The organism is Haloferula sp. A504, assembly GCF_044385805.1.
Lineage (GTDB): Bacteria > Verrucomicrobiota > Verrucomicrobiia > Verrucomicrobiales > Akkermansiaceae > Haloferula.
The window spans coordinates 1-57,671 of sequence record NZ_JBISBU010000024.1; the positions used below are offsets into that span (position 1 = coordinate 1).

Annotated in this window: 47 protein-coding genes (1 of these 47 running past the window's edge); 18 read left to right on the forward strand and 29 right to left on the reverse strand. The window is 64.6% G+C overall.

Annotation, left to right across the window (positions count from 1 at the left end; genetic code table 11):
* Positions 1–53 precede the first annotated feature (53 nt).
* On the reverse strand, positions 54–1,151 hold the full coding sequence (locus ACG2LG_RS12550; RefSeq protein ID WP_396259474.1) for a PfkB family carbohydrate kinase: 1,098 nt from the start codon (positions 1,149–1,151) through the stop codon (positions 54–56).
* Between the two features lie 12 nt (positions 1,152–1,163).
* Positions 1,164–2,204 (reverse strand): phosphoglycerate dehydrogenase, encoded by a 1,041-nt coding sequence (locus tag ACG2LG_RS12555; RefSeq protein ID WP_396259475.1) that lies wholly within the window; start codon positions 2,202–2,204, stop codon positions 1,164–1,166.
* A 247-nt stretch (positions 2,205–2,451) separates the two neighbouring features.
* Between ACG2LG_RS12555 and ACG2LG_RS12560 the strand changes: the two genes are divergently transcribed.
* The gene (locus ACG2LG_RS12560) at positions 2,452–3,249 is read left to right on the forward strand and encodes an HAD-IIA family hydrolase (RefSeq protein ID WP_396259477.1); all 798 of its coding nucleotides are present in this window, start codon (positions 2,452–2,454) and stop codon (positions 3,247–3,249) included.
* An 83-nt stretch (positions 3,250–3,332) separates the two neighbouring features.
* Positions 3,333–4,643 (forward strand): hypothetical protein, encoded by a 1,311-nt coding sequence (locus ACG2LG_RS12565; RefSeq protein WP_396259478.1) that lies wholly within the window; start codon positions 3,333–3,335, stop codon positions 4,641–4,643.
* Positions 4,644–4,712: 69 nt separating this feature from the next.
* On the opposite strand, the gene ACG2LG_RS12570 is transcribed toward ACG2LG_RS12565, so the two are convergent.
* Complete coding sequence (locus ACG2LG_RS12570; protein WP_396259480.1) at positions 4,713–7,178, reverse strand: hypothetical protein; 2,466 nt, start codon at positions 7,176–7,178, stop codon at positions 4,713–4,715.
* A 208-nt stretch (positions 7,179–7,386) separates the two neighbouring features.
* Between ACG2LG_RS12570 and ACG2LG_RS12575 the strand changes: the two genes are divergently transcribed.
* Both ACG2LG_RS12575 and ACG2LG_RS12580 read left to right on the forward strand, forming a co-directional pair.
* Entirely contained in the window at positions 7,387–7,638 is a 252-nt protein-coding gene (locus ACG2LG_RS12575; protein ID WP_396259482.1) for a hypothetical protein, read from the forward strand.
* The gene (locus tag ACG2LG_RS12580) at positions 7,635–9,077 is read left to right on the forward strand and encodes a uroporphyrinogen decarboxylase family protein (RefSeq protein ID WP_396259484.1); all 1,443 of its coding nucleotides are present in this window, start codon (positions 7,635–7,637) and stop codon (positions 9,075–9,077) included. Before ACG2LG_RS12575 ends, ACG2LG_RS12580 begins: the two co-directional genes overlap by 4 nt.
* 75 nt (positions 9,078–9,152) lie before the next feature.
* Here ACG2LG_RS12580 and ACG2LG_RS12585 read toward each other — a convergent pair whose 3' ends face one another.
* Together ACG2LG_RS12585 and ACG2LG_RS12590 are read right to left on the reverse strand one after the other, a co-directional pair.
* A complete protein-coding gene (locus ACG2LG_RS12585) occupies positions 9,153–9,605 on the reverse strand; it encodes a hypothetical protein (protein ID WP_396259486.1) in 453 nt (150 codons plus the stop codon).
* Positions 9,606–9,609: 4 nt separating this feature from the next.
* Positions 9,610–10,050: a hypothetical protein gene (locus ACG2LG_RS12590; RefSeq protein WP_396259488.1), complete on the reverse strand. Its 441-nt coding sequence runs from the start codon at positions 10,048–10,050 to the stop codon at positions 9,610–9,612.
* A gap of 79 nt (positions 10,051–10,129) precedes the next feature.
* Here ACG2LG_RS12590 and ACG2LG_RS12595 point away from each other — a divergent pair, with 79 nt between their 5' ends.
* Together ACG2LG_RS12595 and ACG2LG_RS12600 are read left to right on the forward strand one after the other, a co-directional pair.
* Positions 10,130–11,137 (forward strand): NAD(P)-dependent alcohol dehydrogenase, encoded by a 1,008-nt coding sequence (locus tag ACG2LG_RS12595; protein ID WP_396259490.1) that lies wholly within the window; start codon positions 10,130–10,132, stop codon positions 11,135–11,137.
* A gap of 7 nt (positions 11,138–11,144) precedes the next feature.
* Positions 11,145–12,044, forward strand: a complete 900-nt coding sequence (locus tag ACG2LG_RS12600) for a YceI family protein (protein ID WP_396259492.1) — start codon at positions 11,145–11,147, stop codon at positions 12,042–12,044.
* A gap of 9 nt (positions 12,045–12,053) precedes the next feature.
* Here the strand turns inward: ACG2LG_RS12600 and ACG2LG_RS12605 are convergent, their stop codons facing one another.
* Positions 12,054–13,361 carry a hypothetical protein gene (locus ACG2LG_RS12605; RefSeq protein WP_396259494.1) on the reverse strand — a complete coding sequence of 436 codons (1,308 nt, stop codon included), beginning with the start codon at positions 13,359–13,361 and terminating at the stop codon, positions 12,054–12,056.
* A 124-nt stretch (positions 13,362–13,485) separates the two neighbouring features.
* On the opposite strand from ACG2LG_RS12605, the gene metH reads away from it, so the two are divergent.
* Positions 13,486–17,331 (forward strand): methionine synthase, encoded by a 3,846-nt coding sequence (gene metH / locus ACG2LG_RS12610; protein ID WP_396259496.1) that lies wholly within the window; start codon positions 13,486–13,488, stop codon positions 17,329–17,331.
* Here metH and ACG2LG_RS12615 read toward each other — a convergent pair.
* From ACG2LG_RS12615 to ACG2LG_RS12655, 9 genes are all read right to left on the reverse strand, one after another.
* A complete protein-coding gene (locus ACG2LG_RS12615) occupies positions 17,319–18,389 on the reverse strand; it encodes a response regulator transcription factor (protein ID WP_396259498.1) in 1,071 nt (356 codons plus the stop codon). The genes metH and ACG2LG_RS12615 overlap by 13 nt on opposite strands.
* Before the next feature lie 191 nt (positions 18,390–18,580).
* Positions 18,581–20,176: a cell division protein FtsZ gene (locus ACG2LG_RS12620; RefSeq protein ID WP_396259499.1), complete on the reverse strand. Its 1,596-nt coding sequence runs from the start codon at positions 20,174–20,176 to the stop codon at positions 18,581–18,583.
* A 73-nt stretch (positions 20,177–20,249) separates the two neighbouring features.
* Complete coding sequence (gene ftsA, locus ACG2LG_RS12625) at positions 20,250–21,449, reverse strand: cell division protein FtsA (RefSeq protein ID WP_396259502.1); 1,200 nt, start codon at positions 21,447–21,449, stop codon at positions 20,250–20,252.
* Between the two features lie 10 nt (positions 21,450–21,459).
* On the reverse strand, positions 21,460–22,422 hold the full coding sequence (locus ACG2LG_RS12630; RefSeq protein WP_396259504.1) for a cell division protein FtsQ/DivIB: 963 nt from the start codon (positions 22,420–22,422) through the stop codon (positions 21,460–21,462).
* Between the two features lie 5 nt (positions 22,423–22,427).
* Complete coding sequence (locus tag ACG2LG_RS12635; protein WP_396259505.1) at positions 22,428–23,348, reverse strand: D-alanine--D-alanine ligase; 921 nt, start codon at positions 23,346–23,348, stop codon at positions 22,428–22,430.
* A 4-nt stretch (positions 23,349–23,352) separates the two neighbouring features.
* A complete protein-coding gene (gene murC, locus ACG2LG_RS12640) occupies positions 23,353–25,650 on the reverse strand; it encodes a UDP-N-acetylmuramate--L-alanine ligase (protein ID WP_396259507.1) in 2,298 nt (765 codons plus the stop codon).
* Positions 25,647–26,738 carry an undecaprenyldiphospho-muramoylpentapeptide beta-N-acetylglucosaminyltransferase gene (gene murG / locus ACG2LG_RS12645; RefSeq protein WP_396259509.1) on the reverse strand — a complete coding sequence of 364 codons (1,092 nt, stop codon included), beginning with the start codon at positions 26,736–26,738 and terminating at the stop codon, positions 25,647–25,649. The genes murC and murG overlap by 4 nt, the downstream gene beginning before the upstream one ends.
* Before the next feature lie 118 nt (positions 26,739–26,856).
* Positions 26,857–27,141 (reverse strand): hypothetical protein, encoded by a 285-nt coding sequence (locus ACG2LG_RS12650; RefSeq protein WP_396259511.1) that lies wholly within the window; start codon positions 27,139–27,141, stop codon positions 26,857–26,859.
* 19 nt (positions 27,142–27,160) lie between these two features.
* Positions 27,161–27,715, reverse strand: coding sequence for a hypothetical protein (locus tag ACG2LG_RS12655; RefSeq protein ID WP_396259513.1), 555 nt, complete (start codon positions 27,713–27,715; stop codon positions 27,161–27,163).
* Between the two features lie 220 nt (positions 27,716–27,935).
* Between ACG2LG_RS12655 and ACG2LG_RS12660 the strand changes: the two genes are divergently transcribed.
* Both ACG2LG_RS12660 and ACG2LG_RS12665 read left to right on the forward strand, forming a co-directional pair.
* Positions 27,936–28,478, forward strand: a complete 543-nt coding sequence (locus tag ACG2LG_RS12660) for a sigma-70 family RNA polymerase sigma factor (protein ID WP_396259515.1) — start codon at positions 27,936–27,938, stop codon at positions 28,476–28,478.
* On the forward strand, positions 28,475–30,637 hold the full coding sequence (locus tag ACG2LG_RS12665; RefSeq protein WP_396259516.1) for a LamG-like jellyroll fold domain-containing protein: 2,163 nt from the start codon (positions 28,475–28,477) through the stop codon (positions 30,635–30,637). The genes ACG2LG_RS12660 and ACG2LG_RS12665 overlap by 4 nt, the downstream gene beginning before the upstream one ends.
* Positions 30,638–30,822: 185 nt before the next feature.
* Here the strand turns inward: ACG2LG_RS12665 and ACG2LG_RS12670 are convergent, their stop codons facing one another.
* Positions 30,823–31,899, reverse strand: coding sequence for a transposase (locus ACG2LG_RS12670; protein WP_396259518.1), 1,077 nt, complete (start codon positions 31,897–31,899; stop codon positions 30,823–30,825).
* Here ACG2LG_RS12670 and ACG2LG_RS12675 point away from each other — a divergent pair.
* The 4 genes from ACG2LG_RS12675 (at position 31,898) to ACG2LG_RS12690 (ending at position 42,046) form a co-directional block, all read left to right on the forward strand.
* On the forward strand, positions 31,898–32,095 hold the full coding sequence (locus tag ACG2LG_RS12675) for a hypothetical protein (protein WP_396259519.1): 198 nt from the start codon (positions 31,898–31,900) through the stop codon (positions 32,093–32,095). The two genes, ACG2LG_RS12670 and ACG2LG_RS12675, sit on opposite strands and share 2 nt — an antisense overlap.
* 323 nt (positions 32,096–32,418) lie before the next feature.
* Positions 32,419–33,153: a hypothetical protein gene (locus tag ACG2LG_RS12680; RefSeq protein ID WP_396259521.1), complete on the forward strand. Its 735-nt coding sequence runs from the start codon at positions 32,419–32,421 to the stop codon at positions 33,151–33,153.
* A 159-nt stretch (positions 33,154–33,312) separates the two neighbouring features.
* Positions 33,313–37,080 carry an FG-GAP-like repeat-containing protein gene (locus ACG2LG_RS12685; protein WP_396259523.1) on the forward strand — a complete coding sequence of 1,256 codons (3,768 nt, stop codon included), beginning with the start codon at positions 33,313–33,315 and terminating at the stop codon, positions 37,078–37,080.
* 364 nt (positions 37,081–37,444) lie between these two features.
* On the forward strand, positions 37,445–42,046 hold the full coding sequence (locus tag ACG2LG_RS12690; protein WP_396259525.1) for an Ig-like domain-containing protein: 4,602 nt from the start codon (positions 37,445–37,447) through the stop codon (positions 42,044–42,046).
* 75 nt (positions 42,047–42,121) lie between these two features.
* On the opposite strand, the gene fmt is transcribed toward ACG2LG_RS12690, so the two are convergent.
* From fmt to ACG2LG_RS12705, 3 genes are read right to left on the reverse strand one after another with little or no spacing between them, the layout of a single operon-like run.
* Entirely contained in the window at positions 42,122–43,051 is a 930-nt protein-coding gene (fmt, locus tag ACG2LG_RS12695; RefSeq protein ID WP_396259526.1) for a methionyl-tRNA formyltransferase, read from the reverse strand.
* Entirely contained in the window at positions 43,051–43,683 is a 633-nt protein-coding gene (locus tag ACG2LG_RS12700) for an adenylate kinase family protein (protein WP_396259528.1), read from the reverse strand. Before ACG2LG_RS12700 ends, fmt begins: the two co-directional genes overlap by 1 nt.
* 54 nt (positions 43,684–43,737) lie before the next feature.
* Positions 43,738–44,619 carry a hypothetical protein gene (locus tag ACG2LG_RS12705; protein WP_396259530.1) on the reverse strand — a complete coding sequence of 294 codons (882 nt, stop codon included), beginning with the start codon at positions 44,617–44,619 and terminating at the stop codon, positions 43,738–43,740.
* Between the two features lie 100 nt (positions 44,620–44,719).
* Here ACG2LG_RS12705 and ACG2LG_RS12710 point away from each other — a divergent pair, with 100 nt between their 5' ends.
* Together ACG2LG_RS12710 and aroB are read left to right on the forward strand one after the other, a co-directional pair.
* Positions 44,720–45,331: an exonuclease domain-containing protein gene (locus ACG2LG_RS12710; RefSeq protein WP_396259531.1), complete on the forward strand. Its 612-nt coding sequence runs from the start codon at positions 44,720–44,722 to the stop codon at positions 45,329–45,331.
* A gap of 55 nt (positions 45,332–45,386) precedes the next feature.
* Positions 45,387–46,472 (forward strand): 3-dehydroquinate synthase, encoded by a 1,086-nt coding sequence (gene aroB, locus ACG2LG_RS12715; RefSeq protein ID WP_396259533.1) that lies wholly within the window; start codon positions 45,387–45,389, stop codon positions 46,470–46,472.
* A gap of 10 nt (positions 46,473–46,482) precedes the next feature.
* On the opposite strand, the gene ACG2LG_RS12720 is transcribed toward aroB, so the two are convergent.
* The 4 genes from ACG2LG_RS12720 to galE all read right to left on the reverse strand — a co-directional run bounded on the left by ACG2LG_RS12720 (position 46,483) and on the right by galE (position 49,933).
* Positions 46,483–47,412, reverse strand: coding sequence for a type II secretion system protein J (locus ACG2LG_RS12720; RefSeq protein ID WP_396259534.1), 930 nt, complete (start codon positions 47,410–47,412; stop codon positions 46,483–46,485).
* A 15-nt stretch (positions 47,413–47,427) separates the two neighbouring features.
* Complete coding sequence (locus ACG2LG_RS12725; protein ID WP_396259536.1) at positions 47,428–48,144, reverse strand: prepilin-type N-terminal cleavage/methylation domain-containing protein; 717 nt, start codon at positions 48,142–48,144, stop codon at positions 47,428–47,430.
* A 7-nt stretch (positions 48,145–48,151) separates the two neighbouring features.
* On the reverse strand, positions 48,152–48,850 hold the full coding sequence (locus tag ACG2LG_RS12730; RefSeq protein ID WP_396259538.1) for a Tfp pilus assembly protein FimT/FimU: 699 nt from the start codon (positions 48,848–48,850) through the stop codon (positions 48,152–48,154).
* 81 nt (positions 48,851–48,931) lie between these two features.
* Positions 48,932–49,933, reverse strand: a complete 1,002-nt coding sequence (gene galE, locus ACG2LG_RS12735) for a UDP-glucose 4-epimerase GalE (RefSeq protein ID WP_396259539.1) — start codon at positions 49,931–49,933, stop codon at positions 48,932–48,934.
* A gap of 116 nt (positions 49,934–50,049) precedes the next feature.
* Here galE and ACG2LG_RS12740 point away from each other — a divergent pair, with 116 nt between their 5' ends.
* Entirely contained in the window at positions 50,050–50,955 is a 906-nt protein-coding gene (locus ACG2LG_RS12740) for a hypothetical protein (protein ID WP_396259541.1), read from the forward strand.
* Here ACG2LG_RS12740 and ACG2LG_RS12745 read toward each other — a convergent pair whose 3' ends face one another.
* From ACG2LG_RS12745 to nuoB, 3 genes are read right to left on the reverse strand one after another with little or no spacing between them, the layout of a single operon-like run.
* Positions 50,956–51,681, reverse strand: a complete 726-nt coding sequence (locus ACG2LG_RS12745; RefSeq protein WP_396259543.1) for a rhomboid family intramembrane serine protease — start codon at positions 51,679–51,681, stop codon at positions 50,956–50,958. It lies immediately after the preceding gene.
* Positions 51,682–51,727: 46 nt separating this feature from the next.
* Positions 51,728–52,300, reverse strand: a complete 573-nt coding sequence (locus ACG2LG_RS12750; protein ID WP_396259544.1) for an NADH-quinone oxidoreductase subunit C — start codon at positions 52,298–52,300, stop codon at positions 51,728–51,730.
* A gap of 5 nt (positions 52,301–52,305) precedes the next feature.
* Positions 52,306–52,845, reverse strand: coding sequence for an NADH-quinone oxidoreductase subunit NuoB (nuoB, locus tag ACG2LG_RS12755; protein ID WP_396259582.1), 540 nt, complete (start codon positions 52,843–52,845; stop codon positions 52,306–52,308).
* A gap of 134 nt (positions 52,846–52,979) precedes the next feature.
* Here nuoB and trpA point away from each other — a divergent pair, with 134 nt between their 5' ends.
* Together trpA and dapF are read left to right on the forward strand one after the other, a co-directional pair.
* Positions 52,980–53,774 (forward strand): tryptophan synthase subunit alpha, encoded by a 795-nt coding sequence (gene trpA / locus ACG2LG_RS12760; RefSeq protein WP_396259546.1) that lies wholly within the window; start codon positions 52,980–52,982, stop codon positions 53,772–53,774.
* Positions 53,775–53,814: 40 nt separating this feature from the next.
* Positions 53,815–54,630 (forward strand): diaminopimelate epimerase, encoded by an 816-nt coding sequence (gene dapF, locus ACG2LG_RS12765; protein WP_396259548.1) that lies wholly within the window; start codon positions 53,815–53,817, stop codon positions 54,628–54,630.
* Positions 54,631–54,718: 88 nt separating this feature from the next.
* On the opposite strand, the gene ACG2LG_RS12770 is transcribed toward dapF, so the two are convergent.
* The 3 genes in view from ACG2LG_RS12770 to ACG2LG_RS12780 are tightly spaced (at most 54 nt apart) and all read right to left on the reverse strand, a layout consistent with a single transcriptional unit that may run on beyond the window.
* On the reverse strand, positions 54,719–55,684 hold the full coding sequence (locus tag ACG2LG_RS12770; protein ID WP_396259549.1) for a ThuA domain-containing protein: 966 nt from the start codon (positions 55,682–55,684) through the stop codon (positions 54,719–54,721).
* On the reverse strand, positions 55,674–56,981 hold the full coding sequence (locus ACG2LG_RS12775) for a Gfo/Idh/MocA family protein (protein ID WP_396259551.1): 1,308 nt from the start codon (positions 56,979–56,981) through the stop codon (positions 55,674–55,676). The genes ACG2LG_RS12770 and ACG2LG_RS12775 overlap by 11 nt, the downstream gene beginning before the upstream one ends.
* Positions 56,982–57,035: 54 nt before the next feature.
* Positions 57,036–57,671, reverse strand: partial view of a sugar phosphate isomerase/epimerase family protein gene (locus ACG2LG_RS12780; RefSeq protein WP_396259553.1) — the 3' portion only. It continues 192 nt past the right edge of the window; 636 of the gene's 828 nt are visible here — the last part of the coding sequence; the start codon falls outside the window, past its right edge; the stop codon is at positions 57,036–57,038.

Consider the following 57,671-nt stretch of genomic DNA (forward strand, 5'->3'; position numbering starts at 1 on the left):
CCTCGATCGAAAAATGGCCACGGGCCTGGAAGGCCCGGCCACGGTGGTGCCCCCTACCGATCCACCCGCGCGGATCCGCCGCCGACGAGCTTCCTGACCTCGTCGGTGGTGGCCATGGTGGTGTCGCCGGGGGTGGTCATGGCCAGCGCGCCGTGGGCCGCGCCATACTCGACCGCCTGCTTCGCGTCGTTGAACTCCATGAAGCCATAGACCAGGCCGCTGGCGAACGAGTCCCCGCCGCCGACGCGGTCGAAGATCTCGAGCTTCGGACGGTGCGTCGCCTCGTGAAACTCACCGTCGTGCCAGCAGATCGCGCCCCAGTCGTTGACCGTGGCGGTGTGCACGTCGCGCAGGGTGGTCGCCACCACCTGGAAGTTCGCGAAATCGGCGACCGCGCGCTGGATCATGTCCTTGAAGCTGTCGACCTGAAGACCGGTCACATGCTCGCTCACCCCCTCGACCTCGAAGCCGAGGCTGGCGGTGAAGTCCTCCTCGTTGCCGATCATCACGTCGACATACCTGGCGATCTCGCGATTGACCTCCTGCGCCTTTTCCAGACCACCGATGCTCTTCCACAGGCTCGGGCGGTAGTTCAGATCGTAGGAAACAATGGTGCCGTGCTTCTTCGCCGCCTTGCAGGCCTCGATGGTCAGCTCGGCGGTCGTTTCCGAAAGGGCGGCGAAGATCCCGCCGGTGTGGAACCACCGGCTGCCCTGCGTGCCGAAGACGTCGTCCCAGTCGATGTCACCGGGCTTCATCTGCATCGCCGCCGTGAGGCCGCGATCCGGGGTTCCCTTCGCCCCACGCACGCCGAAGCCGCGCTCGGTGAAGTTCAGACCGTTGCGAACGTTGCGGCCGAGTCCGTCGAAGGGCGCCCACTGGATGAAACGGGTGTCGACCCCGCCCTGGAGGATGAAGTCCTCAAGCAGGCGGCCGACGTCGTTGTCGGCGAAGGCGGTCACCACCGCCGCACGCTTGCCGAAACAGCGGCGCAGACCACGGGCGACGTTGTATTCACCGCCGCCTTCCCAGACGTCGAATCGACGGGTCGTGCGCACGCGCCCGTCGCCGGGATCAAGGCGCAACATGATCTCGCCAAGCGAGATGATATCAAAAGCAACGGAATCAGCGGGTCGAAGTGTAATGGCCATGGATCGTGGAAATCAGAGTTTGAAGATACTGGGCTTGGAGCTGGTCACCTTGACCGGCGGCTTCGCCCCGGCCGACGAGTCGAAGGAGTTCGCCTGGATGAAGTCGGCGTCGCCGCGGAGGAAGTTGATCAGGTTGTTGGTCGCGCGGGTGGCCTGGCGTCCGACGCTCTCGTGCGTGCGGGAACCGATGTGCGAGGTGATCAGGCAATTCGGCGCCTTGAGCAGCGGGTGGTCGGCGGGCGGCGGCTCGCTGTCGAGCACGTCGGCGGCGTATCCGCCGAGCTTGCCGCTCTCCAGCGCCTTCACCACGCAGTCGATCTCGACGATCTCGCCGCGCGCGCAGTTGAGCACGATCACGCCATCCTTCATCTCCGCGATCTTTGCGGTGTTGATCATGCCACGGGTGGTGTCATCGAGGAAGCAGTGCAGCGAGACCACGTCGGCATTCACCAGCACCTCGTCCATGTCGGCGCAGCGCTTCACCGAGTGAGCCTTGCCGAATTCCTCATCGAAGTAGGGATCGAAGGCGATCACCTCCATGCCGAACGCGCGGGCGCGAATGGCGACCTCCTTGCCGATGCGGCCGAGGCCGAGGATGCCGATCGTCTTGCCCATGATCTCGTTGCCGACCGGCTTCTTCCAGCCGGCCTGCCAGGCGCCGTTGCGGCAGTCGATGCCGTTGAAGAAGATCTTCTTCGAAAGCCCCAGCAGCAGCCCGAAGGTGTGCTCGGCGACCGTGGTGTGGTTCACGCCCGGCGTGAAGAGGACCGGCAGCTTCTTCTCCGTGGCATACGGCACGTCAATCTTGTCGAGGCCGATGCCGTACTTGCTGATCACCTTCAGCCGCGGCAGCGACTTGTCGATGACGGCCTTGGTGATGGCATCGTCGCCACAGAGAAAGCCATCGAACTCCCCCGCCAGCTCCAGCATGCGTTCTTCCGACAGTGGCCCGCGCTCCCGCACGATCTCGAATCCTGCGCTTTCCAGCAGCGCGTGGTGGGAGCCCGGAGTGTCCTGGTAGGACGTCGTGGTCAGAAGGATGCGTTCGCTCATGGCGGGCCCCGTATGGACCTCGCGAATCTGTCATACAAGTCCGAATTGACACCCGCGGGTTGCCCCCCGGATCAAGGCCTGGAGCCGCCGAATGCGTTGGGGCGTCGCCAAAACGAAAACCGCTTCAGGTCCGCAACTCGCTCATGCCCAATCATGGGAAGGGTGGAACGGTCCGATCGCCCGTGTGACAGGTCGGTCAAAGCGCTCCAAACAGCCAATATGGCACGATTGCCGCTGCACGGCGGGCATGAAGACACCTGGCTTTCTCCTCGACATGGACGGCGTGATCTACCGGGGCAACGAACTCGTCCCGGGAGCCGATCGCTTCATCGAGTATCTCCGGAGCGAAGGACACCCCTTCCTCTTTCTGACCAACAACAGTCAACGGACCCGGCGCGATGTCGCGCTCAAATTGCGGCGCCTCGGGATCGATGCGACCGACGACGAGGTGTTCACCTGCGCGATGGCCACGGCCCGCTTCCTCGCCGCCCAGTGCCCGGGAGGCACCGCCTACGTGCTGGGCGAAAACGGCCTGACCCATGCCCTCCACATCAACGGCTTCACCATCGCGGATGACGACGTCGACTTCGTCGTGGTCGGGGAAGGCCGCACCATGAACTTCGAGATGCTCGAGCGCGCCACCCGCCTGGTCGAGAAGGGCGCGCGCCTGATCGCCACGAACATGGATTCCCGCTGCCCGACGGAGTCCGGTGTCCGGCCCGGGTGCGGCGCCATCGTCGCCATGATCGAAAAGGCCACCGGAAGAGAGGCCTTCTCGGTCGGCAAGCCGAGCCCGGTGATGATGCGCATCGCGCGCAAGGAACTCGGCCTGCGCACGGACGAGGTCGTGATGATCGGTGACACAATGTACACCGACGTCCTCGGTGGCGTGCAGATGGGCTACACCACCGTGCTGGTCCTTTCCGGCCACACTTCCGAGGAAGAAATCTCCCACTATGCCTACCGGCCCGACTACGTCGCCCCCAGCGTCGCCGAACTGCCCGAGGCACTCTTCCGGGGTGCCCGCATTCGGATGACGGCCTGATCTCCAGAGCGTGCAGGCCATCGCCAGGCGCCATCCATTCTGGAGGCTTGAGTCGGATCCGGCTTCGGGCAGAATGGGAGACCATGAAAATCCCCCTTCCCGCACGCCTGGGAATCGGCGGTGCCCTGCTGCTCGCCCTCGCTTCCTGCAACGAGGACCAGACCGCCGAGATCGAGAAACTCACCAAGGATCTGGAAACCACCCGCCAGGACCTTACACGACAGGAAGAGCGCACGGATTGGGAGCAGAACAAGCTGGCGGAGGCACGGGCCGAAGTGTCCGAGCTGAAAAGCCAGCTTCGCCAGGCCGAGAGGGATTTGCGCGAGGCCACGCGGGAGCTTGAGCGCTACCGCCACAAGGAGGAGCAGGCGCTCAAGGCCGAGGCTGAGGAACCCGACGCCAAGGAACAGATGGAAGCCGCCCGCGAAACGGTCACGGCCTACCGCGATTTTGTCGTCGGAATCAGCGGCGATCAGGTGGAAGGACGAGGCGTGCTCGTTTCCGACGGGGGAAAGATCTGGATCCACCTCGACCGCCGGATCGTGGAGGACAATACCAAGCTCGAAATCACGACCCCGGGCGGAACGAAGCTGACCCGCTTCGGGGCCTTCGAGGTCGCCCGGAGCCAGCCTCTGGCCCGCCTGGAGGTTCTCGACGAGGGCCAGAAGGGGATCCCGGCCGCAGAGCAGGCGGCGGAAATCGGCCGCAGCACGCCGATGCTGGCGCTCGGTGAGGGCGGCACCTTGGTCGAGGGTCGCGCCTACGGTTCAAGCCAAGCCGGAAATTGGGGCCTCGACCGGAAGATCGGCGACTGTCCCCCGGGCTCCCCGGTGTTCCATGGAGAAACCGGAACCTTGGTCGGGCTGATGGTGTCCGTGACCCCCGAAGAACCCACGCTCTGGCCAAGCCGCTTCGGTCGGGAAAGGGAAACCAACAAACTCGTGCGTCTCGACGAGAAAGTCGAATGGCTGGCGGTCCCCATCGGGACCTTCATGAAGGAAGCGCGCCTGCTTGAACAGGCCGACCAGGGGACCCGATTGATGCATGCCCTCGCCGCCACCCAGGTCGGCACGGGAGGTGTCAGCTACGGGGTGCTGCCCAGCGGAGTGAGCGCCGAAGAGCTGCTCGAGCAGCACAAGACCGATTCCAGCGTGAAGGCCCTCCGCGAACTCGGCCCGTGGCTGGAGGAAAATGCAGCGCGCCTGTCGAAGAGCGACGTTCAAAAACGAATCGACAGCGTCTTCGAAGGCATCCAGCGCGTCGCCCAACGCCAATCCCGGGAACTCGCAGGGACGCGCTTCTCGGAAGCCCACGCCGCCGCCGCCGCACGGACCCTCAAATGGCACGAGGAGGCGACAAAGGAGCTGGCCAAGCACTTGCGGCAGGCTGAGTGAACCCCACGGCACCGGCTCGAGACTCCTCGGGCCGTGAAAACCATCACCCCGCGGACCCGGGGGCCACCATTAATCGAAGTCGTGGTCGTAAAGCTTGCGACCCTCGCGGATCGCACGCTGGTTCGCGGATTCGATCTCGCGGCGGAGGATGTATTTCTCCAGGCGCCGGCGGTCGACCTCGGCCGGCTCGAAGCCCGGCATGTCGCGGCGCGGCGTCCGCCGCAAGCGCTCCGCACCCGTCCGGATGATCGCGAGTGCCTCGTCACGGGCCGCCCCGCCAGGATCGAGTCCGGCGAGGCACGGACTCAACTCCGGGCGCTCGAAGCTAACCTGCGTCCTCTGTCCCGCCCCGTGCCGGAGGACGAACCTCGCACCGGTGAGGGAGGCCAGCCTTTTCTCCTCGGCCGGTGTCAGCGGCGAGCGCCCGGCGGTGTGATCCGGGAAGGCACTCTCGTAGCTCGGATAGTACGGCGCGTTCAGATCCACCCAACTGAACACCTTTTTCAGGTCGTCCGCCGGAAGATCAAGCCCCGCATGCTCCGGGTGTCCCTCGCGCAGCACCTTGACCAGCTTGCTGCGATGCGACCCCCACGACTTTGCCTGCTGGATCTGCGCCGGTCCTCCGCCCACGCAGCTGAGGTAGTCTCCGGACCACAGGTCGATGTAGGAGGCATTGAACACCAGCGTCCGGTCCCCGGCCAGGTTGAGCACCTCGCCCGCCGGCTTCCCGAAATCATGGCAGCTCACGCAATGGCGGTCGAAGATCGGCTGGATCTCCGCCTGATAGTTGAACAGGCGTGCCTCCCCATACCACCCCTCGAGTTTCGATGGTGGTCGCCGCATCGCCAGTGGCACGCGGGGGGATGCCGGGATCGTCTCATTGCGGTCCTCGTGGCAGCCGGCACATCCCTGGCGCTCGCCCGACTGAATGATCGTGCCGCTGCGCATCGACTGGAGCATCCTCCCGTCCCCGTCCAACAACTGGAAGAAGACGAATCGGCCGGCGGGCACCTCGAAGTAAGCCGAGCCGTCGCTTTCGACCGGCACCGTGCCAAGGATCCGCTTGTTCTCGAAATTGTGCCAGTTCATCCCCGGTGCCTGCTGTCCCTGCCCGCCCCACGCGGATCGCGTCCAGGCCCGCTTCTCCGGGGATTCCACCACCCGCAGGTAGCGGATCTCGCCGTCCGCAATCCCTTCCATGTGGGTGCCGACCCTGGCATCCGTGATGTAGAAGGTTCCCACGTCCTCGTTGTAGTTGCGGCTCTTCACCCGGGCAGGATCCGGCCTGCGCGGGCCCAGGGGCATCGGATCGAAGCAGCCGCGGTCTCCGGCGTGCAGCAGCACTTCGTTGCCGAAGGTGTCGACCAGGAAGATCCCCATGCGCGGCTTGCCCGGCTCGACCTGACGCGACACGAGGAAGGTCGTCTCATTCAGCGGCCACGGGTCTTCATACTTCGGTCGCACCCTCTTGAAGCCGTCGATACCCGCGCGGTCGACCAGCTCAATGGCCTCGGCGGGCCAGGTCCGGACGACCGAGCTTCTGCCGTCGACCCCGAGCTCGCGGTCGATGATGGCCAGTGCCCCCCACGGTGAATCGTGGCAGGAGGTGAAGATGCAGAGGCACCGGCCGCTGCCGGGGATGATGCGGGCATCGATCACCCCGCCGGGTGAGGAGGTGTTGTTGCCCCAGTAGATGGCGTGGTTCGTGCCGTCCGGATTCATCGTCCACAGCCCCTGGGCATCGCCGAAGTTGCGATCGACGTACTCCCAGCGGTCGTAGAGCACCCGCCCATCCGGAGTGATGCTTGAATGGCCTTCGAAAAGCGTGCTCTTGCCGAGTTGGTGGATATTGGCGCCATCGGCATCCATCCGGAACAGGTTGGCCATGATGTGGCGGTTGCAGCCGCAGTACTTCGGCTCGCGCGACGAGCTGAAGATGATGCCGCCATCGGGCAGGTAGACCGGATCGATGTCGAAGACGCCGGTGGCCGAGGTCAGCTGGCGCAGGTTCGAGCCGTCCGCCCCGATCTCGAAGATGGAATAGTCCTCGTCCTTGCTCCGGCGCATCGAAAAGACGATGCGCGATCCATCCGGATGCACCTCCGGATCGCGCAGGTGGCCCTGCGGGCCCGGGTCACAGAGCACAAGGACCTCACCGCTACGGAGGTCGACCACCTTCAAGGGACCACCGGGTCGGTAGTTGCCGGCCGAGATCTCGCCGGTCTGGAACATCGTCTCGGTGTTGTGGTGGTCGTAGCGGTAGGGGTCACGCTCGACAAAGAGGACGGGGCGGCTCCCCACCGCAGGGTCGGCAACCAGGGCCTCGCGCTGGAGTTTCACAAAACCTTCCCCGGATCGGTTTGCAGGCTGTTCGAGTCGCTCGAGATAAGCCGCGGCATCCGGGTAGTCCGCTCCATCCCGTGCCTTCAGGTGCTCGATGGCGGCCCGCAGCGTGTCCGGGGTGTTCTGATGCGCACCGAAGCAGGCGGCGGGCACCGCCACGGCGAGCGCGACGCGGAAGAAATGGAAGGTCATCGGTCGAAACCCGGACATCCAACCCTACGCAGGGGACCTGGGCATGTTGCACGCTCAGGGGGATCCATCGCGTCATTCACGGAACCTTCCGGGCGTGGTGACGCAGTGCTTCCGGAAGGACAGGGCAGGCAAGCGGAGATCGGCAGTCGACGAAGCATCCGGGTATCCATGGTGGGAGCAGCCAAGTTCATGATCGATCCGTACCTCTGTGCCCGTATTCTTCCAGCACCACCGCAGGCGTTGGCAGACAGGCGGTTCGATGCCGGATTTTGCCGGGCTTCCCCGTATTCAAGATCCACCGCGAGCCGTTTCGGAGGGCCAGGCCCTGCGGGCTTCCTCAGATATCGCCATGGCCAGGTTCAAGATTGCGGTCAACATGGAGTTCTGCCGTTCGGCGGACCAATCGTTCGAAGCAGGGATCAGTCTCGCCTTCCTGAAGAAGCTCCTCGGACCGCAATGAATGCCTCTCCGCAACTCTACGACGAGCGCCTCAGCCGCTACCTGACGGCGATGCGCAACGGCAAGCCGGACAAGATCCCGATCCGGCCCTTCGTGGCGGAGTTCACCGCAAAGTATGCGGGCATGACCTGCCAGGATGTGGCGCACGACTACCACCGCGCCTTCGAGGCGGTGATCCGCTGCGGCAGGGACTTCGACTGGGACGCCATGGTCGCCAACATGGTCTGGGTCTGGACCGGGCTCACCGAGGCCATCGGCCTCGACTACTACGGGGTGCCCGGAATCCATGTCCCGCCCACCACGGGCTTCCAGTATCGCGAGCCCGAAGAGGACCAGTCCTTCATGCGGTCCGACGAGTACGACGAACTGATCGATGATCCGACGGCCTTCCTCTACACGAAGTGGCTGCCGAGGGTTTCGCGCCGCATCACCGCTCCGGGGGAACCTTCCGACTACCGGAGCCACCTCGCTCTGGTGAAGGGATCGATGGCGATGCTGCAGTACTTCAGTGCCCTCGGCCCCCAGTGTGAGCGGATGAAGAATGAGTGCGGCACGGTTTCCGCGATCGCCGGCATCTTCAAGGCGCCCTTCGACATCATCGGCGACAAGCTGCGCGGCTACCTCGGCCTGACCATGGACATGATCGAGCAGCCCGACAAGGTCCTCGAGGCATGCGAGGCCCTCATGCCCCACCTGCACCACGTTGGGGCGACCACCGCCGACCCCGCCGGACAGGTGCCGATCGGTTTCTGGATGCACCGCGGTTGCGAGCCCTTCGTGTCGCGCGGGCAGTTCGAGTCGCACTACTGGCCGACCCTCAAGCCCATCATCGAGGAATTCTGGAAAGCCGGACACCAGACCCTGTTCTACGCCGAGGGCGACTGGACGTCCCACCTGTCCCATTTCACCGAACTCCCCGACCAGAGCGTGGTCTATCATGTCGACCGCGGCGACCTCGAGGCCGCCCACCGCACCCTCGGCCACAAGTTCTGCCTCAGCGGAGGCATTCCCAACGCGGTTCTCTCGTTCGGCACCCCCGACGAGGTGCGTGCCCACTGCAAGCGGGCCATCGATACCGCCGGCCGGGACGGCGGCTACATCATGGACGCCAGCGCCATCATGCAGGACGACACCAGCATCGAAAACCTGCGTGCCCTGACCGACTTCGCCCGTGACTACGGCGTGTATTCCGATGGACGCAGCGAGCCGTTGGCGGAGTGCCCGACGATCGGCCCCGAGCCGGACACGGAGTTCCCTCCGGGCTACGGCATGCCCGAGAACGGGGCCTCTGATCCAAAGCCGGGCATCTGCATTCCATGGGAAGAGGAGGAGCGGGAGCTCCCGGAGATCCAGGGAGATCGCGAACTGGTCCGAAACGTGTGGGAGAATAACGAGGCCCTTGGGAACATGTTCATCTGGCAGTGCCTGCTGTCGTTCTGAACCTGCCACCCCGTTCCGGGTGATCGCAGGAACATGGGATCAGACATGCCCCGCCACCGACGTGCAGCCCAACCTTCAGTCGGGACGCTTCAACGACATCCTCCCGTGGTCCCCACGCTCGGACCGGTAACGGGCGTCGAAGCTTTCGGGCGTCACCCGTCCTTCCACATGATGGACCCCCACACCCCCGGGCAAGTCCATCTGCCCTTCGAAGATCAGCCCTCCGGCACCATCCGACCGGGTGGGCACGATGTGGGTGTAGTCGCCGAAACGGAGGACCCCCCATCCGGCCCGGTAGCGGAACGCGTGGTCACCACCGCCATGGGGTTCGATCACACACCAGAGAGGGCCGTGGTGGCCATTCATGTCACTTCGCCATTCTCCCACCCAGGGACCCAGGGCGTTGGTGGCAGGCCGGGGTTGCTCCTCGACGCTCGTCCGGAAGTCCCGCTGATAGCTGGCACAGCCGACCAGCAGCAGGATGGCGAGCAGCAGGACCGGAATCCGGCGGTGAAAGAGGTTCAACAAGGCGTCACTCCTTCTCCACGGGTTTGGACGCCGTCTTCTGCGCCTCCAACAATTGGTTCACGAACTCGCGATCCTGCGAACTCAGTTTGGCGAGCGGATACTCGGTCACCTTCTTTCGCTCCTCGATCCACAGGCGAATGCGCCCCTCCCGGACCAGCGGCAGTGCCGCGTCCTTGGAAGCCCCGGGGGGCGGATCGAAGGCCAGCATGCTGGCCTGGATCACCTGACCTCCGGTATTCCTCCAGTCGCGAATCCCGGAGACCGCGATGTAGGTGATCTTCCTGGTCTTCGTCTGCGGCCGGGTGCGGGTGATCGACGCACCGCCGTCGTTGACCTCGCCAACATCGCGGGTCTCGAAGGCCGGCGGCACGTGGGGAGTGACCGGGAAATCCTGAGCCGCCAACCCGAATGGGATCGCCCACAAAAGCATCCAGCGTTTCATCATCCACTCCTACCACGGATCCGCCGCCCCGCCGAATTCAAATCCCATCTTGCTTTCCCGGGGCACCGGGCGAGAAAAGAGAATGTCCGATTCCTTCCATGCATGGGCCGCCACCGAAGCCAGCGGCAAACTCCAGTCCTTCGATTACTCACCGGGAGAGCTGGGGTCCGAGCAGGTCGAGCTGCGGGTCGAGTCCTGTGGCATCTGCCACTCCGACCTCTCGATGATCGACAACGAGTGGGGCCAGTCCACCTACCCGCTGGTCGCCGGGCACGAGGTCGTCGGCATCGTCGAAGCGGCCGGAGACCACGTGAAGGGCGTCACAGTCGGCGACCGCGTGGGGCTCGGCTGGTTCGCAGGTTCGTGCATGAGCTGCCACTCCTGCCTCTCGGGGCACCACAACCTTTGCCAGAACAGCGAGCAGACCATCGTCGGCCGCCACGGTGGCTTTGCCGACCGCGTGCGCTGCCACTGGAGCTGGGCCATCCTGATCCCGGAGGGGGTCGACCCCGCCAAGGCCGGGCCCCTGTTCTGCGGCGGCATCACGGTGTTCGGGCCCATCGCCCACTACGGCGTGAAGCCGACCGACCGAGTCGGGGTGGTCGGCATCGGCGGCCTCGGCCACCTCGCCCTGCAGTTTCTCGACCATTGGGGCTGCCACGTGACCGCCTTCACTTCGACCGATTCCAAGGCGGACGAAGCCAGAGCCTTCGGAGCCGACGCGGTCGTCAACTCGCGCGACGACGCCGGCATGAAGTCGATCGCCGGCAGCCTGGACTTCATCCTCGTCACGGCCAACGTCCCGCTCGACTGGGAGGCGTATCTCGGGGCCCTGCGGCCCGACGGCCGGCTGCACTTCGTCGGCGCGGTGCTCGAGCCGATCCCGGTCCAGGCCTTTTCCCTGATCGGCCAGCGGAAGTCGATCTCCGGCTCGCCCCTCGGAAGTCCCGCCACCGTCGCCGACATGTTGGAATTCTGCGGCCGTCACGGGATCGCCCCGAAGACCGAGCATTTCGCGTTCGACCAGATCAACGACGCCCTCGACCACCTGCGCGCCGGCAAGGCACGCTATCGTGTGGTCTTATCATGATCCTGCCATGAAAACCATCGACTCCAGAACCCTTCAGGCCGCCTTGGACGGCAAGTCGCCCCCGAAGGTGCTCGACGTCCGCCTCGCCGATGACTTCGGTACGGCCCACATTCCCGGCGCGACAAACAACTGCGTCTTCGAAGTCGCGTTTCACGAACGGCTTCGGGAAGCCGCTCCGGATCCCAACCGGCCGACGGTTCTTTGTGGTGCCACGGACGACAGCCACGAGGCCCGGATGGCAGCAGAGAAACTGGAGCGCGGCGGCTACACCGATCTCGCCATCCTCGACGGAGGACTCGCCGCATGGCGGGCCGCCGGCATGCCGGTGGAGGAAGGTGCGCCACTGGCGAGCGCGCCGGAACCACCCGACGGCCGCCGCGAACTCGACCTCGACGAGTGCCGGCTCCAATGGCTCGGGCGCAACCTGCTCAACAAGCATTTCGGGACCATCCGGATCACCGCCGGGCATCTCGACTTTTCCGGCGGGACGCTTAGCGGCGGCGAATTCACCTTCGACCTGCGGTCACTGCGCTGCGATGACCTCGACGGTGATCCGCTCCACGACGTGCTGATCGGTCACCTGCTCGATCACGACTTTCTGGACGCCGACGCCCACCCCGAATGTCGGCTGGTCATCACCGCCGCCGAGACGCTGCCGGATACGGCACCCGGGCAGCAGAACCTCCGCATCGAGGCGAACCTCACCCTGCGGGGCGTCACCGAGCCGGTCGCGTTCACCGCCGCCGCGGGACTCACCCCCGAAGGCAGAGCCGCCGCCCAGGCAAGCTTCGCCATCGACCGCACCCGCTGGGGCATCCTCTACGGCTCCGGCCGGTTCTTCCACCGCCTCGCCGGCCACCTTGTCAACGACCTGATCGACTTCGACGTGCGGATCGTCACCACCTGAAGTCCGGCCTCACAGCGCCGGCTGGATCGTGATCAGTTGGATCGTCACGGCGAAGGCATCGGTCATCTTCATGCGCTTCAGTTCGTGGCCGGCACCCCATGAGTCGGTGTAAAGCACCTCCCCGGTCTTCGTGTTGTAGCCGATGATCAGCCGCATGTGTCCGCCGCCCTGCTGCGGAATGCCCGGCTCGGGAAACACCCCGACCTGAAGCGCCCACAGCAGCGGCACGCCGTTGTCGACGAACTCCTCGATCTTGCCCCGGAAACGATCGTAGCGGTTTCCCTTGGCGACCGCCTGCGACAGCGTCGGCCCGTGGCAGCCGGCGAGGAAAGGCTGGATCGGGATGGGGTCGCTCTCCCGGGGAAAGACGAAGCGCGGATCGACGTCCTCGACCAAACGGTTGTAGGCGCGCACCACCGAGCTGTAGCGCCCGGCATCGATCTCGTAGTGGGTGTGCAGGCGGGTCCTCGTCTGCCCGGTCACCCGCTTGAGGGCGTCGATCATCCGCACCGGATTCGTACCACCCGCCGCGCTGCTTTGCGCGATCTGGGCCATCGCATGCTGGTCGATCGGCATCCCGTAGTAGCGGAACACCCGCTCGGCGCTCGCCACCGCGCAGTAGCCCTTGCGCCCCTGGTCCACCATCGGCACCCCGTCGATCCGGACGTCGCCATTGCTTGAAGTCACGACGTTGGAGCGCAGGTCGCGGCGGTTTTTCGCATCGGCCGCCAGCCCGAGACCCCGGTCGATCGACTCGCCCCCCTCCTTGGCGGAGATCAGGCTGAGCTTGATGAACTCCGGCCTCCTGCGCTCGTCCTCGCCCGAAACGCTGGCGGTCAACAGCAGGTAGGCCCCCGGCGTCCGCCACACCCAGCGCTCGGCCTTCACCACGCTGCCTTGCTGCCGCTCCTTGAGCAGCTCGCCCTCGATCCCGGTCTCCCCGGTGATGCGTTTCCGCCAGCCGTCCCGATGCTTTTCGAACGCCTCCATCGGAATCGGCCCCATGTCGCCCCGGTTGTAGAGCGAAACCTCGAGCGACCGCAGCCGCCCGTCGCGCGAACGCAGGATGGTCTCACCCACCGGCTGCCGCCAGAGATGGAGGCCACGGTGCGAGCTGCGGGCATCATTCCTTTCCCGGCTGAGCCATTCGAAACCCAGCACCTCCCTTTCCTTCAGGACTTCCTCGACCGACTTCTCCCAGATCCCGGCATCGTAAAAGAGCACCTCGAGATCCGGCAAAACCTCACGCGCCGAAGCCGGTGCCAGCGACAGCCCGAGGGCGCAGCACACCCGGAAAGCCATGAGACGTCGCTTCACGCAGGCAGTAGACCCACGGAAGCCCCGGGATGCACGTGGGAAGCTTTGCAAATTTTCGCATCATCGAATCACGATATGATGATTTGAAACTTGCGACGTCGGAGTCGTTTCCTAGATTCCCGGCATGCCGCGCCCCGACGCCACCGCCGAGCTGACCTCCGCCCTTGAGAAGCGCATCCTGATCCTGGATGGCGCGATGGGAACGACCATTCGTGGATACGGCCTGGAGGAAAAGGATGCCCGGGGCGAGCAATTCAAGGACACCGAAAAGGACCTGCTCAACAACGGCGACATCCTCTCGCTGACCCGCCCGGACGTGATTTCCGACATCCACACGCGCTTCCTGGAGGCCGGTTCCGACATCATCGAGACCAACTCCTTTTCCGGCACATCCATCGCCCAGAGCGAGTTCTTCGTCGAGGATCCGCGCGAGAAGGGCACGGGCCGCAAGGACCCGGAGTTCTACCAGAAGGTCCTCGACGACCCGTTCCTCAAGGAACTCGCCGCCGACCTGAACATCGCCTCGGCCAGGCTGGCCCGCGAGGCCGCCGACAAGGTCGCCGAGGCCACCGGCGTGCCGCGCTACGTCGCCGGCGCGATCGGACCGCTGACAGTCGGGCTCAACAACGCCGCCGTCGATCCGAACAATCCGGGCTTCCGGTCGGTCACCTTCGACCAGGTCTACGAGGACTACAAACGGCAGATCCGCGCACTGGTCGAGGGCGGCGTGGACATCCTGATGATCGAAACCATCTTCGACGCCCTCAATGCCAAGGCCGCCGCCGTGGCCGCGCAGGACGTTTTCGAGGAAGACGGCTTCAACATGCCGGTCATCATTTCGGCGGCGGTCGGTCGCGGCGGTGAAACAATGATCTCCGCGCAGAAGATCGAAGCACTGTGGAACTCGGTCGCCCACGTCAAGCCGCTGGCGATCGGCCTCAACTGCTCGCTCGGGCCCGAGGTGATGCGGCCCTTCGTCGAGGAACTCGGCAAGGTCGCCGACACCTTCGTCTCCTGCTACCCGAACGCCGGCGACCCCGATCCCCTGTCGCCGACCGGCTTCCAGTACGACGCCGACCAGATGGAATCCCTGCTCGAGGAATTCGCCGAGAGCCGCCTGGTGAACCTGCTCGGCGGTTGCTGCGGCAACACGCCCGAGTTCATCGAGCGCTACGCCAACCTGGCGAAGAAATACGAGCCCCGCAAAGTGCCCGAGATCGAGCCGCTTCTCCGACTTTCCGGCACCGAGGCCTACAACCACACGCCGGACAAGAACTTCCTGATGATCGGCGAGCGGACCAACGTCGCCGGCTCGCCCCGCTTCCGCAAGCTGGTCCAGCAGGGCAAACTCGAGGAAGCGCTCAGCGTCGCCCGCCAGCAGGTCGACAACGGCGCTCCGGTCATCGATGTGTGCTTCGACGACGGGATGATCGACGGCGTGGAAATGATGACCCATTTCCTGAACCTCATCCAGTCGGAGCCCGACATCACCCAGGTGCCGATCACCGTTGATTCCTCGAAATGGGAAATCATCCTGGCCGGCCTCAAGTGCCTTCAGGGCAAGGGCATCGTGAACTCGATCTCGATGAAGGAAGGCGAGGAAACCCTCCGCGAGCAGGCCCGCATCATCAAGAAGTTCGGGGCTGCGGTGGTCGTCATGGCCTTCGACGAAAAGGGCCAGGCCGCCACCTACGAGGACAAGATCCGCATCTGCGAGCGTGCCTACCGCATCCTCGTCGACGAGGTCGACTTCAACCCGCAGGACATCATCTTCGACCCGAACATCCTGACCATCGGCACCGGGATCGAGGAGCACAACAACTACGCGGTCGACTTCTTCAGGGCCACCAAGTGGATCAAGGAAAACCTTCCCGGCGCCAAGGTTTCCGGCGGCGTCTCGAACGTCTCCTTCTCGTTCCGCGGCAACAACCCGGTGCGCGAGGCGATGCACGCCGCCTTTCTCTACCACGCCGGCAAGGCGGGGATGGACATGGGCATCGTCAATGCCGGCATGCTCGAGGTCTACGACGAGATCGAGCCGGAACTCCTCAAGCACGTCGAGGACGTGCTGCTCAACCGCGACCCCGACGCCACCGAGCGGCTGCTCGATTTCGCCGAACAGTTCAAGGGCCAGACAAAGGAAGCCAAGGCCGAAGACCTCACCTGGCGCGAGACGTCGGTTGAGAAGCGCCTCGAGCACTCCCTGCTCAAGGGAATCGACCGCTTCATCGTCGAGGACACCGAGGAGGCGCGCCTGAAATACGACAAGCCGCTCGACGTGATCGAGGGTCCGCTGATGGACGGCATGGGCGTGGTCGGCGACCTCTTCGGCGCGGGCAAGATGTTCCTCCCGCAGGTGGTGAAGTCGGCCCGGGTGATGAAGAAGGCGGTCGCCCACCTCGAGCCCTACATGGAGGCGGAAAAGGAGCAGAAGCTGAAGCCCATCATCGAGCGGATGCGTGCCGAGGACCCCTCGCTCACCGACAACGAACTCAAGAACAAGGCCGAGAAGACCCTCTCCGCCGGCCGCGTGATCATGGCCACGGTGAAGGGCGACGTGCACGACATCGGCAAGAACATCGTCGGCGTGGTGCTCGCCTGCAACGGCTTCGAGGTGATCGACATGGGCGTCATGGTTCCCTGCGACAAGATCCTCGACACCGCCATCGAGAAGGGTGCCGACATCATCGGTCTGTCCGGACTGATCACGCCGTCGTTGGACGAGATGATCCACGTCGCCAAGGAGATGGAACGCCGCAAGATGAGCATCCCGGTGCTGATCGGCGGCGCCACGACCTCACCGGCCCACACCGCGGTGAAGATCGCCCCGCACTACAGCCACCCGATCGTCCATGTGCTCGACGCCTCGCGCTCGGTGCCGGTGACGACCTCGCTGCTCTCCGAGGGCGGCAAAAAGAAGTTCATCGCCGACAATGAGGCCAAGCACGAGAAGCTGCGCGACACCTTCAACCAGAAGGACAAGAAGACCGTGTCACTCGAGGAGGCGCGCGCCAACGCGCCGAAGTTCGACTGGGATGCCTACACCCCGCCGGTGCCGTCCTTCCTCGGCACGCGGGTGATGGACCACCAGTCGCTGCGCGAGCTGGCCGAATACATCGACTGGACGCCCTTCTTCCACGCCTGGGAGCTGCGGGGCGTTTGGGATCGGGAGACCGAGACCTTCAAGACCCGCAAGGAGGGCGGTGCCGAGCAGGCCCGGATGCTCTACGCCGAGGCGAAGGAATTGCTCGAGCAGATCATCGCCGAGAAGCGCTTCACCGCCCGCGGCGTCTATGGCTTCTGCCCGGCCACCGCCGACGGCGACGACATCATCGTGTGGGAGGACGACGAGCGCACCCGGGAGCGCGGCCGCCTCCACACGCTGCGCCAGCAGCTGGCCAAGGAAACCGACAAGCCCCACGTCGCGCTCGCAGATTACGTCAGTCCCTCCTCACCCGACTACGTCGGCTGTTTCGTCGTCGGCATCCACGGTGCCGACGAGTGGGCCAGGGAGGTCTCGGAGAAGGAAAGCGACGATTACAAGGCGATCATGATCAAAGCCGTCGCCGACCGCCTGGCCGAGGCCTTCGCCGAGCTGCTCCACCACCGCGCGCGGGTCGAGTGGGGCTACGAGCGGCCGAACGAGTTCAACCACAACGAACTGATCAAGGAGAAGTACCGCGGCATCCGTCCGGCCCCGGGCTACCCGGCCCAGCCGGACCACACCGAGAAGCCGACCCTTTTCGAGATCCTCGAGGCCCCGGAGAAGGCCGGGGTCACGCTCACCGAGAGCTGCGCCATGCATCCCGGCGCGGCGGTCAGCGGGCTGCTCTTGTCGCATCCGGAGAGCAAGTATTTCGCGATCAGCGAGCTGCAGAAGGACCAGGTCGAGGACTACGCCAGGCGCAAGGGCTGGACGGTCGAGGAGGCCGAGAAGTGGCTCGGACCATGGCTCGGCTACGTCGCCTGACCCGACTTCAGGTCGAGGAAACGCCGCACCGCCGAGATCCGGTTCTCGACGCCCAGCCGCTGGAACACCGCTTCGAGGTGCTTCTCGACGGTGCGCGGGCTGATGTCGAGAATGATGGCCGCCTCGGCGCTGGTCTTGCCCTCGGCGATCCATTCCATGATCTCCCGCTGGCGTTTGGTCAGCACGGCCTTCAGCGCCTCGTCGCCACTCGGGAGATGACCCGAGACCGGCATGAAGATGAGGATCTCCCCGCTGGCCTTCGGCAGCGCGTGACATTTCCGCAGCCCACCTCCCAGATCGAGTTCGACTTCCTGAAATGTGGCCTTCACCGGATCGGTCCAGGCATTCTCCAGAACTTCCCTCAAATTCTCGTGGGATTCGGGGCTCAACGATCGTTTCGCCTCGTCTTCCGACCACCAATTCTCGGACAGTCGGACCGCCTCGTGGCTCAGCGGCAGGACTTCCAGATCGGTGCCGACGGCAAACACGGCGATGGGATCCCCGGCCGTGCCCATCAGGAAATTGCGGACGGTCGTCTCGACCCCCATGCTGCCAATCCTTCCCAGCACCGCCCGGGCGGTGAAAAGAACGGCATCGAAGATTTCCCGTTGCTTGAGCGAGAACATCCCCTCATCCCGGCACGAGACCAGGATCGTGGTGCTGTGCGGGGAAGCCACCAGCTTGCCGAGGATCCCGTCGGTCGAGGGGGACCCGTCGTGCATCACCCGGTTGAACTCGTTCGCCTGGTACTCTTCGGGGGAAATGAAATCACTCACCGCCGCTCCGAGCGCGCCCGGATCGTTCAGATCGACACGCTGGATCAGCGGATGATCCACGAGAAGCCCGTTCAGCTCGTCGATGCGCTTCCGCGTGGTGTCCGCCACCTTGCATTTCCCGTGCACCCCTCGGATCACCGGCCCTTCGCCGGTCTCGAGAACCAGCACGGAGTCGGCACCGACGAGATGCGGCATCCCATCGCACAGGAGAGAGGAAACGGCCGCAAATGAATGCGCCGCTTCGATCTTCTGGGAGAGTTCGAAGTAAGCTTGGCCGAGCACGGAAAGTCAGAAGGGGGTTGTCTCTTAACTACGCACGGGCCGACTGCGTAGCAACACGCATTGTGAAAAAGGATCGGTAGCCGATGATGGATCTGTCCGGTGGGTGTGTTCCGTCGGCATTCTGAAAATTCTTTGGGGGAGAGACGGCCCCGTCGGACTCGTGCCGGCGGGGCTGTCCATTTTTGGAACCGCTACTTCCGCTTCTTTCTCAGGAAGGCGGGCACGTCCAGGTCCTCGCCGTCGATCAGGCTCGGGTCCGAACCTTCGAAACGCCCCTTCGGCCCGCCATCAAAGCTGAGTTCCGTCTGCGACCCATCGGAATCCTCTTCAAAAAGGTCGTCCGGTGCTCCCGCGAAGTCCTCGATCAGGTCATCCTTGCTTGAGCTCTTGCCGCCGGAGTCCTCGTCCTTGGTCTTGCGGCTGAAACCGGACTCCGCAAAGGGCGCGTCGTCGCCATCGTCCTCCGTGTCGGCGGCAGGCTCGGCGGGCTTGGATTCCTCGGGTTCAGGCTCAGCGGTCTCCTCCGTCTTCGCCGTGGGTTCATCATCCAGCGGCGGGTCGTCGAGGAAGTCATCGAAGGGCTCGAGTTCCACCACCGGGCTCGGCTCGGGTTCGGGCTCATTCTCCGGTTCGGGTTCCGGCTCCGGCTCGTTTTCGGCTGTCGGCTCAGGTTCAATCTCGAGTTCGGGCTCCGGCTCGGGTGACGGCTCCTCCGGAGGCTCGGGTTCGGTCGATTCAAAACCGACGCTGGGCTCGAGACCCGGCGAATCGAGTGTGGCGGTCTTGCCTCCATCCGAGCGACCGGTATCACGAAGCCGCTCCTCCGGGAGCGAACTGACGAGCGTGATGCTGAGCTGGTCGTTCATGGTGGGATCGACGGCGGCCCCGAACAGCACGTGCGCCTTGTCCGGCACGTGCTTGCCCAGGCTTTCCATGAGCAGCTCGATCTCGAAGAGGGTCAGGTCCTCGCCGCCGCAGAGATGGACCAGCACGGTCTCGGCGTCCTTGAGCAGCGATCCCTGGTCGAGCAGCGGGCTGTTGAGCGCGTTGCGCAAGGCCTTCTGGGCGCGGTCCTTCCCCCTCGCGATGCCGGATCCGAACAGACAGCGCGACCGCGTCGTGCGCAGCGCGCTCATCAGGTCATCGAGTCCGATGTTGATCAGGCCGGGCCGCACCACGAGACGGATCACGGCCTTGATGCTTTCCGAGATCATCCGGTCGGCGGCCGCGAAGGCCTCGTGGATGCCCTGCTTGGCCAGCACCAGTTCGCCCATGCGGCTGTTGTCGAAGGTCACCAACGCATTGGAGAGGACCGCCAGTTCGTTGAGCGCGGTCTCCGCCTGCTCGCGCCGGCGCTGGCCTTCGAAGACAAAGGGCATGGTGGCGAACATCACCACGAACGCGCCTTCCTCGCGGGCGATCCGGGCGACCAGCGGCGCGGACCCCGAGCCCGTGCCTCCACCCAGCCCGACGCAGATGAAGACGATCTTGCGACTCTTGAGCGCGGCCCGGATCTCGTCCTCGGCCTCCTGCACCGCCTGTCCCCCGAGCTCCGGATCACCGCCGGTTCCGAGGCCCTTGGTCAGGTTGCGTCCGAGCTGGATGCGCTCGCCGGCCACCGACCCCGAAAGGGTGCGGATGTCGGTGTTGAGCGCCAGCATCTCGGCACCGTCGAGACCGTCGAGCGCCACCCGGTCGAGCATGTTGGCACCGGCGCCTCCGATGCCGACGATCTTCACGGATGAGGTCGGGATGATGTTCTGCGGGTCGCGTGGGAATTCAATCATGGCGTGGATGGGTGTGATGGCGGCGCGTGAGCCAACCGGGTTTCAGCATCTCAGAGTTTCAGTGTTTCAGCATTTACTTCCCGAAAGGCCACAGCCGCCCGAGGATGCCGCGCTTGGGCGAGCGTTCGCTTTCGACGATCTGGGCATAGCGGATGAGCCCGAGGGCCGTGGTGAATTGAGGGTCCTTGAAACTCGCCTGGACGCCGCTGAGCTCGGGAGGCTCGGGTCGGTAGATGTCGCGTTGGAAAGTCTCGTGGGCCAACTCGCCAAAGCCCCGCATCAGGCTCGTGCCACCGGCGAGGAAGACCCCGGTGCCGATCTTCTCGCACGAGCCGGCCGGCAGACGGCTGACCAGCAACTCCAGCGTTTCCTCGAGGCGCTGGCGGATGATGTCGTTGAGCAACTGGCGCTTCACCTCGGTTTCGGCGAAGCCCTTGTCATCGCCGACCTTGACCACCCCCACCGACCGGGCCGCATCGCCGGAGGCGTCGCCCTCCCTCACCTTGAGCAGTTCGGCTTTTGAAAACGGCAGACCGGTGACCAGGTGGATGTCGTTGGTGATGTGGTCGCCCCCGACCGGGATGCAGCCCGTCGCCTCGATCACACCATCGACGTAGAGCGCGTAGTCGGTGGTGCCCCCGCCGATGTCGATCACCAGTGCCCCGCGTTCGCGCGCCTCGCGGTTGAGCGCCACCTGGGCGGTCGCGATCGGCGAAAAGACCAGGTCATCGACATCGAGCGGCATCTCGCGCACGCACTTGATCTGGTTCTCGATCCGCGAACGGATGCCATGCACCACGTGGTAGTCGGCATCCACCGTTCGACCGGTAAGCCCGATCGGGCTCGCCGCCTGCTGGAATCCATCGACACCGAAACGCCGGGGAACGTGGTGGAGGTACACGTGGTCCTGGGGAATGGCGACCGCCCTCGCGATCTCCTTCGCCTCGTCGACATGCTCGGCGGTGATCGTGTCCTCGCTTTCCGGCAGCCGGAAACTTCCCGCGTGGTTCACCCCCTGGATGTGCGCGCCGCTGACGGCGAGAAAAACACTGCCGATCTCGACGTCGCTGGCGTCTTCCGCCTTCACCAGCGCGTCCTTCACGCAGGCGCGGACCTGCGGAAAATCGTAGATCTCCCCCTTGCGCACGCCGACGGACTTGGACTGGCCGACGCCGAGAATCTTGACCGAGCCATCGGACTTCACCTCGCCCACCACCATGCAGATCTTGCTGGTGCCGATTTCGAGTCCGACGTGGATCTTGGAGCGGGCCATGATGAGGGGGTCAGCGTTCGATGATTTGGCGCAGGTCTTGGTCGCCGGTGGTTTCAGGTTCGGGTTCCGGCACCACCACCGCACGCGGCGCTGCCGTGCTGTGGAAAGTCACGGGGAGATTTCTCCGTCCGACCAGCGAAATGGTCGCCAGGCGATCCCCTTTTTCGCGGGCGTGTTCGACGGCCGAAAGGAAATCCGTCATCTGGCGCTCCAGATCATCGTGGCCGAAGGTCGCCTCGATTGCGTCACGCGTGTGGAGCTTGCAGCCCCAGGACTTGTGCAACTCGATCGACTCGACCCATTTCATCGCCTCGGGGACTTGGCGCTCGGCGACCTGCAGCAGGCGCAGGGCCCGGTGGAAGTCGGGATGGTCGATCCGCTCGCCCGGCGTGAGCACACCCTCATTATTCCGCAGGTGGATCACCGGCAGGGCCGCCGCCTCGGTCATCATGCCGGCGGTTGCCGGAAACAGCCGTCCGTTGCGATCCACCAGCAGTCCGCTGCCCACCTCTCTCGACCTGATGCCGGCCGACTCGCAGGCCACCCACACGTAGGGCTTGCGGATCCTGACGTCGACGATGAGCTCGCCGGGGAATTCCCGCACCACGTCCGCCGAAGCCACTTCCGGCAAGGCCAGCAGCTGCGCCCGGATCCGGTCCGGATCGCAATCAAACAGACTGCCTTCGAGGTCGATCTTCGTCACTTCCAGCAACCGAATCTCGTCGATCGCCGGGTTGTCGTTGAGCACGATCTGCCGGAGCCGGAAATCCTCGTTCTCCAGCAGACCCGACTCGATGCCACGCCACACGCCCCAGACCGCCGCCACCACCAACCCGGCGATCAGGCTGAACCGGAACAGCGAGGCGAATGCCCGCCGGAAGTCATACCAGAAGATCCGCGGCGACATCACGCTGGCACGCAGCACCCGCACCTGGCGGCGCTTGCGGACTTTGGATGTGCGGCGGCGGAACATGGCGGCTATCGGGCTCCAAGTTCGAGGGAAAGCTCCGCGATGCGGACGCAGAGGTCGGGAAAAGGAATGCCGACCGCCGCCGCGGACTTCGGCAGCAGGCTGGTCGCCGTCATGCCGGGAATGGTGTTGGCCTCGAGGACGAAGGGCGCACCCCCGGCGTCGAGCAGCACGTCCACCCGCGAATAGACCTCGATGCCGAGCGCGCGGTGCCCGGCGAGGCCGGCCTCCTGAACCCGCCGGGTCGTTTCCCCGTCGAGATCCGCCGGACAGAAGTACTGGCTGCCCTGCGAGCCGCTGAGCCACGGATACTTGCTGGCCATGTCGTAGACGCCGTCCGGTGCGACGATCTCGACCACCGGATAGACCTCGTCGTCGAGCACCGCGACGGTCAGCTCGCGACCCTCGACAAACTGCTCGATCAAGGCCGTGGCCCCATACTTCGCCACATCCTTCAACGCCGCCGCGGCCTGCGCCTCGGTTTTGCAGACATAGACGCCGACGCTCGACCCCTGGCAGGGGGATTTCACGACGTAGGGCAGGGACATCGAGGGGGCTTCGCCCGCGCTCACATCGACCACTTCCGAAGCCGGCGTCGGTACCCCGGCCGCCACGAAGCGTTCCTTCGCGAGGTTCTTGTCGAAGGCCACCCGGCTGCTCGCCGAACCCGCACCGGTGTAGGGAATCCCCCGGCCTTCGAGGATTGCCTGGAGCTCCCCGTCCTCGCCGAGGGTGCCGTGGATGACGTTGAAGGCCAGGCCGGCATCCGCCGGCAGGTCGAAGTCCGGTCCGCGGACATCGACGGGTGTCGCCTTCAAGCCCGCACCCCGCAGGGCCTCGACCACCGCCTTGCCCGAGGCCAGCGAAACCTCGCGTTCGGATCCGGGTCCTCCCATCAGGACGGCAATGTGCAGGTTGTCGGGAAGCATGGTGTTAGAAAGTGATGTCGTCCTCGCCGATGATCTTGACCTCGTGCTCGAGCTCGATGCCGCGGGCACCGCGGGCCTTCGCCTTGATCCGGTCGATCAGGCCGAGGACTTCCGCGGCGGTCGCGCCGCCGCGGTTGACGATGAAGTTGCCGTGCTCGGCGGAAACCTGGGCCTTGCCCTCGGCGCTGCCCTTGAGCTCGAGTTGATCCACGAGCATGCCGGCCGGGATCTCATCCGGATTTCTGAAAATGCAGCCGGCACTCGCCGCGACCGGCTGGGTCGATCGACGCTTCGCGCGCGATTCGTCCCAGCGCCTGCGGATGTTCTCGGCGCTGTCCGGCTCGCCCTTGAAGACCGCCCTCAGGGCGAAATTCCGCCGCAGCTCGGGGACGTTCCGGTAGAAGGATTCGATCTCGTCGCGCTCGAGCGTGCGGATCCCGCCGTCCTCCATGAGAACCGTCAGCCGGACCACCTGGTCGAAGGTCTCGATGCCCATCGCCCCCGCATTCATGCGCAATGCGCCGCCGACATTTCCCGGGATCCCCTCCATCCACTCGAAGCCTCCCAACCCCGCGGCCTCGGCCACGCTCGCAACCTTCTTCAAGCGCACGCCGGCTCCGGCAACCACGTGACCGTCATCGTCCACCCGGCACTCGCCGAACTCGCCGCCTTTCGGATGGATCACCGCCCCGCGGATGCCGCCGTCGCGCACCAGCAGGTTCGACCCCCGGCCGACCACCCGCACCGTGATGCCACGGTCGCGGCAGTAGTTCGCCACCTCGGCAAAGGCCTCGAAGCTGCGGGGCTCGATCCAGAATTGCGCCGGGCCACCGACCAGCATCGTCGTGTGGCGCCGCATCGGCTCGTAGAGCCGGACCTCCAGCGCCTCTTCGGGAACCAGGGCGCGCAGATCCTCCACCACTTTGAGGTCACGGGCGATCCGGGTGCCGGCTTCGTGGACATTGCCCGCTCCCAGGGTGATGAGAAGATCGCCGTCGGCGAGGACGTTGCCGACCCGGTGGTGCGCCCCGGCGAGATCCGGCACCGAAGTCGCGCGTCCCCCGTGGCTGACGATCGCATCGACCACCGTCGCGCCGGTCACGCCCGGGATCGGCCGCTCGCTGGCGGGGTAGATGTCGGTGACGAACACCTCGTCCGCCCCGGCGAGCACCTTGCCGAAATCATCCGCCAGGGCCCGGGTCCGGCTGAAACGATGCGGCTGGAACAGGACCACGACCCGCTCGGGTCCGAGCTGCCGGGCCGTCTGCACGGTCGCCGCGATCTCGGTCGGATGGTGACCGTAATCATCGACGATCCGCAACCGCTTCGACAGATACTTCGTCTCGAAGCGCCGCCGCGCGCCCGCAAAGCTGTTCAACGAGCGCGACACCAGGAGAAAGTCCGCGCCCAGCCGGTCGCAGGTCGCGATCGCGGCCAGCGCATTGAGCACGTTGTGCCGACCCGGGATCGCGAGTTCGACCTCCCCGAGCTTGTCCCCGCCCCGAAGTACGGCAAATGCCGTAGCCCCGCGCAGCTCGCGGATCTCGCCGGCGGTGTAGTCGGCATCCGACCAGCCGTAGCTCACCGCCTGCGGGTGACCGGCGCACACCGACCGCGCGCCCTCGTCCTCGCGGCAATAGACCACGGGGCCGGATGTCTGTGAAAGCAGCGTGCGGAAGACCTCCTTGATCTCGTCGAGGTCGCGGTAGTGATCGAGGTGCTCGGCCTCGATGTTGAGAACGATCGAGCAGGCGGGATGGTAGAGCGCCAGGGTGCCGTCGCTTTCATCGCCCTCGGCCACCATCCATTCGCCGTCTTCGGACCAGCGGGCGTTCTGCCCGAGCACCGGGATTTCGGCCCCGACGTAGTGGCTCGGGTGCATCCCCGCCTCCCGCAGGGCGTAGGCGACCATCGCCGAGGTCGTCGTCTTGCCGTGGGTGCCGGAGACCACGATCCCCCGCCGGGTGGCAAGAATCGCCGCCAGGCACTCGGCCCGCCGCATCAGCCGGATTCCCTTTTCCCGCGCGGAGGACAATGCCGGATTGTCCGGCCGGATCGCGGAGGAATACACGACCACGTCCGCGCCATCGACCGCCTCGGCGGTGTGCGGCGACGAGAACCTCAGCCCGAGCCCCTGCATGCGCTCGGTTTCCGCCGTGGTCACCTTGTCCGAGCCGCTGACCCGGTGGCCCATGCCCATCAGCAGCAGCGCCAGACCGCTCATTCCCGAGCCGGCCACGCCCACCAGGTGGACCCGGAGCGGACGGGAAAGATCGGTCAGTCGCTGGGAAAGGTCTCTCATTTCAGGGTCGATTCGATGGCGGCGCAAACCCGCGCGGCGGCGTCCGGCACGGCCAGCGCCCGGGCCGCCGCCGACATGCGCTCACGGGTTTCATGTTGCAAGAGTTCAGCGATGCGCGCTGCGAGTCCGGTCGCATCGAGTTCCGCCTCGGTTTCCAGAAAAGCCGCGCCGGCATCGGAGAAGACGCGCGCGTTGACGGTCTGATGATCGTCGGCCGCGTAGGGAAAGGGCACGAGGATGGACGGCAGGCCGAGGTGCGCGAGCTCGGTCATGCTCGATGCGCCCGAGCGCGCCACCACCGCATCCGCGACGGCGTAGGCCGATGGCATGTCGTCGCAGAATCCGACCACCCGGTAGCCCTCCCGCCCGCCGGACTCGGTCCGCACGCGATCCTCGTCCCCGGGGCCGGCGATGTGCAGCACCTGGGTGCCGGACGGCAGTTCAGCGGTCGCCACCAGCGAATTGAGCTTTCGCGCCCCCTGGCTCCCGCCCATCACCAGCAGCGTCGGTTTCTCCGGGTCGAGATCCCACTTCGCCGCGGCATCGGCCCTCGTTGGGAGTTCCTGAAGTTCGGCGCGCACCGGAGTCCCGGTCACCAAGCAGTCGCGCCCGCCGAAGTGGGCCTTCGCGGCTTCCAGCCCGACCAGCACCTGGCGGCACCAGCGTGCGGTCAGGCGGTTGGCCTTGCCGGGAAGGGCATTGGAATCGTGGACGAAGCCCGGCAGCCCGAGCCTTTTCCCCGCCACCACCGGCGGCAGCGAGGTGAAGCCACCCATGCCCAGCACGGCGTCGGCATCAAAATCGCGGATCAGGCCCCGGCAACGCCCGATGGTCCTCCACACGCTCCACAGGAAGGGCAGCATCTTCGGCGAGAAGGTCGGCGGCTTGGGCAGGGCCGGGATCGTTTCAAAACGATAGGCGTCGTACTTCTTCGAGGCCTCGCGATCGATCTTCTTCTCGGAAACCAGCAGCAGGACCCGGCCACCACGCGCGGTCCACTCCTCGGCTACGGCGAGGCCGGGAAACAGATGTCCCCCCGTGCCGCCGCAGGCGATCACCAGAGCCGGCTGCCGCTTGCGTTGTCCCATGTGCGTGTCCCGAAGCGTGCCCACGCCATGGCGAAGGCATCACATGGCCGAAGAATGCAGTATTTCCTGATAATCAGGCAATCCTCAAAACCCGGAAAACCCGGAATAAGCCCGCTTTTCACCGCTTCGCCATCTGCTTGCGCAGCAGCGGGATGAACTCGGACTCCATCCACGCGAAGGCCGCCTCGAGTCCCTCGCTGCGGTAGAGGTCGCCGATCCGCGCCTCGACGCGGGTCGGATTTCCGAAGGCACTGAGGAAATCGTTGGAGGTCAGGCGGGTGAACCAGTCGCCGTCCATCGTCCCGCGCTCCCGCAGGACCCACGAGCGGGCGAAGAGCGCCAGCACCGCATCGCCGATCCACGCGCGTTCCCTTTCATCCCGGATGGCATCCTTCTCGTTCATCGGCGCGGAGAAGCTGGCTTCACGGCGTCGGTGTGGCCAGCTTTTCCAGCTTCCGCTGCCGCATCCGCTCGCGCAGCCGCTGCTCGGACTCGCCATCCCAGTAGCCGGGCGCCAACTCGAGGAAGACGCTGGTGTAGGGCAGCGCCGTGTCGGTCCGCAGTACCAGCACGTCGAAGCTTTTCTGGGCATCCTGGATCAGCGTCATCAACGAATCCTGGTCGAGTTCGGTGGTTTCGTAGCCGTGGAGCGCGGTCTCGAGCTCCTTGCGATACTGATCGATGCCCGGTGCGAAATCATTCTCCACCATGGGCAGTTCCCGCGGCAAATAGATCCGCGGACGCACATGCTCGGTCCGCTCGAGCGTCCGCAGCACCTCGTCGAGCACCACCGGGATGGGCTCGTAGGTGTTCACTTGGCGGGTGCCCGACCGGCTGTGCGCCGGAAACGAACTCTCGGCGATGACGATCCAGTTGCGGTAGCCGAGCTGGGCGGCCTGCATGTCCACCTCCGCCCGCCAGCCACCCGGGCCGGCCATGCAGCCGCACAGCAGGCTCAAGCCCGCGCCCGTCAGCACCCTCTGAAAGCCCCTTGTCACCAACGCGGAGTAAAGTCACGGGAACCGGCGAAGTCAATCGACCGGAACCGGGGCTCGCCCTTCTCCCTGCCGATCGTTTCCCGGGCCGGGACCGCGCGAAGCTGGACCATGCCCGGCCCTGCCGTGCGATCAGCCATTCCGGAAAAGCCTGTAACTTCCCTGTTTCGGCATTATTCCCAAGGGGAGGATTCGTCTTGCCGTGGCTGAAGAACAACCAAGCGTCGAAAAGGAATTTGTGGAGCTTCTGGTGTCCCACCAGTCGCTGATCCGCGCCTTCGTCATCTCGCTGCTGCCCGGACTGCCCGAAGCGGAAGACGTCATCCAGAACACCAACCAGGTCCTCTGGAGCAAACGCGAACAGTTCACCCTCGGCACCAATTTCAAGGCTTGGGCGCTCACCACGGCGCGTTTCCAGACGATGGCGCTCCAGCAGAAACTCCGCAACGAGCGACGCCAGCCGCTTGACGACGATGTCATGGAGATGGTTGCGGAAGAAGCCATGGACCTCGATCCGGCCGAGTGCAACCGCCGGCTTGCGGACCTCAACGACTGCATGAGCCAGCTGCAGGTGCGCGATCAGGAACTGGTCCTCCATCGCTACTGGAAAAAGGCCGGACTCGCCGAGCATGCGCGGGAAACGGGCCGGAGCGTCGGTGCCCTGAAGGTCGCCCTGCACCGGATCCGGGAAACCCTGCGGACCTGCCTTGAAAGAAAAATCCAGATGAGGGAGGGTCACCCATGATCCGCGACCACCATGAAGTCATCGAGGAGGCGACCCGCCTCATCCATGACCTTGAGGATGGCGTGATCGCCACTGCCGACCGCGAACGGCTGATGGAGCTGATGCGCTCCGATGGAGCCATCCGCCGACGTTACATGGAGCAGCTGCAACTCTCGGCTCTCATCCAGCAGTCCGCCGAGACGCGGGCGGAGCTCGGCACGATGCCGATCAGCTCCGAAACCCTGCAGCGCGAGAAACGGCGAAGCGTTGTGCTTTCCCTCAGCTACGCCGCCGCGGCAGTGGTGGCGCTGGGACTCGGAATGCTGCTCTATCAGGTCAGCCAGCCGGACCCCTCGAGCACGGTGGTGCTCGACAGCTCGAGCGATGCCTCCTTCGCCATCGTTCAGGGCAACGAGGACGACGGCGGGCAGCTCGGGCCGGGCGATCAAGTCACGCTCCAGCGCGGCCTGCTCCGCTTGCGGTTTCCCTCCGGCGTCGAGGCCTTGATCGAAGGTCCTTCCCAGATCGAGCTGATTTCCGCGTCCACTGTCCGCATGGATGCCGGCATGGGTTGGTTCCGGGTGCCCGAGGAAGGCCGCGGCTTCACGGTCCGGACCGAGCTCGGCCGGATCGTCGACCTCGGAACCGAATTCGGCATCCGGTTCGCCCGCGGCGACCAACTCGAAGTCCACGTCCAGACCGGCCGGGTCGAAGTTCTGCCGTCGGTTCCGGGGGCCGGAAAGGTCGGGTTGAACGGAGGAACGGCGCTGAGCTTCGACTCCTCTGGCCGCAGCCACCCGATCGACCTCCGACCGAGCCTGTTCCGACGTCAGTTCTCGAAGGCTATTCCGCGCGTCCACTGGTCCTTCGACACCGTCGTCGACGGGGCCTTCCCCGCCAGCGGCAGCTTCGACGGCGTCGAAAGCCACGCCCTGCGGCTACGGAACCGGCAAGGTGAGGTCTCCCGGCCGGTAGAATCGCAGATCGACGGGGTCTTTGGCAGGGCGTTGTCATTGAAGGCCGGCGGACTCTTCGCCGAGTCCGACTTCCCCGGCATCGATGGCGACGCGCCGCGCACCGTCGCCGTCTGGATCCGCCACCGCACCGCCCCCTCTGCCACGGAAACCGACCCCCGCACCGGGGCCGGCGCAACCCCTCCGGCCGGCGACCAGGCCTACCTGCTCAACTACACCAATGCCGGCCTGACAACCGCCACGGGTGCAACCGGGGTGACGCTCTCAGCCGGCACCACCTACTCGCTCGAGTTTCAGGCCGCCGCCCTGCCCGAATCGGGAACAACCGATTACCGGGTGGAACTCGTCGCCTTCAGCGCGGCCGATGACGACACCCGCCGCCTTGACTCCCGGGTCGGCAGCAGTCCCGGCAAGGTGGTTGCTGTGGCAGAAGGAGTGGTTCGCGCCACCGACCCCGCGGTCCGTGGTCGCGCCTCCTTCACCCCGGCTTCCGGCGACCCGCATCTGGGCCGGGAACTCGGCATCCGCCTGATCAAGCCGGGCGCGCCGGTGCTTTACGACGAGATCCGACTCGCCACCCATCGCCGCGCTGAACCTCCGGTTTTCGTCTTTTCCGAAGACTTCGAGGTGCCGCAGGTCAGCGGCTACGCCGAGCAGACCCTGCCCTACCGCGGCTGGATCGGAGCGCGGCCTCATGGCCAGTCACCCATCGAAAGCGGCTTCGGAGCCGAACACCACGGCCTGTTCAGTGATCGTCCGGTCGGTGCCACTCCCGTCGTCGCCTGGGGCACACCGGGCTCCGCTTCGGCATGGGCCGGCTTCATGCTGCCGGGCCGCCCGCCGGTTTGGACCGTGATGAATGCCCGCGGCTACCACGACGCCCGTGGACCCGAACCGCTGCTTCCAGACGTGTGGACCCATGTCGCCACCGTGTGCACCGGGCGCAGAAGCGAGGACGGCCGGCCCGAGATTCTCCATTACATCGACGGCAGATTGGCGGAAACCGTGAGCCACTTCCCCGCCCCACTTGCCAGTTCCGCCGCGGACTCCACCGGTTTGCGGATCGGCCGCCTGCCGGGCAGCGCCCCCGGCGGCCCCACCCTCGACGCCGACATCGACGAACTCCACATCCTCCGCGCCGCCCTCGGCGAAGAGGAGATCTGGCGGTTGATGGACGAAAACCGCCCGGTCGTCGCAGGGGAATGAGACCCGCAAAAGCGGGTCGCCAGAGTCATCAGGGGCGATGGTGATTGCGACGCTCTACTGCAGAAAGTAGTTGGGGCAGGATCAGCCTCCACACCTGCGGACGATGTTTTGCGGGTATCTGGTCGTGGCGACCCGCCCGCTCACGAACGAGGGGCCAGGCGTGACTCCCGTCCCGATCCCGCACGCTATCCCACCGGATCCTTTTGCAGGTTCCTCATGGCGTAGAGCCGCTCGGGCTTCTTCCTCAATTCCAATCCGCGGAGGCTGCGCGCACCTTTCCGACGCTTCTCGGAAAACCACTCCCGACGTTCGCGGAACACCTGCTCGACGTAGTCCCGCGAACCGATCGCCGCTCCGTCGGTGAAGTATCTCACCCGGCATCGCAGGTATTCCGCCTGACTCAGCCGTCCCCCGTCAGCGAGCACCTCCAGCGCCTTTTGCCGGGAGATCCGCTTCTTTGATAACGTTGCTGCCTCCTCACCCCTTGCTCTCTCTACATGGCGCCGGTGATTCGCAAGCGGCACCCCGAAGAGCTCGCAGCGCCAACAAGCCAAGGCCTCCTCCACGCCGAGGCTTTCGTTTCGTGGACCACCGTGGGGATCCAGGCTCACCAGCCACTTCAACGCCTCGCGTGCCACGTGCCCGCCGGCCACCGCCTCGGCATAGCCGCACCAGCGGTAATCCTTGGGATCGTCACAGATCTTCGCCCGCACCGGATTCAGGTCGATGTAGGCGGCCATCGTTTGCAACGCGCGGCACTCCCCCTGCACCAGCACCGAGCGGAAGCGGTCCTCCCAAAGGGTTCCGCGGCGCTGGTGACGCCGGTTGAACCACTGCGTGAAGCGTTGCTTCAACACCTTCATGAACTGGCTGACGTTCCACATCCGCGAAAACCACTTCTCGCGCAACGCCTCGGCCCATTCCTCCGAACCGGTCTCTCTGAGGTGGCGAAGTTCCCACTCCAGGTCGCCCGCCTGCTTGTCACCAAGTGTCGAGCGTACCCGGGCCACCAACTCCACGTCATCGGGCAGATCTTCGTCGGCTGGCCGCTTCGGCACCTCGACCAGGATGTGGAAGTGATTGGACATCAGGCAGTAGGCGATGATCCGCAAGCCGTAGAGCCGCTCGTAGCAGCGCATCAATTTCAGAAAATGCTCCTTCTCCGCCGGACCCAGCACGAACTCCCGGTTCACCACCCGCGAAACGCAGTGGTAGAAGGCCCGATCCATCGACTCGGGTGCGAGCATGCGGGGACGTCTCATGCCGCCAATCCAATCAAACCCCGTCGAGACCGCAAGATTTCTTTTAAAGGGACAGGTAATATACAACGGTACCGGCGCAGCCCCCGGGGACCCGACCCTCGACGCCGACATCGACGAACTCCACATCCTCCGCGCTGCCCTCAGCGACGACGAGATCTCGACGCTCATGGAACAAAACGTCGTGGATTTCCGCTAAGAGGTCGATCGCTGAATCCCCGGCAGCATCTTGGACAAGCCCAGAAGGAAGGCCGCAATGAGAAAGGAGACTCCTGTTCGGCCCGACCCACGGCACCTCAGCGGTCTCGACCCTGCCACCCTTGCCGAGAATGCGTGGAACCCGGGCCCCGAGCAGTATCTGATGCTCGAAGAACTTGAGGTGCTTCCAGTTGCGCACCTGGGTGTCGTGAACCGTGCCAGGCTCAAAAAAAAAACACGTTTCTGCGTAACCTTTCTTCACGGAGCCTATTCAGTAGCGAGATGCATCGATCCGTCCAACTCCAACCGCCCCTTCCCCGTATTGTGAAACAACTCCTGACTCCCACCATCGCACTCGGACTTGCCGGAGCCGCATCGGCGGCTGTCGTGTTTACCGAAGACTTTGAAGGTTACGGGAACGCCGACGACAATACGGTTGCCACCTACGACCAGTATCCTCCTACTCCCACTGGCTGGGTTGCCGCAAATACCGGTTTCAATGCATCCCAGTCCGGGCTGAATTTGGTCGGAACCAACACGGTTTACAGCTTCCGCTACACGAACAGCGGGCTTACCACCACCGACGGACAGATCGGCAACTTGGCTGCGGGCACCTACACCATCAGCTTTGATGTGTTGTTCGACAACGGTAATGCCAGCCCGTTCAGCGTGTATTTGGGGACCTTCGCCACTGCGGACGATGCCGACCGGCGCGACGCGGCCTCCGGTGCCACCTCCGACTTCAGCGCCCTTCTCGCACGGGTGGATGGTGAATACAATGCTGGCACTCCTGCCTGGGAATTCTCGTCAGGTGGAACTGATAACGATTCCCAAGCCTTCAGCAATTCGACTGCCACCTCCACCACGGTGACCTTCACCTACATCTCCGATGGGACTGAGACCACAGCCGGGCAAGACGTGGCACTCCGCCTGGACGGTGCCACAACCACCGGCAACATTGACAACGTCAGCGTTGATTTTGTCGCCATTCCCGAGCCCTCCGCTGCTCTTCTCGGTGGTATTGGCTGCCTGATGCTGCTGCGCCGCCGCCGTCGATAATCTGAGTCGGTAGATGCCTTCACCACCAATCGCCACGGCTTGAAAAGCTGTGGCGATTTTTTATTTTTCCGCCTCCAGCGCACGAGTTCCACCTTGCGATGGCAACGACCGCCAGGACGCACGGTAGCCACTCGCGGACATCCTAGCTTTTGACAGAACGTGAAGATCTTCCGACCCGTCTTGCTAGTGCTGAATGGGTTGTTGATGGGCCCACCCGCCAATGCCCTGGAATTCACGAATGTCACACTGGCGGCCGGCATCGACCATGTGTTTGATCAGGATCCCGCCAATCTGGACACGGACCCGGAGCACCCGGTGATGACGGGGGGTGCGGTGGCGGAGGATTTCAATGGCGACGGCTGGGTCGACCTGTTTGTGCTGCAGGGCGGATTGAGCCCCAACATGCTCTACATCAACCAAGGGGATGGAACGTTCGTGGAGGAGGCGGTCAGTCGCGGCGTGGGACAAACTGGCAGGCACACCGCGACCTGCGGGGCCGACTATGACTCGGATGGTGATGTCGATTTGTTGGTGGTCAACGCCGTCGCCGGTTTCCACTTGTTGCTCACCAATGACGGCACCGGTCATTTCGCGCTGGACACGACACAATTCCCCAATCCCGTGATGAGGAATTCCAGTGCCAGTTGGGCCGACACCAACGGCGATGGCTTGCTCGACCTGGCCATTGGAGCGTGGAACAACGAGGGTGGCGGTGACCTCTTCCAAGAGGGGGACATCACCATCTACCGCAACCAGGGGGCTGGCAGTTTTGTGGCCTACCAAACGATCCCCGGAAGTTGGAACTACGTGCCCCATTTTGCCGATCTCAACGGGGATGGCTGGGTGGATTTGCTGCAAGTGGCGGATTTCAGTCAAACCGAATGGTTTTTCAACAATGGCAGCGGCATCTTCCTGCCGGGCGGATCCAGTGACATTGAAAACGGCATGGGAGTGGCCACCGGCGACCCAGACAACGACGGGGACCTGGATATCTTCATGACCGCCATTCGTGACGAAAATGTCGATCCCTCGGTGATCCAGTACACAGGCACGGGGACGAGCGGCAACCGGTTCCTCCGCAATGTCGGCGGCGGAGAATTTGTCGACGCGACGACGCAGGCGGGGGTTCGCGATGGCCACTGGGGCTGGGGGGCGGTTTTCGGGGATTTCGACAATGACGGCGACGAGGACTTGTACCATGTCAATGGCTGGCCTGCCTACATCGTGGATGAACCCTATGCGGGAACTCCCTCGGTGTTGTTTGAAAACAACGGTTCAATGGTGTTTTCCGAGGTGGCCGCCTCATCGGGTGATGCGGCGGATACGGGTCAGGGCAGGTGTGTGGTTTCTTTCGACTATGACAATGACGGGGATCTCGACCTGTTCATCGTCAACAACAACGTCCTCAACCCCCTTCCCGGCGGACAGTTCACCATCTCGCCCGGGCAGCCTGTTCTGCTGCGCAACGACACCGCGCCCGCCGGGAATTGGCTCAAGGTGAGGGTGGCCGGGGCAGCTCCCTACCACTCCCATGGCATGGGGGTCCGGCTCCACTGCAGCTTGCCCGGCAAGAACCAGATGCGCGAGATCAACGCCTCGAGCAATTACAACGGCCACGGTCCCTACCGGATTGCCCACTTCGGTGCCGGGGCGCAGACGGAATTTCAACAGGTCCGTGCTGCTTTTCCCGGTGGCCGGGAAGTCTGGCGGGACCATGTGGCGGTCAACCAGGAAATCGTCATCCACTCGCCGAAGGCCTCCGTGACATCCACTCAGGTCGATCCCGCCGAATCCGTGGAGTTCGAGATTCGCGGGGCTGACCTGCCCGCCGGTGCGGTGGTGGTCTGGAGTTACCTGGGGGTCGATTACGCCAATCCGGCAACCATCCAGTTTACCACACCCGGTGCGCATTCCGTGGTCGCCAGCGTGTATGCCGACTCAAGTGAGACCGAACTGCTGTGGGCCGAGCGCCACCCGGTGGAGGTGAATAACACCGGCGCCCCGGTGCCGAGCATTGCACGCCTGTGGAACGAGGAACTGCTGCAATCGATTCGCATGGACTTCCCGGACCCGGCCGTGCATGCGCGCAACCTGTTTCACGTTTCCGTGGCGATGTGGGATGCGTGGGCTGCCTACGATCCCACGGCGGTCGGCTACATTCACCGTGAGGAGCAGAGCCCGGTCGACGTGGAGGCGGCGCGTCACGAGGCCATCAGCTACGCTGCCTACCGGGTTCTTCATCACCGGTATTCCAAGTCGGTCAACGCTTCAACATCGCTGGTCCTGTTCGATGCGAGAATGGCGGCACTGGGATATCCCACTGCCACGACGACATTGACCGGGGACAGCCCCGCCGCCGTCGGCAACCGGGTGGCTGCGGCAGTGCTCGCCTGGGGGGAGAGTGACGGATCGCGGGAAGACACCTTTTACGACGACCCGTCATACGAGCCTGTCAATGCCCCGATGCGGATCGAACTCTCCGGCACCACGCTGGCTGACCCCAACAGGTGGCAGCCGCTTCGCTTCACTCGGGCATTTACCCAGAACGGACTGACCACCAGCACTACCCAGGTCTTTGTTGGTTCTCACTGGGGGTGGGTCCGGCCGTTTGCCCTCGCGAATGAATCGCCGATCCACCTTGATCCCGGCCTGCCGCCGCAGTTGGGGGGCCAGGGAGACACGGCATACAAGCAGGGCAATCTGGACGTCATCCGGTTCAGCAGTTGGCTGGATCCGGATGACGGGGTGATGATCGATATTTCCCCGAAGTCGAAGGGGCTCAACTCCCTGGGGGCCAATGATGGCACCGGGCATGGGACGGCTCCCAATCCGGTCACCGGTGAACCTTACCAAGAACAATGGGTCAAACGGGCTGATTACGGCCGAGTGATTGCCGAATTCTGGGCAGACGGACCGGAATCCGAGACGCCGCCAGGGCATTGGAACAAACTGGCCAACCAAGTCGCCGACCATCCGCTTGCCGACAAGAGATTCAGGGGACAGGGGCCGGTGCTGGATGAGCTTGAGTGGGATGTAAAATTGTATTTTGCACTCAACGCCGCGCTGCACGACTCAGCGGTCGCTGCATGGGGATGCAAGCGATATTACGACTATATCCGACCAATCAGTGCGATCCGCCACATGAGTGGCAGCGGGATTTTGCCCGAAGTGGCCGGCCTCGTGGAAAAAATCACCGCCGAATCCTCCGCCCCCGGTGAGCGTCACGCGGCACTGGTCGCCGGTGACGCATCCATTGGTGACACCGCCATTTATGCCTGGGGAGGAGAGCCCGCTGATCCGGTGACTGAGTATTCCGGAAGTGAGTGGATCCTGGGGGTGGACTGGCTGCCGTATCAACGGGATACCTTTGTCACTCCGGCATTCGCCGGCTACGTGTCGGGCCACAGCACATTCAGCCGGGCAGCTGCCGAGGTGCTCGCCTACTTCACCGGCACTCCCTATTTTCCCGGCGGGCTGGGAAGTTACACCAAGAAGGCCGGAAGTCTGGAATTTGAATACGGGCCCTCGACGGATGTCACCCTGGAATGGGCGACCTACTATGACGCGGCGGATGAGGCGGGAATTTCACGGCTCTATGGTGGTATTCATGTCCCCGCTGATGATGGCCCCGGCCGAATCATGGGTTCCACGGCTGGAATCAGGGCGATGAGACTGGCTGAAAAATATTATGATGGAACCATTCTTGCGCAGCCGATCCGTGCGAAGTCGATCAGGAATGGAGGGCAGTTTATCGTCCAAGCCGATGTGATTCGGGGGATGTACATGAAACTGCAGTCCAGCTCGGATCTTACAGATTGGGAAGACATTACAGAGCCTCAGCAGATCCTTGATCCCAACCCGAGTTGGACGATTGACAGTACTTTGCCCAAGTATTTTTTCCGGGTTGTACAGCAGCCATCGCCCTGACACGGTTTCCCTTGGCGAGACACCGACGCGTCCGATCTCATGGACATTTACCGGGTGAGTACTGCCTACACTTGCACAAGCACCAAAATGTAGTGCCCCCTAGAGGTTGAACAGCCATTTGTCCTATGAAGTGGCCTACTCAGTGAGACAGGCAGGAGGAGAATATCCCCGCCAATCCTCCGCGCTGGCCATGCGCCGCCGCATCATGCTCGGGGACCAAGGCCACCGGGTAGGGAACTCATCGGAAAATCCGTAACTTTCGACCCCTCGGGCCTATTTACCAAGGCACGAGGCCATTACGGAATCTGGTCCGCTGCGATCATCTGCCACCGGGCCGCTTCGCCAAATATTCCTCGAACCACAAATGAATCCAAAACCCGCACCATCCGTCCTAGGCACCGCCATTCTCGGCCTCGCCATCGCCATGACCCCGCTCCACGCCGGGGTCGTTTTTTCGGAAAGTTTCGAGATTCCGGTCGTCTCCGGCTTCGACGACAACACCGTGCCCTCCGGCGGCAACTGGATCGGCGCCACCGACGGCTTCGGTTCCTCCAACCGGGGCCTCTACAACGAAACCGTCGTGTGGCCCGCCACGCCGCCATTCACCACGCCCTATGGCAATCAGGCCTACTACCTCAACTACACCAACTCCGGCCTAACGACCGCCGAAGGCGTGATCGGCGCACTCACCGCTGATGTCACCTACTCCGTGACCTTCAATACCGCGGTCACCGCCAGCACCGCCAGCGGCAACTACAAGGTGGAACTCGTGGCATTCTCTCCGGGGGATGACCGCGCGGACGTCAATGGCACGCCTCTCCCCGGCACGGTTCTCGCCAGCGCCACCGGTGCTGTGACGACCGACGACATGTCCGCGACCGGCAGCCTCACCTTCACCCCGGATGGCGCAAACGCCCACCTTGGCAAGGACGTCGGCATCCGGCTCGTCAAATCCACCAACAGCGTTCTCTATGACAACATCCGCCTGATTACCGGCCACGACCTCAACCCGAATCCCGCTAGTGGCGAAGATCTCGCCGCCGGCGGCAATGTCACGCTGAGTTGGACCAACATGCCGCCCAATACCGGCGACACCTACGTCGATGTGCTTTTCGGCACTGACCCGGGCTCCCTGGCGCCGGTGCTTGACGGCCAGATTGCGAGTTCGACCATCGTCAACGCTCCCCAGGCCGATACCTACTACTGGCGCGTCGATTCCTACCCTGACGGCGACCCCGATGGCACTCCGGTGACCGGCGACGTGTTTTTCTTTACCGTTGCCGACACCGATGGAGACGGACTCCCCGATTCATGGGAACTCGCCAACGGGACCGACCCTAACGTGATTGACGATACTGCGGACCCCGACGTTGACGGTCTGACCAACGCGGAGGAATACCAATACGGCACCAAGGCAAACGACAACGACACCGACGACGACACGCTCCTCGACGGAGCCGAAATCAACGGAACCGCCGGCTTGCGTCCGCCGACCAACCCGCTGTTGGCCGACACCGACGCCGATGGCTTGAGTGACGGTGTGGAAACCAATACCGGCACCTGGGTGCCCGCGACACCTCCGGCAACCGTGTCCTCGGACACCGGCACCAATCCGACCGACAACGACTGGGACAAGGACGGCCTGCTGGACGGTGCGGAAACCAATACCGGCACCTTGGTCGACAAAACCAATACCGGCACCGACCCTTACCTTTCCGATACCGACTCCGACGGCGCCGGTGACTACTATGAGGTCTACGCCTCATTCACCAACCCGTTTGACGACACCGACAAGCCCTTCGTCCCTTACCCCCTGCCCGACCCGGACGGCTCGACCGGAAATCCTTCACTGCCGGTCAAGGTTTACATCTGCTCCGGCCAGTCCAACATGGTTGGTATTGGGAACGTCGGTCCCTTGGGCACGGCAGGAACCTTGGAAACCATCACCAAGATCGAGAACAAGTTCCCGAACCTGCTCGACGGCTCCAACAATTGGACCGAACGCCAGGATGTCCTCTATCGGGGCGTGATTTCCGCCACAGCCAACGGACCCCTCACTGCCGGCCAAGGAGCCGGAGATGGCCCCGGACCCGGCGACAAGCTCGGCCCCGAACTGGGTTTCGGCCACATCATGGGATGGTATCACGATGAAGCCGTTCTCGTGCTCAAATCAAGCATCGGCAACCGCAGCCTAGGTTGGGACATCCTTCCCCAGGGCAGTGTCCAGTATGACTATTCTCCCAATACTTATGCGGGATTCGGTGATGCCCAGCTCAAGTGGCCGATCGGCGATACACCGGCACCCTGGGTGACCGGTGGTTGGTATGCGGGCTACGAATGGGATCGCTATTTCAGGGATGAAAGCGAATGGGCTCATCCTCACGACGCCGAAACCAACGTGGTCGACATCCTGGACGACTGGAATGGCAAATATGGCGGTGCCGGCAAGCCATTCGAGGGCCGCGATTTCGAGATTGCCGGATTCGTCTGGTGGCAAGGCGACAAGGACCGGGGCGACATGGGCCACGCTACCCGCTACGAACAGAACCTCGTCAACCTGATCAACAATCTCCGCAGCTATTACTCGAACCGCTACCCCGGCAAGGTTCCCGTCAACGCGCCCTTCGTTCTTGCCACGCTCGGCCAGACAGCCGCAGGCGATACGAGTCCGGCCAGCGATGTAGCCATCTTTGATGCCCAAATGGCCGTGGACGGAGATGCCGGAAACTACCCGGAATATCAGAACAATGTGAAGACGGTCTATGCCCACCCGCTCAGCCAGGGGGGAGCCTCAAACAGCCACTACAACGGGAACGCGGAAACCTACATGCTAGTCGGCGACGCCCTCGGCCGGGCAATGATCGACCTGCTCGAAGCCTCCGCCGGACCCGACGAAATCCCGCCGGTCATCATCGGGCGCAGCCCCGAAATCGGCGAGACGGACGTCTCGGCAGGAGCCAACATCGTTATCAACTTCAATGAACCGGTCACCATTGGCACCGGCAACATCACGCTCCACCCGATCGACAACTCCGGGGACGTGGTCATCGACGCCAACGATGCCACCCAGGTCTGGCTTTCAGGCAGCACCCTGACCATCAATCCGACGGCCAGCCTCGCGACCAGCAAGGAGTATGCGGTCCTGATCGCCGACACGGCCATCGACGACCTCGCCGGCAACAGCTTCGCCGGAATCCTCGTCGACACCGAATGGCGCTTCACCACCGCCACTCCCGACACGACCGATCCAACGCTGTCCTCCACCGATCCCGCGAACGACACGAGCATTCTGGTGGACGGCGACCTCGAGGCCACCTTCAGCGAGCCGATCACCGTCGGCAGCGGCAACATCACCCTCAGGAACCTGACCGACGGCCCGTCCGGCGATGTCGTGATCGACGTCACCGACGGATCCCAGGTCACGGTTTCCGGCGCGGTGTTGACCATCAATCCCACCGCCGACCTCGTCGGGGGCAAGGACTACGCGGTGCGGATCGACGCCACCGCTATCGACGACCTCGTCGGCAACAGCTACGCGGGCATCGGCGACGATGTGACATGGTTCTTCTCCACTCCCGCGCCGCCGCCGCCAAATGTCGTGTTCCAGGACAACTTCGAGCCGACGGACTCCGGATCCAATGCGACCTCCCTGCTGGGTGCCGGCACCACGCCGGATGTCAGCACCTACACGGTGCCCAACACGAGCACTCAAGTGAACACGACATTGTGGGTTCGTTCCAATCAAGGGTACAAGAGCAGCCAGAGCGGTCTGGTGGACGAGTCCGAGAGTGGTGGAGCCAACTTTACGGACCCCACGGGAACCCAGGCCTATGCAGGCCGTTATTCCTCCAACACCGGCGTCTCTTCCGCTGCCGACACGATCGGTGCCCTGGCGAGCGGAACGACCATCACGGTCCAGTTCGATGCGGTAACGGATGGTCAAACCGGAGGAGACGACATCAAGGCAGCCCTTGTCCTCTATGACGGCGGCCTCTACAACGACTTCCGGAACGAGTACGCCGGCACGAGTGCGGTTCTTGCACGACTGAACCAGGCAGATGCCACGACCTCTTCCTATCAGACCTTCTCGTTCTCCTACACGGTGGGCGATCCGGTCTACAAGAATGGCGCGGATGGAGGCGGTGGCACAACATGGCTTCCCGGCCTTCTCGGCCAGGACATCGGCCTCCGTTTCTACAACAGGACAGGTGATGCCATCATCGACAACGTGCAGGTGAGCATCGCCGGCCCCGGCGGCCCCGGCCCGGTCGATCACTTCACGATCTCCGCGATCACCTCGCCGCAGACCGTGGGAGTGCCTATCACCGGAATCACCATTACCGCGCAGGATGTATCCGATGCCACCGTCACCGACTTCACCGGCACGGTGACCTTCGGCGGGACGGGTGGGTTCTCGGGCACCTCCGCCAATTTCGTCGACGGCGTGCTGAGCGGCGTCAGCGTGACTCCCACCGTGGCGGGCAGCGATCTGACCTTCACCGTCGATGACGGAGCGGGCCACACCGGTTCGACGACGATCGCCCTCATCGACCCGGCGGAGACCGCCTACCAAACCTGGTCGGGCGGCTTGGACTTCGAGACCGACACCAACGGCGACGGCGTCGCCAATGGCCTCGCCTTCGCACTCGGTGCCGCGGATCCCCAGGCCGACGCGCTCGCCCTGCTCCCGGCCGCCGCCACGGAACCCGGCTTCCTCGCTCTCCAGTTCCAGAGAGCCGGAAACCTGGGAGCCGCCAAATTGTATGTCGAGCACGGCAACGACCTCGGTGGCTGGACCCAGCTTCTCATCCCCGCCACCAGCACGACAGCGCCTCACCTCGCCGATGGAGTTCAGGTGGTGGTGGCGACGGGCAGCCCGAACGACACGGTGACCGTCAAGATTCCGACCACGCTTGAATCCACGAGCGGCGCGCTGTTCGGACGCCTGCGGGTGACGGAGAACTAACCTTGCCCCGTTTCAGAAAGCCCGGGTTGCGAGTTCATTCGCCCCCGGGCTTTTTGCTGAATCTCGCGGCCCGGCTCAGGAGTCAAAGGTCGCGACGTCGAGGCGCTGACCCCGCCACCAGTCGAGGGCCGACATTCGGCGGGAGCCGTCGGGCTGCACCTCGTCGAGCGTGAGTGCACCGTCGCCGCAGGCCACCGCCACCCTGCCGTCGATCTCGCGGACCTCGCCCGGGTTCCCTTCGCCTTCGATCACTTCAGCGAAGGGGAAAATCTTCAGCCGCCGGCCGTTGAATGAGGTCGAACAACCCGGCCACGGATCGTAGGCGCGGAGCCGGCGCTCGATCCGCGCCGCCGGCCAACTCCAGTCGATCCTCCCATCGTCCCTGCCGAGCTTCGGGATGTGGCTCGACTCGCCCAGTTCATCCTGGGGCGTGCGAGGGGCGCTTCCATCCAGCAACAGCGGAAGCCCCTCCGCCAGCGCTTCGACCCCCGCCTCCGCCAAGCGGTCGTGGAGGCTGCCCCCCGTGTCCCGGGCTCCGATCGGGATTCGTTTCGAGAGAATCACATCCCCGGCGTCGAGCTGGCGGATGACGTGCATCAGGGTCATGCCCGTCTCCGCATCACCGGCATCGAGCGCGGCCTGGATGCAGGCGGCTCCCCGGTATTTCGGCAGGAGGGACGCATGAAGGTTCACGCAGCCCAGCGGGGCCATGTCGAGAAGCCGCTGGGGCAGAATCTGACCGTAGGCCATCACGACGATGAGGTCGGGCTGGAGCGCCTCGAGGGCCTCGAGCGCCGCGGGATCGCGGACCTTCTCGGGTTGCAGCACCGCGACGCCGGCATCCTCGGCCAGCAACTTGATCGCCGGAGCTTTCAGCTCGCGGTGCCGGCCGGCCGGTCGGTCCGGCTGGGTGACGAGGGCGATCGGGGGCGTCGATGACACCAGAAGCCAGCGAAAGGTCGGCAGGGCAATGTCGCCGGTGCCGAGGAAGACGATGCGTGCCATCAGACGACCTCCTTGCCCATTTCCTGATACGCCGGCAGTGCCACGATGCGCCGGATGATGTCGCCCAGCACCTCGACCGGCGGGCGCATGGCGTCGACCACGGTGATGATCTCGTCCGGATAGTGGTCGAGAAGCGGACGGGTCTCGGCGTCATAGGTTTCGATCCGCTGGGCGATCACCGTATCGGAAGCATCATCGATGCGGTTCTCCTTGAGGGCCCGCTTGCGCATGCGGCGGGCGAGCTCGCCCCGGTCAGGACAGGTCAGGTGGAAGACCTGATGAACCTGCAGAAAGTCGGCGATGATTTCCGCCTGGCGGACGTTGCGCGGAATGCCGTCGAGGACGAGAAAATCAATATCGGGCTTGTAGAGGTGGGATTCGGCCCAGTTTTCGACCTGCGACTTCCAGAGTTCCACCGTCAGCTCGTCCGGCACGAGTTCGCCGCGGCTCGAGTATTCGACGAAGCGCCGGCCGATCGCCGTGCGGGTGTCCATCGAACGGAAGATGTCGCCGCAGGCGCAATGGAAGAACCGGGGGATGGCTCCGAGAATCTTCCCCTGGGTTCCCTTCCCCGCCCCCGGGGCCCCGAGGATGAGGATCGCCGGGCGACGGACTGCAAATGCCTTCGTCATGAGGAAGGAAAGCGTATGGAGCGGCCGAAATGCCCGCAAGCCCGATCCATTTTCCTACAACAGGAAGAACAGCGGCAAGGGTGCCAGCAGCGCGGCATCGGCGAGCACCCTGAGCAAATCGAGCGAGAAGCGATGTCGGGTCCGGTTGAGAATCTGCAGCAGGGCCGTCGAGATCAGGATCGCATAGAAAAACGGCCGCGCCGGGAGGCTTTCGCCATCGACCCCACGCCCGAACATGTCGGGGTTGTCGAAGTAGGCGAAAAGGAGCGCGCTTCCCGCCAGCAGCGTGAGCGGCAGCGTGAGGCTCATCTCGTCGGCTGCCTTGACCTCCGGATCGTCGGACCGCCGCGAGTGCTCCCAGAGATGGATCGCGGTGATGTTGAGGACGCAGAGGATTGCAAAGCCGATCATTTCGCGCGACAGCACCATCGACATCATGCCCTGCGAGGGCACGCGGGTGTGGGCCATCATCGCGGTGCCGTAGGCAAACGCGAGGCCGGCGATGGCATTCCGCAGGTAGGGCACCTCGCCGGTCGGGCGGGTACCGATGACAAACAGGAAGAAGGCCACCACCAGGCCCACGGCCGGCCCCGAATAGGAGATCAGGAGTTCGACCGGCAGGGCCTTGAAAACGAACCAGAGGACCGCAGCAACAGCCACCACCACGCCGGCGAGGAAGAACACCCGGTGACGCGCATGAAACTCGTGGCGCTCCGCCAGCAGCGGATCGCCCGGGTCGCGCACCCGCAGATCGAGCATGCGGTCGCAGACGTAAATGACCCACACCCCGAGGCCGAGCGCGAGGTAGGCCTGCCACTCGAGGTAGTTCACCTGCCAGGCACGCGCGAACATGTAGAGCCAGGCGACGGCCACCAGGGGGGCATCGAGGCTCAACAGGTTCGGCCACAGCCACCATGGCGTTCTTCGCTCCGACATCCTCGTCGCGACCATTCTCAAGCTGCGGGAGCTTGGCAAGCCCCGGTTGGATCGGGATCGGTCTTTCCCCCGGGGCGAAATCACGCTTCGCTGGCCGCCGTTGGACCCCGAAACCCCCATCCGCGAGCTGCGTTTCACGGCGATCGATTTCGAGTCGGCCGGGGCGGCGCGCGGCAAGACCGACGTGCCCGTCCAGATCGGGCTGGCCTCGTGGCAGCCGGAAAACGAACCGGGCGAGCTCTTCGACTCCTATCTGGCCTGCGACCGACCGGTGTCCTGGAGCGCCCGCAAGGTCCACGGCATCCGGGACGAGGACCTGGTTGGCGCGCCACGCCTGCAGGAACTGTGGCCCACGCTCAAGCAGCGTCTCGGCGGTGCCGTGGTGGTCGCCCACGGCAAGGGAACCGAAAAGCGTTTCTTGCGCGCCTTCCCCGGCCACGGCTTCGGTCCCTGGGTCGACACCCTGCTGCTGGCCCGCGCGGCATGGCCGGACCATCCCTCCCACGGGCTGTCCGAGCTGTGCGACTTCTGCGAACTGTCCGGGGAAATCGAGGCGATGGTTCCGGACCGGCGCTGGCACGACGCGCTCTTCGATGCGACCGCTTCGCTGGTCCTGCTGCGCCATCTGGTCGACGCGCTGGATCTCGACCGTCAACCCCTGGCGGTGCTCCTGCAACCCGGCCAGCACTCCTGGACCCGCCCGGAACGCTGAACTCCGCCCGTTCTTTTCTCTCGCGTCGGGAACGAGGATCTTGGTTTCTTCCCGCATGCCCGACGTCACCGTCGATCTCGCCGACCGCAGTTACCACGTCCTCGTGGAAAACGGTGCGCTTGCCCGCGCCGGCGAACGAATCGCCGCACTCGGCATCGGCCGGAAGTTTGCGGTGATCACCGACGACAACGTCGCCCGCCATCACCTCGAGCCGCTGGCCGCCTCACTGGCGCAGGCCGGCCTCGAGTCCACCACCCACTCCGTGGCGGCGGGCGAGGCGTCGAAATCCTTCGCCACGACCGCCGAACTCTGTGGCGCGCTGGCCGCCGCCGGGCACGACCGCTCCTCTGCGGTGATCGCCCTGGGAGGAGGCGTGGTCGGCGACCTCGCCGGGTTCGTGGCCGCCTCGTTCTACCGCGGCATCCCCTTCGTGCAGATCCCGACGACCATTGTTTCGCAGGTCGATTCCTCGGTCGGAGGCAAGACCGGCATCAATCTTCCCCAGGGAAAGAACCTCGTCGGTGCCTTTCATCAACCCCGCTTGGTGGTCGTCGATCCCGACACGCTCGGCACGCTGCCCTCCCGGGAATTCCGCGAAGGCTTCGCCGAGGTCATCAAGCACGCCGCCATCCGCGATGCCCGGATGCTCGATGACATCGCCGCGCTCGACCCGGCTTCCACCGACGTGCCCGCCGACCTGATCGCCCGCAACATCTCGATCAAGGCGCGCATCGTCGAGGAGGACGAACACGAGACCTCCGGCACCCGGGCGTTGCTGAACTTCGGCCACACCATCGGCCACGGCATCGAGGCCGCCGTCCCCTACGGACAACTGCTCCACGGCGAGGCCATTTCGCTGGGGCTGCGGGCCGCCCTTTTCCTCAGCGAACGCCGGGCCGGCCTGGATCCGCAGGACAGCTCACGGATCCTGTCGCTGCTCAGGCACTTCGGACTGCCGCTCACGCTCGGCCCGGCGGTCGAGAGCGAGGTCGTCCTCGACCGGGCGGCACGGGACAAGAAGTTTTCCTCGGGCCGCATCCGCTTCGTGCTGCTGCGGGCGGCGGGCGATGCCTTTGTCTCGACCGAGGTCACCCGCGGCGACATGGCCGATGCGATCGAGAATCTGCGCGAAGAACCGTGAGCTCAGAAAGTCACATCCCCGGCAACTCGATCATCCGCGTGTAGTGGTACGCGTTGCGGGCGTAGTCCTTCTGATCGAGACCATCGCGTGCGTTCATCCGGGCGATGCCACCGTCGGAAAGGACCGACATGCTGATCTCGACCGCCCGGAGCCGTCCGGCTTGGATTTCCTGCGGGGTGAAGCCTTCCGCATCAAGCGTGGTTTGAATCCCCCGCCCCGTGACCCGGAAATCACCGTTACCCGCGGCACTGCCAAGGACGATGCGTGCCGTTCTCAACTCGTTCGAGCCGTCGTCGGCCGTCCTCGTCACCTCGACATGGAACGCCATCGAAAACTGGTGGACGTTCTCGCAGATGAAGTTCTCCTGGTCATCGATGTTGCCCTCGTATTTGTCGAAGGCGGCGTCGAGATCGGGCTGCCCGAGCAGATCGACAAAGGCCTCGTCCGGGTTCACGAGCAGACGGTAGAGGACGAAGGTCGAAGTCCGGTCGTCGGCCCCGCCCTCGATCGGGTCCTGATAGCGAAGCCGATAGGAAGCACAGGAAACGTCGCCCGCATTCTCCGGAAATTCCTCGCCGACCTGGCCGAGATAGCGGTCGGTGGCGGCGGTCAGGAAGGTCAGGCCGATGGCCTCGGACGAGTTCCCGCCCCCACTGGAAACCGGCGGCAGGTTGCCCCCTGTTTCGAGCTTCGCGTGCAGCCATTCGAAATCATTGCCGCGGCGCACGACCAGCGACTCCAGATCGCGGGCCATCGTGTCGAGCATCACCTTGGCCTGGCGGGATGCCCGGATCTCGTCGCGGCTGCGCGTCCAGGTATCGGTGGCGATGCCGGTGATGCTCACCAGCACGGTGATGATGATGGCGGTGATTCCCATCGCCACCATGAGTTCGATCAGCGTGAAGCCTGTGGCGCGTTGGCTGTGGTTTGAATTCCTCATGGGTTGAACGGGGTTTTATCGGCGGACCGCAAGGTTGCGGGAGAAAATCGGGGAGGCGCTGCCGGCCTTCCATTCATCGAGCTTCTCCTTCAGCTTGTCACCTTGAATGTATCCAACGCTGGAGTTGGGCACACGATAGAACGAGGCGGAAAAGGCGATGTAGGCCTCGGGGTAGGTCGCGGCACTGTCGTGCGTGCCATCGGCATTGCCGGGCTCGCGGAGCTGGCCGCTGCCCGGCAGGTCACGGGCGACCAGTTCTCCGCCGTCGAATACCAACTGGTCGATCAACACGGCGAAAATCCTTCCCTCCAAGGCTTTCAGCTCATCGGCGGCGGCCGCGATGTTGCTCGCCCTCCGGACCACCGGCACGACGATGAAATCCTCGCCCGCCACGCCATCGATGGCGACGACCGGCTGCTCGGGATTCGAGGGATCCGCCCGGAACTGATAGATCAGCAGCGGGTCTTCGTCCGCATCGGCGATCCATTCGAAGGCCTTGTCGAAGCCGGTCGCGTAGTCGCCGTCGGCATCGCCCACCGTGACCAACTCGCGCTCGAGCGCGAAGGCCAGGCGATCCGCATCCTCGGCACTGATCGCCTTGCGAATGCCCTGCGCAGCGGGTGTGAAGACCGCGAGGAAGGCCGTGAGAAGAACCGCGAGAACGCCGATGGCGATCACGGTTTCCATCAGGGTGAAACCGCCGCGGGAGTGGGAATGAGTGGTCCGCTTCATGGATGGATCAGAAGAATTTGGGATTGGTTTCTCCGCCGAGGATCTGCTTGGGATCCCGGAAAACCGAGGTCGAGCCGTTGCGCCAGATCACGAAGCCGCCGAAGTCACGCTTCGCATCGCCCGTGGTCCGGGGATCCTCGTCCCCCGGCTGCCGGACTCCCGCCCCGACGACGAAGCTGGGCCCGACGTAACCGTCGTCGGTCAGTCCGGTGGTGCAGATCCCCTCGCTGTTGAACTCGTAGAAGTAATAGGTGCCCTGATAGGCCGCGGAGATGCGCTGCCCGGTCAGGTCGAAGGTTTCGATTTCACCGGACCCGCTCTCGTGATCCTTGCGACTGAACTCCTTGCTGAAAAACACCCGGTCGGGCAGCGTGTAGCCGCGACCGACCACCTCCCACTGCTTGGGTTCGGTCGAGTTCCCCTCGTCGTCGAGGATCTCGCCGACAATCACGAGCCGGCGGAGGTAGTTCGGAGACGATGGGTCGTCCGCATCGATCAAAAGTCGCGAACTCGCACCCTTGCCGATCGCGATCGAGCGCGCTTCATCGAAAAGGGCCTCGGTCGTGGCGGTGGCCGTGGTGACCCCCTTGCCGCCGGCCCCGTTCAAGGCAACCGTTCCAATGGTGAGCAAAACGCTGATGATCAGGATGACCACCAGCAGTTCGACCAGCGTGAAGCCGGAAAGAGAGTGTCGACGAAGTTTCATTGGCACGGGGTTTGGAGAAAGAAAGCTCATGGCCGGGTCCGGGGCAAGGAGGAATGTCAATACATGGCGGATACGCGGGGACTAGGCATCAAATCGACCGTGGTTGGGACCATTCATCCACTTCCAGGCGGTCCGCACCATGTCGCGGACGTCTTTGCGCCGGGCCTCCCAGCCTAGCACTTCCTTGGCCAACCACGGATCGGCGAGCAGGGCCGGCGGATCGCCCGCGCGACGCTCCCCGTACTTCACCGGCACCTTCCTTCCCGTGACCTCCTCGGCGGCCTGAATGATTTCCTTCACCGAGACGCCGACGCCGGTGCCGAGGTTGCAGCGGACGGAATCGCCGCCCTTCATCAGGTGCTCCAGTGCTCTGAAATGGGCATCGGCCAGGTCGTCGACGTGAATGTAGTCGCGGATGCAGGTCCCGTCGGGGGTCGGATAGTCGGTGCCGAAGACATCCACGTGCGGGATTTCCCCGGTCAGTGCCATCAGCACCCGGGGGATGAGGTGGGTCTCCGGATCGTGGTCCTCGCCGATCTTCCCGTCTTCGGAGGAACCGCTGGCGTTGAAGTAGCGCAGGCAGGCACTCTTCAGGCCCCAGGCGTGCTCACAGTCGCGCAGGATCCACTCGACCATCAGCTTGCTGCGCCCGTAGGGATTGATCGGATCCTGGGGGTTGGTTTCCCGGATCGGCACCGATTCGGGGACGCCGTAGGTCGCGCAGGTGGAGGAAAAGACGAAGCTCCGGCAGCCGTGGGCCTGCATCACCTCGAGCAGGGTCAGCGGTTCCGCCGTGTTGTTGCGGTAGTACTTGAGCGGATCGGTGACCGACTCGCCGACGTAGGCGTAGGCGGCAAAATGTACCACTGCCGAGAACCCGTGCTCGGAGAAAAGCTTCTCGAGCAGCTTCTTGTCGCCGACGTCGCCACGGACCAACTCGACACCTTCATCCACGATCGCGCCCTCGTGTCCGAACACCAGATTGTCGAGAACAACGATCCGGAAGCCCTGGCTGGCGAGGAGGCGGACGGTGTGCGAGCCGATGTAGCCGGCACCACCGGTAACGAGGATGGAATCTTGCATGACGGGGAGCACCCGTCAGCAAACGGAGGGTCCGGAGGCATGTCAATCCCCGCCCCAGACACCGTCGTTGCCGATTCGGTGAATAAAGCCGCCCGCCCACCCGTTTCATCCACACCATGAGAAATGCTTTCAGAATCCTGCTGGCCGTCGGCTGCCTCGGATTGGCGACTTCCTGCTACTACGGTGCCTACGATTATGGCTATTCCAGCTCCTACGGTTTCAGCAACGGCGGGAGCACCTCGTTCATCTACACCAACAGCGACCGCTGGCTCTACGACTCGACGATCCGCTGCTACTACGACCGGACCCGCCACTGCTACTACGATCCCTGGGTCGGCGGCTACTATCCCCGTGGCTACTGCCCTCCCGTGGTGGTCGGCGTGCCCCACCCCTACGGCTGGAACGGCCGCGGAAAATGCCCGCCGCCCCGCAACGTGCATTCGGGCTACATCAACCGTCACAGCGACCGCTTGGGTCACCTGCGCTCCAGCAACTATGATTGGGCACGCAACGTCCGCCACGGCGGCGGTGCCCACAACCAGAACTGGCGCAACAACCGGATCCGGGCCGCGGAAAACTACCACTCGCGCGGTGGCCAGCGTGGGCAGATCGTCCAGAACCAGCAACCCCGCCGTGGCCACCAGGGTCAAGTCGTCCAGAACCGCCCGATTCCGCGCACGCCCGGTGTGCAGAACCGGGGATGGAACGACGGGAACCAATTCCAGAACTGGAACCAACGCGGTGGCCGCCAACCGGAAATCCGCCCGGGCCGCCAACCCGTCCCGCCGAATTCCTTCGGACAAGGCCGCGGAGGGAACTCCTGGCAGAACCAGAACGCCCGTCCGCGCCCGGGCTTCAATCAGCCGGTGAACGTCGGCCGGACCCCGGCGACCCGCAATCAGCCGCCCCGGACGAATGCCGCCCGGCAGCCGAGTTCGAACTCGGACCGCGGCATCACCCGACAGCAACAAGCCTCCCAGTTTCTCCGTCAGCAGATGCAGCAGCTGAGCCGCCGCCGCTGATCAAGCCTTCTCACGCCGCCGCCGGTCGCGCTGGAGTTTCTCCAGCGTCACCGGCGGTCGGAGCGTCCAACGGGCAGCCATCCACCCGATCAACCCACCGCCAAAGTGGCAGGCGTGCGAGACCTCGAAGAGTGAATCGCCCAGTGCCGACGCCAGCGCACGCCCCCAGTCGGACAGCACCGGCAGCCCGAGTGCCGGGTTGACCAGCATCAGCCCCCCCGACGCGAGCAGCATTCCGATCCCCAGGCTTTTCCCCGACACCGGCACCGGCCACATCCTCGACCCCGGCGACACACCGGTCAGCCACAGCACCGCGGCGAAAACGCAGCCGGAGGCCCCGACCAGCGGACGGTCACCGCCGCCATCGGCAAGCAGGTGCAGGCCTCCCCCTGCCAGCAAACCGCCGAGCATGAGCCACCCCCACAGCCTCAAGCCCCCGATCCGCTCGAGCCTCGGACCCAGCGCCAGGAGGGCCGCGGAGTTCAGCGCCAGATGCAGCCAGTTGGCGTGGATCAGCCCGTAGGTGGCAAGCTCCCAGACCTTGCCATGAGCCAGCCCGTTCCGGCTGAGGCCCAGGTCCAGGTAGAGCTGGGGCACCCGGTCGACTCCACCAAGGGCCGCGAGCACGATCTGGATCGCCACCAGAACGCCCACCAGCGACAAGGTCGCGCGGGCCGCGGCCAGATCATCGCCGACGTCCCTCCAATTCGGCCCGTGTCCACGCATTCCCCGGGGAAGTTGCATGGCCGCGCGGTCTTGGAAAATTCGGAAATCAGTCGATTTCGCGCGAGCGCGGCTCCCGGGTCACGGGATTCCCGGCACCCGGGCTGGTCACGAAGGGACCGCCTTCCAGCGGAGCCACCCCGGTAAAGGCCACATCCGGCATCTCGCTTGGACGGCCGGCCAGCGGAAAGTCCTTCCTCAGCGGATGGAAGGGATAGCCCTCCCACATGAGGATGCGGCGCAGGTCAGGATGATCCTCGAAGCCGATGCCCATCATGTCGTAAACCTCCCGCTCATGCCAATCGGCACCCGCCCAGATCGACACCACGCTCGGCACCTTTTCGTCCTCGCCGACCTTGGCCCGGATCCGGAGATGCTTGGAATCGTCGACGGTCGCCAGTTCGTAGACCATCTCGAACCGCGGATCCTTCCCGAAATGGTCGAGGCTGGAGATATCGAGGAGGAAATCGTAGCCCAGCTCGTCCCGGGCATGCTGGAGCACGTCCTTGAGCGCCGACAGCGAGACTTCGCAGGTGTGCTCCCCGCGGAAGGCCACGGTGTCGACCACCGCGTCGCCGAACTTCGCCTTGATGGCCTCGGAATCCTGGGCTGCAGCAGACATGACGGTCAGGAGGAAAGCTCCTCGAAAAACTCCTTCTTCTGGTTCTCGATCGCCGGATCACCCTCGATCTGCGACTGCAGCTTGAGCAGGCCCTGGATCAGGGCCTCGGGCCGGGGCGGACAGCCGGAAATGTAGACATCCACCGGGATCAGGTTGTCGATGCCCTGCAGCACCGCGTAGCTGCGATACATGCCGCCGCTCGAGGCACAAGCCCCCATGGCGATGCACCACTTCGGCTCCGGCATCTGGTCCCAGATCCGCTTCACGGCGAGCGCCATCTTGTAGGTCACGGTGCCGGAGACGATCATCACGTCCGCCTGGCGCGGGGAAAAACGCATGACCTCCATGCCGAAGCGCGAAATGTCGAAACGCGCGGCCCCGGTGGCCATCAACTCGATCGCGCAGCAGGCGAGGCCCATCGGCATCGGCCACAACGAGTTCTTCCGCATCCAGTTGATGGCGGCATCGACGCGGGTAAAGATCACGTTGCCCTCGACCCGGGAATCGAAGGCGGCGTGGGCGACGGTTTTCGAATCGGACACCATGGCAGCTCGGCGGACGTTGGCGCGCCCCCCGCCGACCCTCAAGCGGTTTGTGAAAGTTTTCACAAGCCCCGGGAAGCTCGCGTTTCCCCGCGGTTGCCAAGATGCCGATCAGGCCGTATCGACAGGCCCGTCTCATGAATCGCATCGACTCCACATTCCAGCAGCTGCGCGCCAAGGGCGAGAAGGCCTTCGTCGCCTACGTGGCCGCCGGCGACCCGTCGTTTGAGGCTTCGCTGGAGGTCATCAAGACCCTCGCCGACGCCGGATCCGATGTGATCGAGCTGGGCGTCCCCTTCTCCGACCCGCTGGCCGACGGCATCGTCAACCAGATGGCCGCCGAACGGGCGCTGAAGGCCGGCATGAGCACCCCCCGCGTGCTCGACCTGATCCGTGCCTTCCGCGAGACCCACGACACGCCCATCGTCCTCTTCACCTACCTCAACCCGGTCTTCACCTACGGCTACGAGCGCTTCCACACCGACGCCTCGGCCGCCGGTGCCGATGGGATCCTGCTGCTCGACCTGCCGCCCGACGAGGCGGCGCGAAATACCGAGCTGGCCCGTGGTGAGGGTCTGCGCCACATCCGCCTGATCTCGCCAAACACCCCGGACGACCGGGTCAAGTTGCTCGCCGACGGTTCGGAGGGTTTCATCTACGCCCTCTCGCGGACCGGCGTCACCGGCGCCCACGGCGGCCCTTCCGACCAGATCGCCGGGCAGGTCGCCCGCATCACCGCCCACACCGACACGCCCGTCTGCGTCGGCTTCGGAATCAACACCCCCGAGCAGGCCGCCATGGTGGCCGAGGCCGGAGACGGGGTCATCGTGGGCTCGGCCATCGTCAAGCAGATCGAACTCCACCCCGACCGCGCCGCCGAGGTGGTCCGCAGCCTCGTCACCCCCCTCATCGCCGCGACGAAGTCGGTCTGATCACCTGGAACTTGGAACTTCTCACTTGGAACTTCGACCCATGCTCATCCACTTCTACAAGATGAACGGCGCCGGCAACGACTTCGTCGTTGTCGACAACCGCGACCTCTCGCTGGAACTGACCCGCGAACGGATCGCACTGCTCTGCGACCGCCACCGCGGTGTCGGCGCCGACGGCCTGCTCGCGGTCGAGCCCGCCGAAGACGGGGCCGACTTCAAGTTCCGCTACTACAATGCCGACGGCGGCGAGGCCGAGATGTGCGGCAACGGCGCGCGCTGCTTCGGCCGCTTCACCGCCGCGCTGATGGAGGAGGTCCCCGAGCGGGTCACCTTCGAGACCATCGCCGGCACCCTGGCCGCGGAAATGGTCGATGAGAACATCCGCATCGCGATGTCCGATCCGGTCGACTTGGAAATGGACAGCGGCGCCAAGGTCCCCGGCCTCGATGGCACCCTGCGCTACGTCAACACCGGCGTCCCGCATGTGGTCGCCTTCGTCGACGACCTTGAAAGCACCGACGTCGTCACCCACGGCCGTGCCATCCGGCACCACGAGCGTTTCGCCCCGAACGGCACCAACGCCAACTTCGTCCAGGTGCTCAAGCCCGGCCACATCGCCATCCGCACCTACGAACGCGGGGTCGAGGACGAGACCCTCGCCTGCGGCACCGGGATGGTGGCCAGCGCGCTCTTCCACCACCTCCGCAGCGGCGATCCCTCGCCAATCAAGGTGGACGTAAAAGGCGGCGAGACCCTCGAGATCGGCTTCGAGCAGGCTGGCGAGCGGCAGTTCCGCAAGGTCACCCTCACCGGCCCGGCCGACTTCGTCTTCGAAGGCGACATCGAGATTCCGTGAGAGGGGTGACCGGGCCTTCCAGGCCCGGAGTCAAAAGGGTTGATTCGGGGGGGCTACGGGCCTGGAAGGCCCGGCCACTGCCCCCGCTTCACCGCTTCAGCGGTGAGTCATCGCACTCGAGATCGCCGGTCGCGTACTGCATGCCGTTGAGCAGGTAGCGGAGCAACTCCGGGCGTTCGAAGCTCTGGGCGTTGTGCGAGGGCGAGGAAAAGAACACCCGGCCCTGCTTGTGGGGCTTGATCCACGAGACGTAGCGGGGCTGGTCGTGGAAGCCCCGGTCCTTGCCCACCTTGATTCCCTCGGTGTCCAGTTCGAGCATGGGAGCGAAGTTGAACTTCTCGTAGGCTCCGCCCATGACGTAGGGCTCGTCGACATGGACGAAGGGCTTGCCGCCGAAGGGTTTGAGCATCGGATGGTCGGGACAGCAGGGATGCAGGGTGACCTCCTGCTGCGGCGGGTGGTAGGAGAAGCTCCCGCCGGCGAGCTCACTGAACTCCTCGGAGTAGGCGAAGTTGGCGATCGCACCGTGCATCAGCACCAGGCCGCCACCCTTTTCGACGTAGTCGACAAGACTGCGGTAGAGCATGCGGGCGAGTTCCTCCCGCTCGTCGGCGGGCATGGCCTCATACTTCTTCCCGGCGTCGCCGATCTTCTGCACCAGCACGTCGTAGAACAGGTCGCGCTTCTTGCCGGTCGGGCAGTTGTTGTTGAGCACCACCGCATCGAAGGCCCGCAGGCGCTCCGGCCGGAACACCTCGATGTCGACGCTGGCGACCGATTCGTAGGCACCGCTCCGCTTGCCGAGGATCTCGATCACCGCCTCGGTGTGCGGGATGCACCAGTGCTTGAAGCCGGTGGCCAACGAGAAGATCAGCACCTTGCGCGCCTGCTTCGGTGCGACCTGCGGCTTCTCCGGCGCCACGGCGGCGACCTTCTCTTTCCAGGCCTCGTCGAGCTCGAAGGCCGGGATTTTCTGGGCATCGGCAACGGGTGCCGAAACCCCGCCGACCAGCAGCAGGGCGAACCAAGCCGCGATGATGCGTTCAGATCTCATAAGGCTTGCGCATGGGGACCTGCAGTTTGGCGTTGGCCTCGTCGTCGCCGATGATCTGTTCCTTCACCGGATCCCACTTCAGCTTGCGGCCGTCGAGCTTCATCGACAGGTGATGGAGCACGCAGACCGAGTTGGAGCGGTGCCCGACCTCGACCGGACAGATCGGATCACTGCCGTCCCGGGCGGACGAAAGGAAGTCGCCCATGTGGTTCTGCGAGGTGTAGAGCTTGGTTTCCCCGTCGGTCGGCTGGCGTCGCAGCAGTTCCTTGTCGCTGCAGTCCATCTTGCCGCGTGAGCAGTAGGCCCAGCCATCCTCGGTGATGAATTTCACCCCCGGGCTGCCGTTCCTCGAGGTCAGGACCACACCGTTGTCGTAGAGCGCGTCGCCCTGATAGCCGACGTGGACATCGAAGAGCCCGCGATCGGGAAACTCGCCCGTGGCCTGGATCTCGGTCGGGCCGCTGTCGACATCGCTGCCGTTGGCCCACTGGGCGATGTCGTACATGTGGGAACCCCAGCCGGTGATCATGCCCAGGCAGTAGCGCTGGACCTGCAACCAGCCCGGACGACCGAAGCCGTTCTGCGGATGCACCCTGGCCTCGATGTAGGGAACGTCCGGACACGGGCCGAGCCACATGTCGTAGTTCAGGTTGGCGGGAGGCTTGCCCGGTTCGCCATGGGCTTCACCCCGGTCGGTGGGGACCTCGACCTCGATCTTCTTCAGCTTGCCCAGCCAGTTGTTGCGGATGATCGTGCAGACCTGCCGAAAGCGGATGTCGGACCGCTGCTGCGAACCGGTTTGCAGCACCACCTTGTTCGCGCGCACCGCCTTGACCAGGGCCTGCCCCTCCGGAATCGAGTAGGTCAGCGGCTTCTGGATGTACATATGCTTGCCGGCCCCGGCGGCGGCGATCCCGACCAGCGCATGCCAGTTCTCCGGTGTGGAGATGACGAGGCCGTCGATGTCGTCGCGCTCGAGGAGCTCGCGGTAGTCGGTGTAGATGGCGACCTCGACCTCGGACTCCCCCTTGCCGCCGTAGAACTTCTTCACCACCTCGCCGGCCGAGGCCGCACGGGCGGAATCGACATCGCAGCAGGCGATCACCCGCGCATTCAGTCCCTCCTTGGACCCCATGCTCATGGCGTTCTGCATGTCGCCGCGGCCCATCCGCCCGCAGCCGATCTGGGCCAGCTGGAGGGTTCCATTCTTCGAGCTCTTACCCCACGACCGGGAGGGCAGAATGGTCAGTGCCGCGCCGGTGGCCACGGTCGAGGTGAGGAAGGATCGGCGTTTCATGGGCTTGGGTGTGGAATGTTCAGAGTTCGATGCTCGAGGCGGCAAAGATCACGATCAGCCGCGGATTTCCTTGAGATACTTCACGCTGCGTTCGGCCTGCTCGAGGGTTTCGCATTCGACGCTGAATACGATGTCCTGGGGCAGGTCCCTACAGATTTCGAAGATCGCCGGGTAATCGACCACCCCGTCGCCACAGGCGCAGCCGACGGCCGTGCCCATGACCTTGCCGCGCTCGGCATCGGACTGCTCGATCGAGATGTCCTTGGCGTGGACGTGGATGACCTTGTCCTTCACCCGGTCGAACCACTCGACGGCGTCGTGGCCGCCGAGGTGGGCGTTGCCGGTGTCGTAGTTCGCCCCGAGGTTGGGCGAGTCGACCAGGTTGAGGCACTTGTCATAAAGGTCGGGGTCGAGCGAATAGGTCTGGTGCATCTCGAAGCCGATCTTGATGCCGCGGCGCTCGCAGACCTTGAGGGCCTCGGTGAGCGAATACTTGATCAGCACGAAGTCCTCCTCGGCGGTGGTCCACGGCTGCTTGTGGCCCTCGTGGGTGTTGATGATGGGCGCGCCGGCCTCCTTGGCGAAGCGGGCGGCCTGCTTGAGATACTCGACCGCGATCTCGGGCTTCGAGGCCTGGCTGTGGGAGGAAAAGGCGGAAAGCTTGATGCCGTGCTTCTCGACGCAGTCCTT

Excerpts from the sequence above, each read along its gene's own strand:
- ACG2LG_RS12550 (WP_396259474.1), bottom strand. The coding sequence starts at position 1,151 with ATGGCCATTACACTTCGACCCGCTGATTCCGTTGCTTTTGATATCATC.
- ACG2LG_RS12555 (WP_396259475.1), bottom strand. The coding sequence starts at position 2,204 with ATGAGCGAACGCATCCTTCTGACCACGACGTCCTACCAGGACACTCCG.
- ACG2LG_RS12560 (WP_396259477.1), top strand. The coding sequence starts at position 2,452 with ATGAAGACACCTGGCTTTCTCCTCGACATGGACGGCGTGATCTACCGG.
- ACG2LG_RS12565 (WP_396259478.1), top strand. The coding sequence starts at position 3,333 with ATGAAAATCCCCCTTCCCGCACGCCTGGGAATCGGCGGTGCCCTGCTG.
- ACG2LG_RS12570 (WP_396259480.1), bottom strand. The coding sequence starts at position 7,178 with ATGACCTTCCATTTCTTCCGCGTCGCGCTCGCCGTGGCGGTGCCCGCC.
- ACG2LG_RS12580 (WP_396259484.1), top strand. The coding sequence starts at position 7,635 with ATGAATGCCTCTCCGCAACTCTACGACGAGCGCCTCAGCCGCTACCTG.
- ACG2LG_RS12590 (WP_396259488.1), bottom strand. The coding sequence starts at position 10,050 with ATGATGAAACGCTGGATGCTTTTGTGGGCGATCCCATTCGGGTTGGCG.
- ACG2LG_RS12595 (WP_396259490.1), top strand. The coding sequence starts at position 10,130 with ATGTCCGATTCCTTCCATGCATGGGCCGCCACCGAAGCCAGCGGCAAA.
- ACG2LG_RS12600 (WP_396259492.1), top strand. The coding sequence starts at position 11,145 with ATGAAAACCATCGACTCCAGAACCCTTCAGGCCGCCTTGGACGGCAAG.
- metH (WP_396259496.1), top strand. The coding sequence starts at position 13,486 with ATGCCGCGCCCCGACGCCACCGCCGAGCTGACCTCCGCCCTTGAGAAG.
- ACG2LG_RS12620 (WP_396259499.1), bottom strand. The coding sequence starts at position 20,176 with ATGATTGAATTCCCACGCGACCCGCAGAACATCATCCCGACCTCATCC.
- ftsA (WP_396259502.1), bottom strand. The coding sequence starts at position 21,449 with ATGGCCCGCTCCAAGATCCACGTCGGACTCGAAATCGGCACCAGCAAG.
- ACG2LG_RS12630 (WP_396259504.1), bottom strand. The coding sequence starts at position 22,422 with ATGTTCCGCCGCCGCACATCCAAAGTCCGCAAGCGCCGCCAGGTGCGG.
- ACG2LG_RS12635 (WP_396259505.1), bottom strand. The coding sequence starts at position 23,348 with ATGCTTCCCGACAACCTGCACATTGCCGTCCTGATGGGAGGACCCGGA.
- murC (WP_396259507.1), bottom strand. The coding sequence starts at position 25,650 with ATGAGAGACCTTTCCCAGCGACTGACCGATCTTTCCCGTCCGCTCCGG.
- murG (WP_396259509.1), bottom strand. The coding sequence starts at position 26,738 with ATGGGACAACGCAAGCGGCAGCCGGCTCTGGTGATCGCCTGCGGCGGC.
- ACG2LG_RS12650 (WP_396259511.1), bottom strand. The coding sequence starts at position 27,141 with ATGAACGAGAAGGATGCCATCCGGGATGAAAGGGAACGCGCGTGGATC.
- ACG2LG_RS12665 (WP_396259516.1), top strand. The coding sequence starts at position 28,475 with ATGATCCGCGACCACCATGAAGTCATCGAGGAGGCGACCCGCCTCATC.
- ACG2LG_RS12675 (WP_396259519.1), top strand. The coding sequence starts at position 31,898 with ATGCCGCCAATCCAATCAAACCCCGTCGAGACCGCAAGATTTCTTTTA.
- ACG2LG_RS12670 (WP_396259518.1), bottom strand. The coding sequence starts at position 31,899 with ATGAGACGTCCCCGCATGCTCGCACCCGAGTCGATGGATCGGGCCTTC.
- ACG2LG_RS12690 (WP_396259525.1), top strand. The coding sequence starts at position 37,445 with ATGAATCCAAAACCCGCACCATCCGTCCTAGGCACCGCCATTCTCGGC.
- fmt (WP_396259526.1), bottom strand. The coding sequence starts at position 43,051 with ATGGCACGCATCGTCTTCCTCGGCACCGGCGACATTGCCCTGCCGACC.
- ACG2LG_RS12700 (WP_396259528.1), bottom strand. The coding sequence starts at position 43,683 with ATGACGAAGGCATTTGCAGTCCGTCGCCCGGCGATCCTCATCCTCGGG.
- ACG2LG_RS12705 (WP_396259530.1), bottom strand. The coding sequence starts at position 44,619 with ATGTCGGAGCGAAGAACGCCATGGTGGCTGTGGCCGAACCTGTTGAGC.
- aroB (WP_396259533.1), top strand. The coding sequence starts at position 45,387 with ATGCCCGACGTCACCGTCGATCTCGCCGACCGCAGTTACCACGTCCTC.
- ACG2LG_RS12720 (WP_396259534.1), bottom strand. The coding sequence starts at position 47,412 with ATGAGGAATTCAAACCACAGCCAACGCGCCACAGGCTTCACGCTGATC.
- ACG2LG_RS12725 (WP_396259536.1), bottom strand. The coding sequence starts at position 48,144 with ATGAAGCGGACCACTCATTCCCACTCCCGCGGCGGTTTCACCCTGATG.
- ACG2LG_RS12730 (WP_396259538.1), bottom strand. The coding sequence starts at position 48,850 with ATGAAACTTCGTCGACACTCTCTTTCCGGCTTCACGCTGGTCGAACTG.
- galE (WP_396259539.1), bottom strand. The coding sequence starts at position 49,933 with ATGCAAGATTCCATCCTCGTTACCGGTGGTGCCGGCTACATCGGCTCG.
- ACG2LG_RS12740 (WP_396259541.1), top strand. The coding sequence starts at position 50,050 with ATGAGAAATGCTTTCAGAATCCTGCTGGCCGTCGGCTGCCTCGGATTG.
- ACG2LG_RS12745 (WP_396259543.1), bottom strand. The coding sequence starts at position 51,681 with ATGCGTGGACACGGGCCGAATTGGAGGGACGTCGGCGATGATCTGGCC.
- ACG2LG_RS12750 (WP_396259544.1), bottom strand. The coding sequence starts at position 52,300 with ATGTCTGCTGCAGCCCAGGATTCCGAGGCCATCAAGGCGAAGTTCGGC.
- nuoB (WP_396259582.1), bottom strand. The coding sequence starts at position 52,845 with ATGGTGTCCGATTCGAAAACCGTCGCCCACGCCGCCTTCGATTCCCGG.
- trpA (WP_396259546.1), top strand. The coding sequence starts at position 52,980 with ATGAATCGCATCGACTCCACATTCCAGCAGCTGCGCGCCAAGGGCGAG.
- dapF (WP_396259548.1), top strand. The coding sequence starts at position 53,815 with ATGCTCATCCACTTCTACAAGATGAACGGCGCCGGCAACGACTTCGTC.
- ACG2LG_RS12770 (WP_396259549.1), bottom strand. The coding sequence starts at position 55,684 with ATGAGATCTGAACGCATCATCGCGGCTTGGTTCGCCCTGCTGCTGGTC.
- ACG2LG_RS12775 (WP_396259551.1), bottom strand. The coding sequence starts at position 56,981 with ATGAAACGCCGATCCTTCCTCACCTCGACCGTGGCCACCGGCGCGGCA.